General features: G+C 71.6%; 50 protein-coding genes and 1 pseudogene (1 of these 51 running past the window's edge). 20 read left to right on the forward strand and 31 right to left on the reverse strand.

Annotated elements, in window-relative coordinates; translation table 11 throughout:
- The first annotated feature begins 627 nt into the window (after nt 1-627).
- Nucleotides 628-1647: a tryptophan--tRNA ligase gene (gene trpS / locus ACGFNH_RS19900; protein ID WP_393655452.1), complete on the forward strand. Its 1020-nt coding sequence runs from the start codon at nt 628-630 to the stop codon at nt 1645-1647.
- A gap of 48 nt (nt 1648-1695) precedes the next feature.
- On the opposite strand, the gene proC is transcribed toward trpS, so the two are convergent.
- From proC to ACGFNH_RS19915, 3 genes are all read right to left on the reverse strand, one after another.
- Nucleotides 1696-2505: a pyrroline-5-carboxylate reductase gene (gene proC / locus ACGFNH_RS19905; RefSeq protein WP_393656133.1), complete on the reverse strand. Its 810-nt coding sequence runs from the start codon at nt 2503-2505 to the stop codon at nt 1696-1698.
- A 210-nt stretch (nt 2506-2715) separates the two neighbouring features.
- Nucleotides 2716-3453, reverse strand: coding sequence for an ABC transporter permease (locus tag ACGFNH_RS19910; RefSeq protein ID WP_393655454.1), 738 nt, complete (start codon nt 3451-3453; stop codon nt 2716-2718).
- Nucleotides 3450-4283 (reverse strand): ABC transporter ATP-binding protein, encoded by an 834-nt coding sequence (locus ACGFNH_RS19915; protein WP_393655456.1) that lies wholly within the window; start codon nt 4281-4283, stop codon nt 3450-3452. Before ACGFNH_RS19915 ends, ACGFNH_RS19910 begins: the two co-directional genes overlap by 4 nt.
- Before the next feature lie 81 nt (nt 4284-4364).
- Between ACGFNH_RS19915 and ACGFNH_RS19920 the strand changes: the two genes are divergently transcribed.
- Complete coding sequence (locus ACGFNH_RS19920; protein ID WP_393655458.1) at nt 4365-5795, forward strand: M1 family metallopeptidase; 1431 nt, start codon at nt 4365-4367, stop codon at nt 5793-5795.
- A gap of 103 nt (nt 5796-5898) precedes the next feature.
- Here the strand turns inward: ACGFNH_RS19920 and sigJ are convergent, their stop codons facing one another.
- Both sigJ and ACGFNH_RS19930 read right to left on the reverse strand, forming a co-directional pair.
- A complete protein-coding gene (gene sigJ, locus ACGFNH_RS19925) occupies nt 5899-6789 on the reverse strand; it encodes an RNA polymerase sigma factor SigJ (protein WP_393655460.1) in 891 nt (296 codons plus the stop codon).
- A 210-nt stretch (nt 6790-6999) separates the two neighbouring features.
- A complete protein-coding gene (locus ACGFNH_RS19930) occupies nt 7000-7527 on the reverse strand; it encodes a hypothetical protein (RefSeq protein WP_393655462.1) in 528 nt (175 codons plus the stop codon).
- A 400-nt stretch (nt 7528-7927) separates the two neighbouring features.
- On the opposite strand from ACGFNH_RS19930, the gene ACGFNH_RS19935 reads away from it, so the two are divergent.
- Nucleotides 7928-10291, forward strand: coding sequence for a PQQ-binding-like beta-propeller repeat protein (locus ACGFNH_RS19935; protein WP_393655464.1), 2364 nt, complete (start codon nt 7928-7930; stop codon nt 10289-10291).
- Between the two features lie 206 nt (nt 10292-10497).
- Here ACGFNH_RS19935 and ACGFNH_RS19940 read toward each other — a convergent pair whose 3' ends face one another.
- On the reverse strand, nt 10498-10791 hold the full coding sequence (locus ACGFNH_RS19940) for a peptidase (protein WP_393655466.1): 294 nt from the start codon (nt 10789-10791) through the stop codon (nt 10498-10500).
- A 260-nt stretch (nt 10792-11051) separates the two neighbouring features.
- Between ACGFNH_RS19940 and ACGFNH_RS19945 the strand changes: the two genes are divergently transcribed.
- The 3 genes from ACGFNH_RS19945 to ACGFNH_RS19955 all read left to right on the forward strand — a co-directional run bounded on the left by ACGFNH_RS19945 (nt 11052) and on the right by ACGFNH_RS19955 (nt 14741).
- Nucleotides 11052-13499, forward strand: coding sequence for a serine/threonine-protein kinase (locus ACGFNH_RS19945; RefSeq protein ID WP_393655468.1), 2448 nt, complete (start codon nt 11052-11054; stop codon nt 13497-13499).
- A 298-nt stretch (nt 13500-13797) separates the two neighbouring features.
- On the forward strand, nt 13798-14160 hold the full coding sequence (locus tag ACGFNH_RS19950) for a DUF1304 domain-containing protein (RefSeq protein WP_393655470.1): 363 nt from the start codon (nt 13798-13800) through the stop codon (nt 14158-14160).
- Between the two features lie 8 nt (nt 14161-14168).
- Nucleotides 14169-14741, forward strand: coding sequence for a TetR/AcrR family transcriptional regulator (locus ACGFNH_RS19955; protein ID WP_393655472.1), 573 nt, complete (start codon nt 14169-14171; stop codon nt 14739-14741).
- A 125-nt stretch (nt 14742-14866) separates the two neighbouring features.
- Here ACGFNH_RS19955 and ilvD read toward each other — a convergent pair whose 3' ends face one another.
- The 4 genes from ilvD to ACGFNH_RS19975 all read right to left on the reverse strand — a co-directional run bounded on the left by ilvD (nt 14867) and on the right by ACGFNH_RS19975 (nt 19461).
- Entirely contained in the window at nt 14867-16708 is a 1842-nt protein-coding gene (gene ilvD / locus ACGFNH_RS19960; RefSeq protein ID WP_393655474.1) for a dihydroxy-acid dehydratase, read from the reverse strand.
- A gap of 288 nt (nt 16709-16996) precedes the next feature.
- Nucleotides 16997-17605 (reverse strand): TetR family transcriptional regulator, encoded by a 609-nt coding sequence (locus ACGFNH_RS19965; RefSeq protein WP_393656135.1) that lies wholly within the window; start codon nt 17603-17605, stop codon nt 16997-16999.
- Nucleotides 17606-17610: 5 nt separating this feature from the next.
- Nucleotides 17611-18435: a sugar phosphate isomerase/epimerase family protein gene (locus ACGFNH_RS19970; protein WP_393655475.1), complete on the reverse strand. Its 825-nt coding sequence runs from the start codon at nt 18433-18435 to the stop codon at nt 17611-17613.
- A gap of 93 nt (nt 18436-18528) precedes the next feature.
- A complete protein-coding gene (locus ACGFNH_RS19975; protein WP_393655477.1) occupies nt 18529-19461 on the reverse strand; it encodes a Ppx/GppA family phosphatase in 933 nt (310 codons plus the stop codon).
- A 65-nt stretch (nt 19462-19526) separates the two neighbouring features.
- Here ACGFNH_RS19975 and ACGFNH_RS19980 point away from each other — a divergent pair, with 65 nt between their 5' ends.
- Nucleotides 19527-20501: a hypothetical protein gene (locus ACGFNH_RS19980; protein ID WP_393655479.1), complete on the forward strand. Its 975-nt coding sequence runs from the start codon at nt 19527-19529 to the stop codon at nt 20499-20501.
- 513 nt (nt 20502-21014) lie between these two features.
- On the opposite strand, the gene ACGFNH_RS19985 is transcribed toward ACGFNH_RS19980, so the two are convergent.
- On the reverse strand, nt 21015-22658 hold the full coding sequence (locus tag ACGFNH_RS19985; RefSeq protein ID WP_393656137.1) for a sigma-70 family RNA polymerase sigma factor: 1644 nt from the start codon (nt 22656-22658) through the stop codon (nt 21015-21017).
- Nucleotides 22659-22903: 245 nt separating this feature from the next.
- Here ACGFNH_RS19985 and radA point away from each other — a divergent pair, with 245 nt between their 5' ends.
- Nucleotides 22904-24319: a DNA repair protein RadA gene (radA, locus tag ACGFNH_RS19990; RefSeq protein WP_393655481.1), complete on the forward strand. Its 1416-nt coding sequence runs from the start codon at nt 22904-22906 to the stop codon at nt 24317-24319.
- A gap of 82 nt (nt 24320-24401) precedes the next feature.
- Nucleotides 24402-25517, forward strand: coding sequence for a DNA integrity scanning diadenylate cyclase DisA (gene disA, locus ACGFNH_RS19995; RefSeq protein ID WP_393655483.1), 1116 nt, complete (start codon nt 24402-24404; stop codon nt 25515-25517).
- A gap of 125 nt (nt 25518-25642) precedes the next feature.
- Here the strand turns inward: disA and ACGFNH_RS20000 are convergent, their stop codons facing one another.
- Nucleotides 25643-26428 (reverse strand): hypothetical protein, encoded by a 786-nt coding sequence (locus ACGFNH_RS20000; protein WP_393655485.1) that lies wholly within the window; start codon nt 26426-26428, stop codon nt 25643-25645.
- A gap of 246 nt (nt 26429-26674) precedes the next feature.
- Here ACGFNH_RS20000 and ACGFNH_RS20005 point away from each other — a divergent pair.
- From ACGFNH_RS20005 to cseC, 6 genes and pseudogenes are all read left to right on the forward strand, one after another.
- A pseudogene (locus ACGFNH_RS20005) lies at nt 26675-27338 on the forward strand (ATP-binding protein).
- A gap of 636 nt (nt 27339-27974) precedes the next feature.
- Nucleotides 27975-28904, forward strand: coding sequence for an A/G-specific adenine glycosylase (locus ACGFNH_RS20010; RefSeq protein ID WP_393655487.1), 930 nt, complete (start codon nt 27975-27977; stop codon nt 28902-28904).
- Nucleotides 28905-29425: 521 nt separating this feature from the next.
- A complete protein-coding gene (locus ACGFNH_RS20015; protein WP_393655489.1) occupies nt 29426-29983 on the forward strand; it encodes a SigE family RNA polymerase sigma factor in 558 nt (185 codons plus the stop codon).
- Entirely contained in the window at nt 29971-30621 is a 651-nt protein-coding gene (locus ACGFNH_RS20020) for a hypothetical protein (RefSeq protein ID WP_393655491.1), read from the forward strand. Before ACGFNH_RS20015 ends, ACGFNH_RS20020 begins: the two co-directional genes overlap by 13 nt.
- Before the next feature lie 9 nt (nt 30622-30630).
- Entirely contained in the window at nt 30631-31341 is a 711-nt protein-coding gene (gene cseB, locus ACGFNH_RS20025; protein ID WP_393655493.1) for a two-component system response regulator CseB, read from the forward strand.
- Between the two features lie 12 nt (nt 31342-31353).
- Complete coding sequence (cseC, locus tag ACGFNH_RS20030) at nt 31354-32709, forward strand: two-component system sensor histidine kinase CseC (RefSeq protein WP_393655495.1); 1356 nt, start codon at nt 31354-31356, stop codon at nt 32707-32709.
- 105 nt (nt 32710-32814) lie between these two features.
- Here the strand turns inward: cseC and ACGFNH_RS20035 are convergent, their stop codons facing one another.
- From ACGFNH_RS20035 to ACGFNH_RS20045, 3 genes are all read right to left on the reverse strand, one after another.
- Nucleotides 32815-33258, reverse strand: a complete 444-nt coding sequence (locus tag ACGFNH_RS20035; RefSeq protein WP_393655497.1) for a VOC family protein — start codon at nt 33256-33258, stop codon at nt 32815-32817.
- Nucleotides 33259-33346: 88 nt separating this feature from the next.
- A complete protein-coding gene (locus ACGFNH_RS20040; RefSeq protein WP_393656138.1) occupies nt 33347-33838 on the reverse strand; it encodes a helix-turn-helix transcriptional regulator in 492 nt (163 codons plus the stop codon).
- 119 nt (nt 33839-33957) lie between these two features.
- Nucleotides 33958-35652, reverse strand: coding sequence for an MDR family MFS transporter (locus tag ACGFNH_RS20045; RefSeq protein ID WP_393655498.1), 1695 nt, complete (start codon nt 35650-35652; stop codon nt 33958-33960).
- A gap of 137 nt (nt 35653-35789) precedes the next feature.
- Between ACGFNH_RS20045 and ACGFNH_RS20050 the strand changes: the two genes are divergently transcribed.
- Entirely contained in the window at nt 35790-36368 is a 579-nt protein-coding gene (locus tag ACGFNH_RS20050) for a TetR/AcrR family transcriptional regulator (protein WP_393655500.1), read from the forward strand.
- Nucleotides 36369-36383: 15 nt separating this feature from the next.
- Here the strand turns inward: ACGFNH_RS20050 and ACGFNH_RS20055 are convergent, their stop codons facing one another.
- Nucleotides 36384-37163 carry a M23 family metallopeptidase gene (locus ACGFNH_RS20055; RefSeq protein WP_393655502.1) on the reverse strand — a complete coding sequence of 260 codons (780 nt, stop codon included), beginning with the start codon at nt 37161-37163 and terminating at the stop codon, nt 36384-36386.
- Nucleotides 37164-38266: 1103 nt separating this feature from the next.
- On the opposite strand from ACGFNH_RS20055, the gene ACGFNH_RS20060 reads away from it, so the two are divergent.
- Nucleotides 38267-38731: a hypothetical protein gene (locus ACGFNH_RS20060; RefSeq protein WP_393655504.1), complete on the forward strand. Its 465-nt coding sequence runs from the start codon at nt 38267-38269 to the stop codon at nt 38729-38731.
- A gap of 117 nt (nt 38732-38848) precedes the next feature.
- Here ACGFNH_RS20060 and ACGFNH_RS20065 read toward each other — a convergent pair whose 3' ends face one another.
- Entirely contained in the window at nt 38849-41374 is a 2526-nt protein-coding gene (locus ACGFNH_RS20065; protein ID WP_393655506.1) for an ATP-dependent Clp protease ATP-binding subunit, read from the reverse strand.
- A gap of 428 nt (nt 41375-41802) precedes the next feature.
- Between ACGFNH_RS20065 and ACGFNH_RS20070 the strand changes: the two genes are divergently transcribed.
- Nucleotides 41803-42441: an SCO3374 family protein gene (locus ACGFNH_RS20070; protein WP_393655508.1), complete on the forward strand. Its 639-nt coding sequence runs from the start codon at nt 41803-41805 to the stop codon at nt 42439-42441.
- Here ACGFNH_RS20070 and ACGFNH_RS20075 read toward each other — a convergent pair.
- The 12 genes from ACGFNH_RS20075 to ACGFNH_RS20130 form a co-directional block, all read right to left on the reverse strand.
- The gene (locus tag ACGFNH_RS20075) at nt 42372-42707 is read right to left on the reverse strand and encodes an Lsr2 family protein (protein ID WP_360847201.1); all 336 of its coding nucleotides are present in this window, start codon (nt 42705-42707) and stop codon (nt 42372-42374) included. The two genes, ACGFNH_RS20070 and ACGFNH_RS20075, sit on opposite strands and share 70 nt — an antisense overlap.
- A 190-nt stretch (nt 42708-42897) precedes the next feature.
- On the reverse strand, nt 42898-43416 hold the full coding sequence (locus ACGFNH_RS20080; protein ID WP_393655510.1) for an amino-acid N-acetyltransferase: 519 nt from the start codon (nt 43414-43416) through the stop codon (nt 42898-42900).
- A 10-nt stretch (nt 43417-43426) separates the two neighbouring features.
- Complete coding sequence (locus ACGFNH_RS20085; protein WP_393655512.1) at nt 43427-43822, reverse strand: BlaI/MecI/CopY family transcriptional regulator; 396 nt, start codon at nt 43820-43822, stop codon at nt 43427-43429.
- A gap of 166 nt (nt 43823-43988) precedes the next feature.
- The gene (locus ACGFNH_RS20090; RefSeq protein ID WP_393655514.1) at nt 43989-44162 is read right to left on the reverse strand and encodes a hypothetical protein; all 174 of its coding nucleotides are present in this window, start codon (nt 44160-44162) and stop codon (nt 43989-43991) included.
- Nucleotides 44163-44179: 17 nt separating this feature from the next.
- Entirely contained in the window at nt 44180-44959 is a 780-nt protein-coding gene (locus tag ACGFNH_RS20095; protein WP_393655516.1) for a hypothetical protein, read from the reverse strand.
- Nucleotides 44960-45056: 97 nt separating this feature from the next.
- Nucleotides 45057-46682, reverse strand: a complete 1626-nt coding sequence (locus ACGFNH_RS20100; RefSeq protein ID WP_393655518.1) for a hypothetical protein — start codon at nt 46680-46682, stop codon at nt 45057-45059.
- A gap of 94 nt (nt 46683-46776) precedes the next feature.
- The gene (locus ACGFNH_RS20105; RefSeq protein WP_393655520.1) at nt 46777-47574 is read right to left on the reverse strand and encodes a type III pantothenate kinase; all 798 of its coding nucleotides are present in this window, start codon (nt 47572-47574) and stop codon (nt 46777-46779) included.
- Nucleotides 47574-48596 (reverse strand): carboxylating nicotinate-nucleotide diphosphorylase, encoded by a 1023-nt coding sequence (nadC, locus tag ACGFNH_RS20110; protein WP_393656140.1) that lies wholly within the window; start codon nt 48594-48596, stop codon nt 47574-47576. The genes ACGFNH_RS20105 and nadC overlap by 1 nt, the downstream gene beginning before the upstream one ends.
- A gap of 13 nt (nt 48597-48609) precedes the next feature.
- Nucleotides 48610-50571 carry an L-aspartate oxidase gene (locus ACGFNH_RS20115; protein ID WP_393655522.1) on the reverse strand — a complete coding sequence of 654 codons (1962 nt, stop codon included), beginning with the start codon at nt 50569-50571 and terminating at the stop codon, nt 48610-48612.
- Nucleotides 50568-50792: a hypothetical protein gene (locus tag ACGFNH_RS20120; protein WP_393655524.1), complete on the reverse strand. Its 225-nt coding sequence runs from the start codon at nt 50790-50792 to the stop codon at nt 50568-50570. Before ACGFNH_RS20120 ends, ACGFNH_RS20115 begins: the two co-directional genes overlap by 4 nt.
- The gene (gene panC / locus ACGFNH_RS20125) at nt 50789-51697 is read right to left on the reverse strand and encodes a pantoate--beta-alanine ligase (RefSeq protein WP_393655526.1); all 909 of its coding nucleotides are present in this window, start codon (nt 51695-51697) and stop codon (nt 50789-50791) included. Before panC ends, ACGFNH_RS20120 begins: the two co-directional genes overlap by 4 nt.
- Nucleotides 51694-52605, reverse strand: a complete 912-nt coding sequence (locus ACGFNH_RS20130) for a Rossmann-like and DUF2520 domain-containing protein (RefSeq protein ID WP_393655528.1) — start codon at nt 52603-52605, stop codon at nt 51694-51696. Before ACGFNH_RS20130 ends, panC begins: the two co-directional genes overlap by 4 nt.
- 224 nt (nt 52606-52829) lie before the next feature.
- On the opposite strand from ACGFNH_RS20130, the gene ACGFNH_RS20135 reads away from it, so the two are divergent.
- A complete protein-coding gene (locus ACGFNH_RS20135; RefSeq protein ID WP_393655530.1) occupies nt 52830-54266 on the forward strand; it encodes a threonine aldolase family protein in 1437 nt (478 codons plus the stop codon).
- 150 nt (nt 54267-54416) lie between these two features.
- Here the strand turns inward: ACGFNH_RS20135 and ACGFNH_RS20140 are convergent, their stop codons facing one another.
- Together ACGFNH_RS20140 and ACGFNH_RS20145 are read right to left on the reverse strand one after the other, a co-directional pair.
- Complete coding sequence (locus ACGFNH_RS20140; RefSeq protein ID WP_393655532.1) at nt 54417-55178, reverse strand: response regulator; 762 nt, start codon at nt 55176-55178, stop codon at nt 54417-54419.
- A gap of 172 nt (nt 55179-55350) precedes the next feature.
- A complete protein-coding gene (locus tag ACGFNH_RS20145) occupies nt 55351-56535 on the reverse strand; it encodes a sensor histidine kinase (RefSeq protein WP_393655533.1) in 1185 nt (394 codons plus the stop codon).
- Between the two features lie 133 nt (nt 56536-56668).
- Here ACGFNH_RS20145 and ACGFNH_RS20150 point away from each other — a divergent pair, with 133 nt between their 5' ends.
- On the forward strand, nt 56669-57128 hold the start of the coding sequence (locus tag ACGFNH_RS20150; RefSeq protein WP_393655535.1) for an SAM-dependent methyltransferase. It continues 701 nt past the right edge of the window; the window shows 460 of its 1161 coding nt (coding positions 1-460); it begins with the start codon at nt 56669-56671; the stop codon falls past the right edge of the window.

A 57128-nucleotide genomic window follows, 5' to 3' on the forward strand; every position in this document is an offset into this window, starting at 1 on the left:
CGCCCCGGACCAAATGGTCCGAAGACGGGGTATCAACATATCTGGCGTTGACTTTTGGCACGCTGTTGAGTTCTCAAGGAACGGACGCTTCCTTTGAAACCATCCCTGGTTTCTCCGGGCGCTTCCCTTCGGTGTTTCCAACCTTACCAGACTCTTTTTCCGTTCCGTTCCCGGTTCGGATTTCGATATCCGGCCCCCGATTGGAAGGGGCTTTGCGCCTTCCGGCGCGGCTCCCACGTTAGCGGATTTCCCTTCCCGCTCATAATCGAGCTTTCGGTTCGAATTCCGGCACGCCGAAATCGCCCCCGAAGGGTTCACACATCAGTGGATGCCGCCGAGCGGCGCGAGTGAAGCCACAGAACCGCACCGGCTCCGTGGCAACTCGCAGGACTGTACACGACGCGCCGCAGCCCATCAAAACGCGTGGTGAGCAGGCGTCTCGGGGCGTAAAGTCCGGGCTATGACGAAGCATGCGCAGACCCTTCTGTGGTGGGCCGCCTGACGGCGGCCGGACCAGCGCATGCACCCATACGGCCGCCGCTTCCGGCGGCCGTTCGCGTCTGACGCACTTCTCGATTCGCTCCGGCCGGCGGGCGCGGTGGGCCTCGGAACAGAGGTGGAGACGAGATGAGCAGGACGCGGATCTTCAGCGGAGTGAAGCCCACGGGGCATCTGACCCTGGGCAATTACCTGGGCGCGGTGCGCCGTTGGGCCGAGCAGGATCAGCACCGCGCCGACGCCGTGTTCTGCGTCGTCGATCTGCACGCCCTGACCGTGGCGCACGACCCTGCCCGGGTTCGGAGGCTGAGCCGGCAGGCCGCGACGGTGCTCCTCGCAGCCGGACTCGATCCCGAACGGTGCACCCTCTTCGTGCAGAGTCATGTCGACGAGCACACCCGGCTCTCGTATCTGCTCGAGTGCACGGCCACCGACGGCGAGATGCGGCGGATGATCCAGTACAAGGAGAAGTCCGCGCGCGAGCGGGCGGGCGACGGGGGAAGCGGGAGCGTACGGCTGTCCCTGCTCACCTATCCGGCGCTCATGGCTGCGGACATCCTGGCGTACGGGACGGATGAGGTGCCGGTCGGTGACGACCAGGCTCAGCACGTCGAGCTGACGCGCGATCTCGCGCGCCGCTTCAACGAGCGGTACGGGCACGTCTTCACCGTGCCCCGGGCCACCCGTCCGCCCGTGGCGGCGCGCGTCATGGATCTGCAGGACCCGACGTCGAAGATGGGGAAGTCGCATGCCCGGTCGGCGGGCATCGTGTACCTGCTCGACGAGCCGGACACGGTACGGCGGAAGATCATGCGCGCGGTCACGGACGGCGGGAGCGAGGTCCGTTACGACCGGGAGGCGCAGCCCGGGGTGGCGAATCTGCTGGACATTCTCTCGGCGGCAACGGGCTGCACGCAGCGGCCGGAGGAGCTGGCCGGGGAGTTCGGGTCGTACGGCGCGCTGAAGAAGGACACGGCCGAGGCGGTCGTCGAGCTGCTGCGTCCACTGCGGGAGCGGCATGCCGCGCTGAGCTCCGAGACCGCGTACGTGGAAGGGGTGCTGAGGGCGGGTGCCGAGCGGGCCCGGGCCATGGCGCGCCCCAGGGTCGACGCGGCGTACCGGGCCATCGGGCTGCTCCCTCCCGAGTAAGCGGGCTGCTCCCTCCCGAGTAAAGGGGAGGGAGCAGCGGCGCCGGTGTCAGCCCTTGCCCGTCGCCAGTTCCCGGCTGCGGTCACGGGCCGCTTCGATGGCGGCGAGGAACGCGGCCCGTACGCCGTGGCTCTCGAGTTCGCGGATCGCGTTGATCGTCGTCCCCGCGGGGGAGGTCACGGCTTCCCGCAGCTTCACGGGGTGCTCGCCGCTGTCGCGGAGCATGACGGCTGCGCCGATGGCGGCCTGCACGATCAGGTCGTGGGCCTTGTCGCGGGGCAGGCCGAGGAGGATGCCGGCGTCGGTCATGGCTTCGACGAGGAAGTAGAAGTAGGCCGGGCCGGAGCCGGAGAGGGCGGTTGCCGCGTCCTGCTGGGTCTCGGGGACGCGCAGGGTCTTACCGACTCCGCCGAAGATCTCCTCGGTGTGGGCGAGGTGTTCCGCGGTGGCGTGGCTGCCGGCCGAGATGACGGACATCGCCTCGTCGATGAGAGCGGGTGTGTTCGTCATGACGCGGACGACCGGGGTGCCGGCGGCCAGCCGCTCCTCCACGAAGGCGGTCGGGATGCCGGCCGCGCCGCTGATGACCAGGCGGTCGGACGGGATGTGGGGGGCGAGCTCGTCGAGGAGCGTGCCCATGTCCTGGGGCTTGACGGTGAGGATGAGGGTGTCGGCGACCTTGGGCGCTTCGGGGTTCGAGACGGACTCGACGCCGTAGCGGCTGCGGAGTTCTTCCGCGCGCTCGTTGCGGCGCGCGGTGACGAGCAGGTCGGACGGGGACCAGCCGCCGCGGATCATGCCGCTGAGCAGGGCCTCGCCGATCTTGCCGGCGCCGAGAACGGCGACCTTCTGCGTCATGGTGTCGCTCACCTCATCGGGGGTGCGGGGTGTGTGCGCGAGCGCACGCGATGCGGTGTCCATCCTGGCACCCGCGGCGGGCTCGTGCCGCGCCGCGCCCCCCGGCAGCGGGGCGCGGGGTACCGACGGTCGGCCCCCGTACGGCAGTCCGGCGGCCCGTCTCGCCCGGCGGCCCAGCGGCGGACGCCCGCACCCACGCGCTCCGGGCCGCTACGTCGTACGGCGGCGGAGTGTCGCCGCTCCCAGGGCGAGGACCAGGAACGCGCTGCCCGCCACGACGATCGCGTCCCGCACGAAGGCGTCGGTGACCGTGCTGTGCAGGAGGATCTCGTTCATGCCGTCGACGGCGTACGACATCGGCAGAACATTGGAGATCGCCTCCAGCACCGGCTGCATGGTGTCCCGCGGCGCGAACAGCCCGCACAGCAGCAGCTGCGGGAAGATCACCGCGGGCATGAACTGGACGGCCTGGAACTCCGAGGCGGCGAAGGCCGATACGAAGAGGCCGAGCGCCGTGCCGAGCAGGGCGTCCAGCAGGGCGACGAGCAGGAGCAGCCAGGCCGAGCCCGCGAAGTCGAGGTCCAGCGCCCAGAGGGCGAGTCCGGTGGCGAGCACGGCCTGGACGATGGCCAGGAGGCCGAAGGCGAGGGCGTAGCCGAGGATCAGATCGGCCTTGCCGAGCGGCATGGAGAGCAGCCGTTCCAGCGTGCCCGAGGTGCGCTCCCTCAGGGTGGCGATGGAGGTGACCAGGAACATCGTCACCATCGGGAAGATGCCGAGCAGTGAGGCGCCGATGCCGTCGAAGGCCCGGGGGTCGGAGTCGTAGACGTAGTAGAGCAGTACGAGCAGGAGGCACGGTACGAGCAGCAGGAGTGCGATCGTCCGCGGGTCGTGGCTGAGTTGGCGCAGCACGCGGCGCGCGGTGGCCAGGGTCCTGGTGAGGTTCATCGGGCGGCTTCCTTCTGCTGTGCGGCCTGCTTCGCGGCGTCGACGAGGCGCAGGAACGCGTCCTCGACGGTGTCGGCGGCCGTGCGCTCGCGCAGGGCGTCCGGGGTGTCGTCGGCGAGGATGCGGCCCGCGCGCATGAGGAGGAGGCGCTCGCAGCGCTCGGCCTCGTCCATGACGTGGGAGGAGACGAGGAGCGTGGTGCCGCGCTCTTCGGCGAGGCGGTGGAAGAGGCTCCACAGGTCGCGGCGGAGTACGGGGTCGAGGCCGACCGTGGGTTCGTCGAGGACGAGCAGTTCGGGGCTTCCGAGCAGGGCCACGGCGAGGGAGACGCGGGAGCGCTGGCCGCCGGAGAGGTTCCCGGCGAGGGCTTCGGCGTGGTCGGAGAGGTCGACTTCGGTGAGGGCGCGCTCGACCTGGGCGCGCCGCTCGGTGCGGCTCAGCCTGGGGTCCAGGACCGCGGCGTAGTAGTCGAGATTCTGACGTGCCGTCAAGTCGTCGTAGACGGAGGGGTGCTGGGTGACGTAGCCGACGAGGGAGCGCAGGGGAGCGGATCCGGCGGGGCGGCCGAGGACGTCGAGTGTGCCGGTGACCTTGGCCTGGGTTCCGGCGATGGCGCGCATGAGCGTCGACTTGCCGCAGCCGCTGGGGCCGAGGAGGCCGGTGACCTGACCGCGCGGGATGTCGAAGTCGAGGCCGTCGAGGACCGTACGGGTGCCGCGCACGACGGTGAGTCCGCGGGCACGGATGACGGGCTCGGCGGGCCCGGCCGGGCCCGCCGCCGCGTGATCGTCCACGCGTCCGCCGACGCGTTCGCCGAATTTATTCATCATGCGTTGAATAATGGGGCCGCCCGATGAGCGGAGTCAAGGGCTCCGCCCACGGGAGGGGCGGATCGCCATAGGGTCGGATGTGTGACCCGACTTCCCCTTCGTTCCGGTGAGGGGCGCCGCCTGCGCACCTCCGTTGCCGCCGCCCTGCTGCCGGTCCTCGTGTTCGGCACGGCCTGTTCGTCCGGCGGTGGCGGCGGGAGCGGCTCGGGCGCGACGGACGCGGGCGATCCGCTTTTCCCCCGCCTCGGCAACAGCGGATACGACGTGGGCCACTACGCACTGCGACTCGACTACGACGTGGAGAACCGCACGCTCGACGGCACCGCCGTCGTCACCGCCGAGGCGACCCGGGACCTGCGCAGTTTCAGCCTCGACCTCTCCGGGCTGAAGGTCCGGAAGGTGACGGTCGACGGGAGGAAGGCGCGGACGCACCGCGAGAAGAACAAGCTGATCGTCGAGCCGGCGCGCACGGTCGAGAAGGGCACCCCCTTCCGTACGACGGTCGACTACGACGGCAGGCCGCGCACCCTCACCGACCCCGACGACTCCACCGAGGGATGGGTGCCCACGGACGACGGGGCGTTCGTGGTCGGTGAGCCCGCCGGTGCCATGACCTGGTTCCCGGTCAACAACCACCCCGGCGACAAGGCCTCCTACGACGTCGAGATCACCGTCCCGAACGGCTGGACCGCCATCTCCAACGGCGAGTTGCGCAACGAGCGGACCCGCGGCGGCCGCACGACCTTCGACTGGCACAGCGCCGAGCCGATGGCCTCCTACCTCGCCACCGCCACCGTCGGGAAGTTCGACGTGATCCGGTCGAAGACGAAGAGCGGGCTCCCGCTGTACGTCGCCGTCGACCCCCGCGAGGCGAAGAAGAGCCGCAAGGCGCTCGCCCGCGTCCCGGAGGTCGTGGAATGGTCGAGCGGGGTCTTCGGGCCGTACCCCTTCTCCTCCTCCGGCGCCATCGTCGAACACAAGCCCCAGGACGTGGACTACGCGCTGGAGATCCAGACGAAGCCGGCGTACCCGGGAGCACCCGACCTGCTGACGGTGGTGCACGAGCTGGCGCACGAGTGGTTCGGCAACTCGGTCACGCCGAAGACCTGGCAGGACATGTGGCTCAACGAGGGCTTCGCGACGTACGCGGAGTGGCTGTGGAGCGAGCGGCATGGCGGGGCGTCGGCGCAGAAGAGGTTCGACAAGCTCTACGCCACCGACAAGGACGAGGACCTGTGGGCGTTCCCGCCGGGCGACCCGGGCAATGCCGAGAACATCTCCGGTGAACCGGTCTACGAGCGGGCCGCGATGGCGTTGCACCAGCTCCGCCGGACGGTCGGCGACCGGGCCTTCTTCCGCATCCTGAAGGAGTGGCCGGCCGCCTACCGTCACCGCAATGCCGACGCCGCCGACTTCATCGCCTTCTGCGAGAAGCTGACCGGCCGGGATCTGAACGGGCTGTTCCGGACGTGGATCTACGAGGACGGGCGTCCGGAGAAGGCCAAGGGCTAGGGGCGGGCGCCCGGCAGCGAGCCGCGCCACGGCATGCGGGCATACGGCATGCGGGCACACGGCATGCCGCAGGGCGGTGCGTTGCGGCATGCGGCGCTCGCCGTCAGAGCGCGCCCAGGTCGAGGTGGCGGAGCTTCTCCGGGTTGAGGATGGCGTCGATGCCGGTGATGAGCCCGTTCTCGCCGACCGTGAAGGACATGACCGCGGCCTGCTCGCCGACGGTGTCGACGAACACCAGCCCCGGGGCGCCGTTGACGTCCCGCACGAGCACGGCCATGCGCTCCGGGTCGTAGCCGCGCGACGCCAGGCGGTGGACGAAGCGCGCCACCTTCTCGTCCCCGGCCACCGGAATCCTCGCGGCGGTGACCTTGCCGCCGCCGTCGGAACGCCAGACGACCCCGGGGTCGAGGATCTCCATCAGGCCGTCGAAGTCCCCGCCCGTCACGGCAGCGAGGAACGCATCGACCGCCCGCCGGTGCTGCCCGCGGTCGACGGATCTGCGCGGCGTCCCGGTCGCCCGGACGTGCTTGCGGGCACGCGAGGCGAGCTGCCGTACGGATTCGGGGCTGCGGCCGACGACCTCGGCGATCTCGCCGAACGGCACGGCGAACACGTCGTGCAGCACGAACGCCGTGCGCTCGGCCGGGGTCAGCCGCTCCAGCACGGTGAGCAGGGCGATGCCCACCGACTCGTCGAGCGTCACACGGTCCTGCGGATCGAGTGCCCGGTCGTCGCCCACGACGGGCTCCGGGAGCCAGGGGCCGACGTAGGTCTCGCGCCGGGAGCGGGCCGAGCCGAGCTGGTCGTAGCAGATGCGGCTGATGACGGTCGTGAGATACGCGCGGGGGTTCTCCGCCGCGCCGTCGGGCAGCGCCTGCCAGCGCAGCCACGTCTCCTGGACGGCGTCGTCGGCGTCGGCCACCGAACCCATGATCCGGTAGGCGACGCCCCACAGACGGGTCCGGTGCTCCTCGAACGTGCTCAGTTCCGCCATGACGCAGGCCGCCTCTCCTCGTACGCCGCCCGCTCCGCCCCGCGCGCGGGCCGGCGGGCTCCCGTTCTCCTACGAGGGGGACGGGACGGACGGCCGGACTGTGACACCAGGCGCATCGCGGCGACCAACCCGGAGGAGGGGACCGGGCGGGGGCACTGCCCGGCGTAGGAGGGGCCGGGCGGGCAACTGCCCGGCGCCGCGACGCCGACGTCAGCGGCGCTTGCGCTTCCGGCCCGCCGCGCCCGCGCCGCCCGCCGTCCGCGCCGCGGGATTCCCCGCACGGCTCGCCCGGCGCTTCTCGTACGCCTCCCGCTCCCGCTCGTACGCGGCGCGCGCGGGCTTCTCGCCCGGGGCGTCGATCAGGCTGCGGACGAACCACGCGAGCAGCACCCCGATGAAGCCGATCATCCGCAGACTCTGCAGCGACCGCTCGACGGAGGAGTCCCCCACGGGCTCGGGCGCCCGGACGAACCCTTCCCAAGTACGGCGGAACGCGAGCGCCGTGCACGCCGCGAACATCACGACGACCAGCAGGGTCACGAAGCCCCCGACCTCCGCGACCGCCAGACCCTGGTAGCCGACGACCAGCACGAGCGCGCCCGCCACGGCGGCGAACAGCGCTCCGGCGCCGACGCTGGCGCGCCGCAGCGCGTAAGGCCCGCTCCGGTCCACCCATGTCGTGCCGAAGAACCGGAGCGGTTCGGGGCGGGGCCCGGCGGGCTGCTGCGCTTCACTCATGCCGTCGATTATGGCCCGGTGGTGCCCGGGTCCTCCGGTACCGGTGGCGCGGGCGATCCGGGGAGGTGGGGAAGAGGCGGGGAACAGGCGGGGAAACGGCTCGGTCGCGACCGTGGGGTACGTCCGGCAGGGGACCGCGTCGTAGGGGTTCGGTCGGCGGAGACCGGCTCGTACTGCCTCGGTCGGCGAGGACTGGCGTCGTACGGTTTCGGTCGGCAAGGGGCCGGAGCGCGTCCGGCGAGAGCCACGACCGCACGGAGCACGGCCGGCGAGAGCACGGTTCGGCACGCGTACGGTCATGCCCCGGTCACCGTCCGAGGCGGTCCCTTTTTGTACGTCGACCCCCTGGAGCCCGCCCCCTACGCTGATGCCGGCCCGCTCGACGGGGAGGCACGACGACGTGGCGCTCAACACGGGAGATCCGGAGGAGATAGGCGGCTACCGGCTGGAGGCCCGGCTCGGGTCCGGCGGGATGGGAGTCGTCTATCTGGCGTGCTCCGCCTCGGGCCGGAGGCTGGCTCTGAAACTGGTGCACCAGCAGTACGCGGACGACGAGGAGTTCCGCGTCCGGTTCCGCCAGGAGATGGCCGCGGCCCGGCGCGTCAGCGGGGCCTTCACCGCCGCCGTGGTCGACGGGGATCCCGAGGCCGAGCGCCCCTGGATGGCCACCTCGTACATCGCGGGCCGGACCCTGGCCCAGGAGGTGGACCTGCACGGCCCGCTGCCCTGGCGCGAGCTGCACCGGATGGCGATCGGCCTGGTGGAGGCGTTGCGCGACATCCACCGGGTGGGTGTGGTGCACCGGGACCTCAAGCCGTCGAATGTCGTGCTGTCGCCCGAGGGGCCGCGGGTGATCGACTTCGGCATCTCGCGAGCGGCGGACAACCAGACGCTCACCATGACCGGCCGGGTGATGGGCACGCCGCCGTTCATGTCCCCGGAGCAGTTGCGGACGCCCCGGGATGTGGGCCCCCCGTCGGACGTCTTCTCCCTGGCGACCGTGCTGGTCTACGCGGCCACGGGCCAGGGTCCGTTCTACTCGGACAGCCCGTACATGACGGCGTACCAGGTGGTGCACGAGCCGCCTTCGCTCGACGGGCTGCGCGGCCCGCTGCGGACGATCGTCGAAGCGTGCCTCGCCAAGGAACCGGAACAGCGGCCGGGGCTGGCCGACTTGCTGGAGCGGCTCCGAGCCCTTCCGGCCCCCGAGGTGGCTCCGGTACGGGCACCGGGGCGGGGCTCGGCCGCGACGCTCGTCGACGGACGACAGGACGTCGACGGACGACAGGACAGCGACGGACGACAGGACGTCGACGGACGACAGGACAACGACGGACGACAGGACAACGACGGGCAGGGAGGCAACAGCGGACGTGAGGGCAGCGACGGCGGTGCGAAGGCCGCGAGCAGTGCGACTCCGGGCGATGCGGCGGGCCGCACCGCGCCGCGCAGACGCCTGTACATCGTGCTGGCCTCCGTCCTGGCCGCGGCCGCCGCGGTCACCGGTATCGCCCTCGCGGCGCCCCACCTCCTCGGCCGGGGTGGGGAGGACGGGTCCGGGCCCGGGTCCGATGGGTCCGCAGCCGAATCCCTGCAGCTTCCCGAGGGCTGGAAGCCCTGGAAGGCCGAGGTCGTCAACGACCCGCAGATCAGGGACGAGTTGCGCTGTCTGCCGCGGAACGGATCGCTGTTCTGCGGCGGTGGCGGGGTCATGGCCGCGCGGCTCGGGGTGTCCGACGGGGACGTCCGGTGGAAGACGCCGAACCCCGCCGGTGTCCCCGTGATCGGCATGGACCTGGCCGGGCTCACCGACGACACGGTCATCGCGTACCGGGTCACGCACCGGAAGAGCGCAGGGGACGAGGTCTACGACATTGCGGGGCTGCGCGCCGACGACGGCAGGAAGAAGTGGACGGTGGAGCTGAGCGACGCCTCGTACGCGCTCCGCGGCACGCGAGCGAAGGGCGCGGTCGTCCACGACGGCAAAGTCCTGACCGCGGGCCGGGACGGCACGCGGATGGAGGCGCGGAACGCGGACACCGGCAAGGTGCTGTGGACCGAGCCGTTCCCCGAGGGCGAGACCTGCGTCCCGGTGCTGGTGGGCGACCGGCCCCACGCACTGTGCGCGCCCGCCCGCGAGGCCGCCGACTTCCACATCACCCACCTCGGCATCCACGAACTCGACCCGGACAGCGGCCGCTTCGTCCGCGGCAGCCAGCTGAAGGGGACGCTGCGGCTGGTGGGTGACGCGGACGGCATCCAGGAGCGGTACACCGACGAGGGCGCGCTGAGCAGCATGCGGGCGGTCACAGTCGATCTGAGGAGCGGCCGGAAGTCGGTCGTACCGCTGGACCTGTTCCCCAGGAGTGCGATGGAACTCCGCGGCGACGCCCTCTACTTCACCGAGGGCAACGGGAAGATCACCGCCGTCGCCCTCCGCACGGGAGCGGTCCGGTGGTCGAGGACGACCTCCCTCGAAGGGGCATCGGGCCCGGCCGTCTCCGGCGACAGCCTGTACTTCAGCTCCGCGACGGGGCGGGTGCTGGCCCTCGACCGCCGTACGGGCAAGGAGCGGTGGCTCACCGGGCCGCGGGCGGGCGGGTCGCTCACCCTGCCGGACCGCTCGCCGCGCGTGCTGACCGTCGGCCGCGCGCTGTACGTGAGCGCGGCCGACAACACCCTGTTCACGCTGGACGCCCGGCACGCGTCGCGCGGGGGCGATGACGCCGGAACCGGCACCGGCACCGCGGGGGGAACCGGCTGAATGACCGGCTGAACGACCGGCCGAACGACGGGCTCGGCGGGGCAGGTTCGGAAGGCGGGTTCGGGAGGGCGGGTTCGGGAGCCGGTTCGGGAGCCGGTTCGGCGGGGGTTGGGCTCGGCGGGGCAGGCTCGGGGGCGTGTTCGACGGGACGGTTCGGGCGCAGACCGCGCTGCGGGGCCGGGCACCCGGCGGCCGGGACGCGGCGCTCAGCAGCGCGGTGCGACGTAGCCGTCGCTGCCCGTCCTCACATAGGCATCGGAAACGTACTGCCCGGCGCCGATGTTGTCCCAAATCCGCGTCGTGCCGTACGGTCCGGCGACCCTCTCGCCCTCGCACTGGCAGTGGATCCGCACGCGCGCCCCGTACGGCAGCACCTTCACCAGGCGGCTGCCGGTGCTCGGTCCACTGCGCACGTTCACGCGGTGGCCGGGCGCGACCGGGTAGGTGGTCTGGCCGGGAACGGCCGTCGTGGCGGCGAGTTCGGCGTCCAGGAGCTCCACGTCCAGGAGTTCGGCCTCCAGGAGGTCCTTCTCCAGCGGTGCCGGCTCCGGGAGTTCGGCCGCCTCCGGGGCGGCCGGAACCTCGACGCCTTTACCCCCCCGTGTCGTTGAGAATCCCCTCCGTGGCCATTTGGGTCCCTCCCCCGATTTCTTGAGCTTTGGACGACATGCGCAGGCTAGCAAGCCCCATCTGTCCCGTACGCGTCATCGACTAGGCTCCTCCGCGTCGCAACGGGGCCGAAACAAGACGGGGGTGGGCCATGCCGCCGCTGCGCGGAACCGGACCGGGCCCGCAGGGGGAGGATCCGGAGTTCGCCGGGCAGTACCGGCTCGAAGCGCGCCTCGGCTCCGGCGGTATGGGCGTCGTCCACCTCGCCCGCTCCGCCTCCGGCCTCCAGCTCGCGGTGAAGGTGGTGCACACCGAGTTCGCCGCGGACGACGAGTTCCGGGCACGTTTCCGCCAGGAGGTGGCCGCGGCCCGGCGCGTGAGCGGGGCCTTCACCGCTCCGGTCGTCGACGCCGACCCCGACGCCGAACGCCCCTGGATGGCCACCCTCTACATCCCCGGCCCGACGCTCTCCGACCAGGTGAAGCGGAACGGCCCGCTCGCCCTTCCCGAGGTACGCAGACTGGCGGCCGGGCTCGCGGAGGCGCTGCGCGACATCCACCGCGCCGGTGTCGTGCACCGCGATCTCAAGCCCGGCAACGTCCTGCTGTCCGAAGGCGGCCCCAAGGTCATCGACTTCGGGATATCCCGGCCGTCCGACAGCGCTCTGCGGACAGAGACGGGGAAGCTGATCGGCACACCGCCGTTCATGGCGCCCGAGCAGTTCCAGAGACCGCGCTCGGTGGGGCCCGCGGCGGACGTCTTCGCCCTCGGATCCGTCCTGGTGCACGCGGCGACCGGACGGGGTCCGTTCGACTCGGACAGCCCGTACATCGTCGCCTATCAAGTCGTCCACGACGAGGCCGACTTGACGGGCGTACCGGAGAGTCTGGGCCCGCTGATACGCGCCTGCCTGGCCAAGGACCCGGAGAACCGGCCAACGCCGGACGCGGTCATGGCCATGCTTCGGGCGGCGGCGGAGCAGGGGGACGCGCAGGACGGCGCCCGTGGCCGAGTGCCCGCGCAACGGCGGGCGTCGGCGGTGGAGCGGGGCACGACGGGAACGGGTACGGCGGAGACGGGTGCGGGGGACGGGGGCGAGGGCGAGGGCCAGGGCCAGGGCCAGGACAACGGGGGCGGATGGGGCGGCGAGCACGGCCGGGAGGACCCCACCCACATCCGGTCCTCCGATGCCGAGTCGCCCGACGCCGCGGACCGTATGGCCGCGGCACTCTGGGAGGAGATGCGCAGGGCGAGTTCGGAGCCCGCGACCGGCTCCGCCGGGGACGGTCCGGCGCACGACGCCACACCTCCCCCGGCGCCCCCGTCCGCCGTACGGCGGTGGCGCGCACGGTGGGTTGCCGTCGTCGCGGCGGCGACCGCCGTCCTGATCGGGACGGGCGTGGCAGTCGCCCAGCGCCACACCGGAGTTGAGAACCAGACCCAGGTCACTACGCGCGCCACCGCACCGGCGTTCCGCCCCTGGACCACCGGCGTCACCGCGGACGGGGCCACCAAGGCCGAGGCGGGCGCCCCCTTCTGCACATCCGCGCACGGCGCGCTGTACTGCGCGGCGCGCGGAGTGAAGGCCGCACGGATCAACCCGGCGACCGGCCGCAAGGTCTGGTCGCGGGACATCGCCAAAGGCACCGGCGGCAACGGGGACACGGACGGCGACGAGGCAGGCAGCCCCGACATGCCGCCCCAGACACCGGTGGTCTGCGACGGACTCGTCCACGTCCTGTCCGTGACGACCCGCAGCGCCCGCCTGGAGGCCATGGACCCGGCGAGCGGCGCGATCCGCTGGAGCAAGGACGTCACGGCGTACGAGGGCCGCGTCTACCACTCCGGCGACACCGTGCTGCTGATCCCCGGTGACGGCACGATCCGCGGGTTGCGCGGCGCGACGGGCGAGGAGCGGTGGCGGAAGCGGTACGAGGGGCGCGGGGAGCCGGTGTTCAGCACGTTCGGAGCAGGGCGCACCGCGTACGGCACGGCGGTCTCGGACGACGGCTCGCACACCTACGTCACAGCTGTCGATCCGGCGACGGGCACCACGCGCTGGCAGCGGAAGCTCACCGGCAACCTCACACCCGCGGGGACCGCTGCCGACGGCCGGACGCTGCTGCTCACCGCCTCCGATGTGCAGCAGCGCACCGACGCACTGGTCCGCTACGACCCGGGCACCCGCCGTGAGAGCCGCACACCGCTGGCGCTGGCGCTGGACTCGGTGACCACGGGCGTCCACGGGGACACGGTCCATCTGCTCGCCCACGGGGGCACGTTGATGGCCGTCGACACGCGCCGCACGGACCCCGGGCGTGCGGAACTCTGGCGCATGGAGACATCGATCAGCAACGCCTCACCGATCGCCGCCACGTCCGACCGGCTCTACTTCACCGCCGCCGACGGCCGGTTGCTGGCGATCGACGCCCGCCGCGGTGTCCTGGCCGGGCAGACCCCGGCACGGATGAACGCGGAGAACCGGGGGTACGCGGGGGCCGTGCCCGCGCCCGTCCCGGCGAAGAACGGCGGCGTCGTCGGGGCGGCCCCGGACGGCACGCTGTTCGCGGTGGACGGGGACAAGCCCGGCGGCTGGTGACGAGCACCGCCGTCGCCCCGGTCCGCGCTTGCCCACCGTCGCACAGGTTCGCAGTTGCCCGCCGCGCCGCGGTCCGCGCTTGCCGCGCCCCGGTTCGCCTTGCCCGCCGTCGCCCCGGATCGCGCTCCGGCTTCTGCGCGTGCCGTGATCCCTACCGACACCGCACCCCGCCCTGGCGGGAGTTGAGCGCTGCTCCGGCGTCCCCGCGTGTACGCCCTCACTTCGACTTCCTATACAGTTGTCCAGGAAGTCGAAACGTTCGAGGACGGGCCGGTCGGACCCCGTCGAGGGGGCAGTCATGCAGATCGTCGCGCAGGTTCTGGTCGGTGTCGTCGCCGCACTCCACGTGTACTTCCTGGTGCTGGAGATGTTCCTGTGGGAGCGCGAGCCCGGACGGCAACTCTCCGGCCTGGATGCCGAGATGGCCCGCGCCAGCGCGCCCCTGGCCGCCAACCAGGGCCTCTACAACGGATTCCTGGCCGCGGGCCTCGTCTTCGGCCTCGTCTCCGCCGACCCGACCGGCTTCCGCTTCCAGGTCTTCTTCCTCATCTGCGTGGTGATCGCGGGCGTCTACGGGGCGGCCACCGCCAACCGCCGCATCCTGATCGCCCAGGCCCTGCCCGGCGCGCTCGCGCTCGCCGCCGTCCTCGTCGCGGGCTGAACTCCGCCGTGCCCGCAGAGGATCCCCGCACCGCCCGCACCAAGACCCGCCTACGGAACGCCCTGTTGGCCGAGTGCACGGACCGGCCACTGGAGAAGGTCAGCGTCTCGGCCGTCACCACCCGCGCCGGCGTCGGCCGTGCCACGTTCTATCTGCACTACGACGATCTGCGGGCGCTCGCGACGGACGCCTGCGCCGAGGTCGTACGGAACGCGGTGGACGCCCTGCACGCCTGGCAGGGCGGTGCGGCACCGAGGGTTCCCGCGGACCCGCCCGCCGCGCTGGCCGAGTTCTTCACGGAGGTCGCAGGCCACCGCGAACTCCACCGCACGCTGCTGCGGCCCGGCGGCAGCGGCCCGCTGGGCGAACTGCTCCACCACGAGCTGCGCGAACGGTCGCGGAGCGAGCGGGAGCGGGCCGGGGCACCGCACGCGGATCTGGCCGCCTCCGCCGTGGCCGCGGCGTTCACCGGAGTCCTCGCCGACTGGCTGCACGGCCTGATCGACGAGGAACCGGATGCCATCGCGCGGCGGGTGTGGTCACTCCTGCTGGCCATGCACCGCGCCTGGGGCACGGCCTGAGCCGTACGGCAACGGACGGCGGCCCGCAAGCTGTGGCATCGACCGGCGCCCCCGGCAGCGGCAGGCAGGGCAACTCGGACAGCGGCCGAATCCCGCAACAGCGGGCGGAGCCTGTGACCGCCCGATCAGCCGAGCTTGCTGACGTCCCGCACCGCGCCCTTGTCCGCGCTCGTCGCCATCGCCGCGTACGCCCGCAGAGCCTGCGAGACCTTGCGGTCGCGGTTCTTCGGCGCGTACGTGCCGCCCAGCGCCTCGCGCCGGGCCGCCAACTCCTCGTCGGAGACCTTCAGTTCGATCGAGCGGTTCGGGATGTCGATCCGGACCGGGTCACCGTCCTCGACGAGCGCGATCGTGCCGCCGGACGCCGCCTCGGGCGAGGCATGGCCGATGGACAGGCCCGAGGTACCGCCGGAGAAGCGGCCGTCGGTGATCAGGGCGCACTTCGCGCCGAGGCCACGGCCCTTGAGGAACGACGTCGGGTACAGCATCTCCTGCATGCCCGGGCCGCCCTGGGGGCCTTCGTAGCGGACGACGACCACATCGCCCTCCTTGACCCGCTTGTTGAGGATGGCGTCGACCGCCTCCTCCTGGGACTCCACGACCACCGCCGGGCCCTCGAACGTCCAGATCGACTCCTCGACACCCGCCGTCTTCACGACACAGCCGTCCTCGGCCAGGTTGCCGTAGAGGATGGCGAGGCCGCCCTCGGTCGAATACGCGTGCTCGACGTCACGGATGCAACCGCCGGCCGCGTCGGTGTCGAGGGAGTCCCAGCGCTCGGACTGGGAGAACGCCGTCGCCGAGCGACGGCAGCCGGGCGCGGCGTGGAACATTTCCACGGCCTCGGCCGACGGCGAACCGCCGCGGATGTCCCACTGCTTGAGCCAGTCGGCGAGCGAGGGGCTGTGCACGGTGTGCACGTCCTCGCGGAGCAGGCCCCCGCGGTACAGCTCGCCGAGGATGGCGGGGATGCCGCCTGCCCGGTGGATGTCCTCCATGTGGTACGTGCCGTTGGGCGCGACCTTCGACAGGCAGGGGAGCCGCCGGGAGAGCTGGTCGATGTCCTGCATGGTGAAGTCGAGTTCGGCCTCCTGGGCGGCGGCCAGCAGGTGCAGGATCGTGTTCGTGGAGCCGCCCATCGCGATGTCGAGGGCCATGGCGTTCTCGAACGCGGCGCGCGAGCCGACCGAGCGCGGCAGCACCGTCTCGTCGTCCTGCTCGTAGTGGCGGCGGGTGATCTCGACGATGTTGCGGCCCGCGGCCTCGTACAGCTCCTTGCGCGCGGTGTGCGTCGCCAGGACCGAGCCGTTGCCGGGCAGGGAGAGACCGATCGCCTCGGTCAGGCAGTTCATGGAGTTGGCGGTGAACATGCCGGAACAGGAGCCGCAGGTCGGACAGGCGGCCTCCTCGATCCGGGCGAGGTCGTCGTCGGAGACCGACTCGTTGACCGCGTCCGACATGGCGCTGATCAGGTCCAGGCCGGTCCTGACCGTGCCGTTGACCAGAGTCGCCTTGCCCGCCTCCATCGGCCCGCCGGAGACGAAGACCGCCGGGATGTTCAGGCGCATGGCGGCCATGAGCATGCCCGGGGTGATCTTGTCGCAGTTGGAGATGCAGATCACCGCGTCGGCGCAGTGCGCCTCCGTCATGTACTCGACGGAGTCCGCGATCAGGTCGCGCGAGGGCAGCGAGTAGAGCATCCCGCCGTGCCCCATGGCGATGCCGTCGTCGACCGCGATGGTGTTGAACTCCCGCGGAATGCCGCCGGCCGCCTTGATCGCGTCGGAGACGATCCGGCCCACCGGCTGGAGGTGGGTGTGGCCCGGGACGAACTCGGTGAAGCTGTTGGCCACCGCGATGATCGGCTTGCCGAAGTCCTCGCGCTCTACGCCCGCGGCCCGGAGCAGGGCGCGAGCGCCTGCCATGTTGCGGCCATGGGTGACTGTGCGGGACCTCAGCTCGGGCATCGGGCTCCACTCCTCGTCATGCGGATGGTCCATCGAGCCTACGCCCCTGCTCCAAGATCTGGACAGTCTGTCCAGATTCCGGGATTTTCGGGTCACTCCTCGGTCAGGTCCTGTCGGCCCTGGTCGCGCCCTGTCGGTTCCGGTCGGGCCGGATGCGGGGCGGGGCGGGTGCGGTGCGGTGCGGTACGGGAGGGGTGAAAGGGCGGACACGGCGATTCGTCCGCGGACGAATCGAGGCCACCGGCCCGCGGTGCGGCGCTCCGCCCAGGACCCGGCTCAGGACTCGGCTCAGGACTCGGTCAGATACCGCTGCAGCGTGGGCGCCACCATCGCGATGATCTCCTCGATGTCCGCCGACGCGAGCGGTTCGACCTTGACCACGTACCGCAGCATCGCGATCCCGATCATCTGCGAGGCGGCCAGCTCGGCCCGGAACTTCGGGTCCGGCACCTGCAACTCCCCCGCCACCCGCTCCAGCAGCCTCCGCAGCACGAAGTTCCGCAGAACGCCGGCCGCGGCTTCATGGGTGAGCGCGGAACGGATCACGGCCAGGAGGGGGGCGCGGGTCACCGGGTTCTCCCACACGCCGAAGAAGAAGCGGGCCAGCCGCTCGCCGACGCCCTCGCTGCCCTCGGCCAGTACGTCCGGGACGAACAGCGCGGGCTCGAACGACACCTCGACGGCCGCCCCGAAGACCTGCTCCTTCGTACCGAAGTAGTGGTGGACGAGGGCGGGGTCCACGTCCGCGGCCTTCGCGATGCCCCGGATGGAGGTCTTGTCGTAGCCGTGGGCGGCGAACTCCGTACGGGCCGCCGCGAGGATGCGCTCCCGCGCACCCGGGCCGGTCCCGGCGTCCGTACGGGCCGGGCGTCCGCGGCGGCGCGGGGAGTCCGTCACTTCGGTCACTGCCTTCCGGCTCCCGTGGGCGAGGCGAGATGCAGCCGGGTGAAGGCCAGCGCCTCCGCCAGGTCGGCCTCGCGCTCGGCCGCGGACATCGCCCGTCGCGTGTTGACCTCGACGACCACATGGCCCGAGAAGCCCGTGACCGCCAGCCGCTCCAGCAGCTCGGCGCACGGCTGGCCGCCGCGCCCCGGCACCAGATGCTCGTCCTTGCCGGAGCCGGAACCGTCGGCGAGATGGATGTGCGCAAGCCGGTCGCCCATCCGGTCGACCATGGCCAGCGCGTCGGAGCGGGCCGTCGCCGTGTGCGACAGATCGACCGTGAAGTGGCGGTAGTCGTCCTTGGTGACGTCCCAGTCGGGTGCGTAGGCGAGCATCTCCCGGTCGCGGTAGCGCCACGGATACATGTTCTCGACCGCGAACCGTACGTCCGTCTCGCCGGCCATCCGCCAGATGCCTCGGACGAAGTCCCGGGCGTAGTTGCGCTGCCACCGGAAGGGCGGGTGGACGACGACCGTGGACGCGCCCAGCTTCTCCGCGGCCGCCCGCGCCCGCTGCAGCTTGGTCCACGGGTCGGTCGACCACACCCGCTGCGTGACCAGCAGACAGGGCGCGTGCACGGCCAGTACCGGCACGCCGTGGTGGTCGGAGAGGCGGCGCAGCGCCTCGATGTCCTGGCTCACCGGGTCGGTCCACACCATGACCTCGACGCCGTCGTAGCCCAGCCGCCCGGCGATCTCGAACGCCGCCGCCGTCGACTCCGGGTACACGGAGGCGGTTGACAGCGCGACCTTCGCGTCCGGGATGCGCACCACTGGTTGAGCCACGGGAGACAGCGTACGGCGTGCCACGAGAGGCAAAAGGGGGCCCCGGCCGCGGTGGGACCCCCGTGGCGGCGCTTCGGAGGGCCGGGCCGCCCGTCAGGACGCCGGCAGGTGGTCCAGGCGGCGGAGGATCAGACCCTCGCGCAGGGCCCAGGGGCAGATCTCCAGCTCCTCCACCCCGAAAAGGTCCATCGCGGCCTCCGCCACCAGGGCCCCCGCGACGAGCTGAGGCGCCCGCCCCTCGGAGACTCCTGGCAGCTCAGAGCGTTCCTCTGCGGTCATCGCGGCCAGCCGCGGCACCCACTCCTCCAGAGACTTGCGGGTCAGGTTCCGCTGGACGTACAGCCCCTCCGCGGAGCGAGCCGCGCCCGCGATCCTGGCGAGCTGACGGAAGGTCTTCGACGTCCCCACCACATGGTCGGGGACGCCCAGCCGTGTGAACTCCCCCACAGTCCGGGCGATCTCGGCCCGCGCATGGCGGCGCAGCGCCCGTACGTCACCGGTGTCGGGCGGGTCCCCCGGCAGCCAGCCGGTGGTCATGCGGCCCGCGCCCAGCGGCATCGACACGGCCTTGTCCGGGTCCTCGTCGAGCCCGTACGCGATCTCCAGCGAGCCGCCGCCGATGTCCAGGACGAGCAGCCGGCCCGCGGACCAGCCGAACCAGCGGCGCGCGGCGAGGAATGTGAGCCGGGCCTCCTCCTCGCCCGACAGCACGGTCAGGTCGACGCCGGTCTCCTCCGCGACACGTGCCAGGACCGCGTCGGCGTTGGACGCCTCGCGGACGGCGGACGTCGCGAACGGGAGCACCTCCTCGACGCCCTTGTCCTCGGCGGCCTGAAGAGCGTCGTGGACGGTGGCGACCAGCGTGCCGACACCGTCCGGGCCGATCGCGCCGTCCTCGTCGAGGAGTTCGGCCAGCCGCAGTTCCGCCTTGTGGGAGTGGGCGGGGAGGGGGCGCGCACCGGGGTGCGCATCCACGACCAGCAGATGAACCGTATTCGAACCCACGTCGAGGACACCGAGTCTCATACGGTGCACGCTACTGCGGCGGGTGAGCACCCATGTACGGGGCCCGGGGCGCTTACCCTGGGGGCGTGGCAAAGACCAAAAAGGCCAAGCAGCACAAAATCGCCAAGAATCGGCGCGCTTCTCGGGCGGCTCAGGCCGCCGGGAACGGGGAGTCCACGCAGCCGGAAGCACAGGCGGCCGCGCTGTCGTCGGAGGAGTCCGCGCAGGCGGCGCGGGAGCCTGCGCGGGACGGGAAGCGGGGGGCGCGGGCTTCGGCTCCCTCGGCGGCCTCCGCGGCGTCGGCATCCCGGCCCGACGAGGTGGGTCTCGACTTCGCACGCGCCTGGGTGGAGTTCCCCGACCCCGCCGACGAGGAGCAGGTGTTTCGCTGCGACCTGACGTGGCTGACCTCCCGCTGGAACTGCATCTTCGGCAGCGGCTGCGAGGGCATCCAGGCCGGCCGCGCCGACGACGGCTGCTGCACGCTCGGCGCGCACTTCTCCGACGAGGACGACGAGAAGCGCGTCGCGGAGCACGCGGCCCGACTCACGCCCGACATCTGGCAGTTCCACGAGGTCGGAACCGCGTCGGGCTGGATCGAGACCGACGACGACGGCGAACGGCAGACGCGGCGCTGGAAGGGGTCCTGCATCTTCCAGAACCGGCCCGGGTTCGGCGGCGGCGCGGGCTGCTCCCTGCACATCCTGGCGCTGCGGGAAGGCCGCGAACCGCTGGAGACGAAGCCCGACGTGTGCTGGCAGCTCCCGGTCCGGCGGACGTACGAGTGGGTGGAGCGGCCGGACGACACCCAGGTGCTCGTGGTCTCCATCGGCGAGTACGACCGGCGGGGATGGGGGCCCGGCGGCCACGACCTGCACTGGTGGTGCACGAGTGCGCGCTCGGCGCACGGGAGTGGGGACCCGGTGTTCGTCTCGTACCGGCCGGAGCTCACGGAGCTGATGGGGAAGGACGCGTACGACCGCCTCGTCGAACTGTGCGAGGAGCGGATGGCGGCGGAACTCCCCCTGGCTCCGCATCCCGCGGACCCGGCAAAGGCGTGAGCGGACCCGGCGTAGGCGTGAGCGGACCCGGCGTAGGCGTAGGCGGACCCGGCGTGAGCGGACCGGGCGGAGGCTGACCCGGCGTGAGCGGACCGGGCGGAGGCTGACCCGGCGGAGGCGAATTCGCGTGGCCGCCGGGGGATGGTCCCTCGTGGTGCCGGGACCGGGGTGGGCAGGCCCCGTCCCGGCGGCATGACGTAGGGGCCGGCACGCTCGCAGCGCCTGTGCCGGCCTGGTGCGGATCGCTCGCATACCGCGCCTGAGCGCCGGAGAAGTCCGCCCCCTTTCCCCTCCCCCATTGACCGACCGTCCCGGAACGCCGAGCACGTCATGCGCCCCGCGGGCACAGGCCTGCCGCGTTCTCGTGTGCGTTCAGCCCCGGGGCTCGGGGAGTTCGGGACTCGGGCCGGGGTCGGCGAGCCCGCGCCTTCCGCGGGTGAGGGCAGCCCCACCCCGCCGTCCGCTGGCCGGTCGAGGGGGCGTTCGCGCGGGCGAAGTGGTGTTCGCGCGCGTTCAGCTCGTGGGGCTGGGGGAGTTCGACTGGGTCGGCGTCGGGGAACCCGAGCTCTCCGTGGGGGTGGGAGTCGGCGTCGGGTCGGTCGGGGTCGGCGTGGGCTCCGGCGTCGCTCCGTGGCCCTGGATGGCCACGACCGTGCCGGCCGGATCGATCGCCACACGCGCCGTCCAGGTCCCCTGCGGCTCGCGCGCCTCGTCGACGGAGACCGTGATCGTCACGGACTCGCCCGGCCTGAGCATCCCGGCCGTACGGCTGAGCTGGAGCCAGGGGGCGTCCGTGCGGGCCGACCAGTGGACCGGCGAACCGCCCGACGCGCTCAGGGTGATGAGGGTGCCGTCACCGCTCGGCTGCGCAGAGACGGTGAGCCGCCCCGGGCCGTGGGTCGGGCGGCTGGGACCGGGGGACGACGAGGAAGTGCCCGACGGCGCCGTTCTTCGGGCGACGTCGCGATTGCGGTCGTGGGGCCGGCCGCCCTTGGCGTCGACGACCTCCACCGACACGTCGTGGCGGTCGGAGGTGAAGCGCGGGTCCGGTTCCGTGCGCGCGTTGCCGGCCTTCTCGTACGGGCGGCCTGCGAGGCCGTCGGGGGATTCGGCCCCTGCGACGGCCACCGGGTTCCCCGCCTCCGTCTCACCGAGCATCGGGGCGCCCCGGTAGGCCGCCCACAGGGCGAGGACGGGCGCGGCGACCACGGTCGCGACCACCGTGGTGGTCACGGCCCTGCTGCGCAGCCTGCGGCGGCGGGCGACACGGTCCTTGGGGTCGACCGGGTATCCGGTGCGGTCGTAGCGCGGGCCGCCACGCCCGCTGCCGCCACGGGCGCGCAGGGCGCGGGTCATACCGGCGTACGCCGAGGCGCGCGGCGCTTCGAGGACGGGCAGGGTGCCGGGCAGTGCGGTGGTGCCGGGCCAGGGCGTGCCCACGGTGGCGCGCTCGGCGGTACGGCGGCACTCGGGGCAGTCATCGACATGGCGCACCAGTTCGCGACGGAGCGCGGTGCCCAGGAGGACCTGGCTGTCACCGGTGAGCCGGGCGACGACGGGGCAGTTGCCGCGCTCGACGACGACGAGCGCGGCGCGGGTGCGCTCCACTTCGCAGGCGGCGGCGGAGAGCAGGCCGCATGCCGCGTCGCGGTCCATACCGAGGACGGCGGCGACCTCTTCGGTCTTCAGCCGGTGGCGGACGGCCAGTTCGAGCGCTTCGCGCTGCTCGGGGGTGATGCCGGCGGCCTCCGGCCAGGCGAGGGCGCCCAGTTCGCGGCGGCGCTGTGTGGCGGCGGCCTCGGACAGACCGGGCTGAGCACCGGGGGCGCGGTGCTGTTCGGCCAGCCGCTGGAGGCATGCCCAGCGGGCCATCGCGTAGAGCCAGGGCCTGCGCTCGTCCTCCGCGGACGGGCGGCGGCCGCGCTGGCGCTCCGCGATGGCGAGGACCTCCCCGAGCACCGCGGTGGCGGCATCGTGCTCGCAGAGGACCGAGAGGCAGTACGTGAACAGGCCGTCCAGATAGGGCTCGTAGCTCTTGGCGAACCGTTCCTGTTCCGTGCCCGGCGTGGATGGTGCGGCGCTCCGCACGGAGCTCTGCCCACGACGGTGTACCCGGTGTGCGCCGGTGGTGTGCGTCGGATGCTCCCTGCTGCTCATCACCCGCCGACGGTAGGCGGATGATGCCGGGTCGCTCGCCCCTCTTGGACAGGTTTAACCCCTACGGGTGACGATGACCCTCGAAAGAGGACACGCGTTCCTCTTGCCATGACGGCGGTCTGCTATAGGGCGGGTTGTTCGTGGGGCGTCTCGTGCTCGGGTCGCGCTCCGATCGCGCTCCGGTCGCGCTCCGGTCGCGCGACCGCGCGCGGATTGGTGTCGGACCCCGGCGCTACGGTGACCGCATGGCTGCCGCCCGTACGACCCGCTCGTCCGCCAAGGACCGTCCCTCCTACCGCTGCACGGAGTGCGGCTGGACCACCGCCAAGTGGCTCGGGCGGTGCCCCGAGTGCCAGGCGTGGGGCACGGTCGAGGAGTTCGGCGCGCCCGCGGTCCGCACGACGGCGCCGGGCCGCGTCACCTCCGCGGCGGTGCCCATCGGCCAGGTCGACGGCCGGCGGGCCACCGCGCGGTCGACCGGCGTCGCCGAACTGGACCGGGTACTGGGCGGGGGCCTGGTGCCGGGCGCCGTGGTGCTGCTCGCCGGGGAGCCGGGCGTCGGCAAGTCCACACTGCTGCTGGACGTCGCCGCGAAGGCGTCCTCGGACGAGGACCGGACGCTGTATGTGACGGGCGAGGAGTCCGCGAGCCAGGTGCGGTTGCGGGCCGACCGGATCGGCGCCCTGTCCGAGCACCTCTATCTCGCCGCCGAGACGGATCTCTCCGCGGTCCTCGGCCACCTCGACTCGGTGAAACCCTCGCTGCTCGTCATGGACTCCGTGCAGACCGTCGCCTCGCCCGAGATCGACGGAGCGCCCGGCGGCATGTCCCAGGTCCGCGAGGTCGCGGGCGCCCTCATCCGCGCCTCCAAGGAGCGGGGGATGTCCACGCTGCTGGTGGGTCATGTCACCAAGGACGGGGCCATCGCGGGCCCCCGCCTGCTGGAGCACCTGGTCGACGTCGTGCTGCACTTCGAGGGCGACCGCCATGCCCGCCTCCGTCTCGTGAGGGGCGTGAAGAACCGCTACGGCACGACGGACGAGGTCGGCTGCTTCGAGTTGCACGACGAGGGCATCACCGGTCTGGCCGACCCGTCCGGACTCTTTCTCACCCGGCGCGACGAGCCTGTCCCCGGCACCTGTCTGACCGTCACCCTGGAGGGCCGCCGCCCGCTCGTCGCCGAGGTCCAGGCCCTGACCGTCGACTCGCAGATCCCCTCCCCGCGCCGCACGACGTCGGGCCTGGAGACCTCCCGCGTCTCGATGATGCTGGCGGTGCTGGAGCAGCGCGGGAAGATCTCGCAGCTCGGCAAGAGGGACATCTACACCGCCACGGTCGGCGGGGTGAAGCTGTCCGAGCCCGCCGCGGACCTGGCCGTGGCCCTCGCCCTGGCCAGTGCCGCGAGCGACACCCCGCTGCCGAAGAACCTCGTCGCCATCGGCGAGGTGGGACTGGCCGGAGAGGTGAGAAGGGTCACGGGTGTGCAGCGGCGTCTCGCGGAGGCCGCCCGCCTGGGCTTCACGCAGGCCCTCGTCCCCACGGACCCGGGTAAGGTCCCGGCCGGCATGAAGGTCACCGAGGTGGCGGACGTCGGCGACGCACTCCGCGTTCTGCCCCGGCGGGCGAGCCGTGAAGCGTCGCACTCCGGACGCCCCACATAAGCGGTCCTGCCGCCGGTAGACTTTGCCCTGGTCTCGCCCGTACGTACGCACCGGGCCCCCCATCTGCGACCGGAGGAGTTCAGTGGCAGCCAGCGACCGGACGGCAGGTCCCGGCAAGTCCGGGAGCTCCGATGGCCTGATGCGTGCCTCGCTGAGCGCGGTCGCACCGGGCACGGCCCTTCGCGACGGCCTCGAGCGGGTCCTGCGGGGCAACACCGGCGGTCTCATCGTGATCGGCATGGACAAGACCGTCGACTCGATGTGTACGGGCGGATTCGTGCTCGACGTCGAGTTCTCCGCGACCCGTCTGCGCGAGCTGTGCAAGCTCGACGGGGCGCTGATCATCGACAAGGACATCACCAAGATCGTGCGGGCGGGTGTGCAGCTCGTGCCGGATGCCTCGATCGAGACCGAGGAGACCGGGACCCGGCACCGCACCGCCCAGCGCGTCTCGATCCAGGCGGGCTTCCCCGTCGTCTCCGTCAGCCAGTCGATGCGGCTGATCGCGCTCTACGTGGGCGGGCAGCGCCGTGTCCTGGAGGACTCCGCCGCGATCCTCTCCCGCGCCAACCAGGCCCTGGCCACCCTCGAGCGCTACAAGCTGCGTCTCGACGAGGTCGCCGGCACCCTCTCCGCCCTGGAGATCGAGGACCTGGTGACGGTCCGCGACGTGTCGGCCGTCGCCCAGCGGCTGGAGATGGTCCGCCGTATCGCCACCGAGATCGCCGAGTACGTGGTGGAGCTGGGCACCGACGGCCGCCTCCTCTCGCTGCAGCTCGACGAGCTGATCGCGGGCGTCGAGCCGGAGCGCGAGCTGGTGGCGCGCGACTACGTCCCCGAGCCGACCGCCAGGCGGCCCCGTACGGTGGGCGACGCGCTGTTCGATCTCGACGCGCTCACGCACGCCGAACTGCTCGAACTCCCCACCGTTGCGCGGGCGCTGGGCTACAGCGGCTCCCCCGAGGCCCTCGACTCGGCGGTCTCCCCGCGCGGTTACCGACTCCTCGCGAAGGTGCCGCGGCTGCCGAACACCGTCATCGAGCGTTTGGTCGACTACTTCGGCGGACTGCAGAAGCTGCTCGCGGCGAGCGTGGACGATCTGCAGACGGTGGAGGGCGTGGGCGAGGCGCGCGCCCGGTCCGTACGGGAGGGCCTGTCGCGGCTCGCTGAGTCCTCGATCCTCGAGCGGTACGTCTGAGTCGGTCCCCGAGGGGCGGCGGCCCGGCCTTCCGGTCGACCCGTCCGTCGGCCCTGCCGCGTCCTGTGCCGGGCCTGTCAGTCCTTCTTGAGCTCAGTCCTTCTTGAGCTCAGTCCTTCTTGAGCTCAGTCCTTCTTCAGCGAGAACGACACACGCGCCGTCGAACCGGCCGCCTTCACCTCGACGAGATACGTGCCCGCCTTCGCCGAACCGGCGGACGGGGTGGCGCACTTGGGCTCGCTCGGCTTCCGGTCCCACTCGACGCTCTGCGTAGCCTCGCCCTCCGCCGGGACCCGCAGCAGCATCCGCCCGCTCTTCGCGGGGCAGTCGTCCGACGCCCAGAACGGATCGTCGTCATCCGCGAAGGTGATGTTCACGACGGCCGCCTTCGAACCGAAGTCCACCTTGCACTCCTTGCCGGAGGAGTTCTTCGCGACGATCTCGAACTTCGGTTCCTCGTCCGTGCCGTAGGAGTTCTTCACACTGCGCACGCTCAACTTCAGGGAGTCCCGGGCGCAGTCGGGCAGGCTCGCTCCCGCGGGGCCTCCGTCGCCCCCGCTTCCCGGGCCGCCTCCCGCGCCGCCGGATCCACCGTCGCCGCCGCCGTCCTCGCCCCCGTCGGCCGCTCCGCCGCTGCCGCCGGGCCCGCTGCCGCCGCCCTCCGACTCGTCTCGGCCGCCCGGTCGTTCGGAGATGGCGGGGCCGGAGGAGTTCGGTCCCGGCGTGATGGACTCGGCCGGTCCCGTGCCGCCGGCGCCATTGCCCTTGCCGTCGTCACCACCGGTGCCACCGTTGGTGACGGCCCAGGCAATCAGGACGGCGAGCAGCGCGATCACGGACAGCACAACTGCCCTCCGGCGCCAATAGATGGAGGAGGGGAGAGGGCCGACCGGATTGCGCAGAGATCCCACGCGGAAACCTTACGAGAGAACGGGGTCGGGACAGGCCAGTACCCGCCGCCATCCCGGCCAACTTTTGACGATCATCATCCCGCACCGCCCGTCCGGGCCGCCGGTTTCGCTTGCGCGACTGCGCATCGGTCGCTCACCGTGACCGAACGGGACTGATCCGTACGGTCCGTGACCATGTACCGCATCGATCTCCCCTGCGGTGTCAGGGACTTGGAACCCCCTCACGGAGCACCCATGGGTCGGGCCATGCTCCTGTGGATCAACGGCCCCTTCGGCGGCGGCGGGAAGGCGGCGGCAAGACGCAGACCGCGCACGAGATCCAGCGGCGGCTCCCCGGCAGCGTCATGTGCGCCCCGAGCACCTCGGCTTCGGCCTGCACCGCATTTGATGCCGCCGCGGCTGCGCGGAGACGTCCAGGACCTCCCGGCCTGACGGCAGGGTGTGTACGAGGTGCTGGTCCTCGCCCGGCACCACGGCACCGTGATCACCCCGATAACGCTCGTGGAGCCCGGCGTACTTCCGGGAGACGGTGGGCCACCTGCGCGAACGCGGCCATGACGTACGGCACTTCGCCCTGTTCGCCCGACCGCACGACGAGGGCTGCGGCGGCTGCGACGGCTGCTCAAGCGGGGATTCGGGCACCTCGTGCGAGGTGCCGCCGGGCAGGACGGGCCGCTGCGCGGCGCCCGCTTCGCCGTCGCGAACTCGACCTGTGCCTGGAGCGGCTGCGGGGCGGCGAGTTCGCCGAGCACGCGTGGACCGACCAGCTCACGATCCCGCGAGCCGTCGAACACCTCGCCGCCTCCGCCGGGCGACATTCGCCCCGAACACGGGCGGCGCGCTTCCCGGGCAGCTGCGCCGGGCGTGGACCAGGGTCGGGCACATCCGCTTCGACCGAACGCCCGACTGAACCACTCGGCCGAAGTGCTCGACGGAGTCGCTTCGACCGAACGGCTTTGTCCGCAGCCGATTCGACCGAGCCGCTGGGGCCGAGCCGCTGCGACCGGAGCGTTCTTACGAGCCTCGTCCGGGGTGCTTCGCCCGAAGCTGCGCACGTCGAGGCGGTGGAGCCGGGGGAGAGCCGATCGCCGTCCCCGTAGTGCGGCCCGCGCCATCCCGGTGCGCGCGGCGGCCGGCGTCCGGCGACCCGGCTCCCCGGCTCCCCGAGCGGGAGGTACGGCGCGGGGCGCGTACGGCCGGCGTACCGGTGGCCTCACGCCCGGGCAGGAACGGCGCTGCGCCCGGCCGGCACGCCGCCGGGTCGTCGACAGCCGCCGAGCGCGCGACAGGGGCAACGGGAGCCCGTACCGCAAGCTCCCTATCCGCAGGCAGCCGTCCGCAGGCACCAGTCCACACGCAGCCTCGCAGGCAGCCGTCCGCGGCCGCCCGTCGCACGACCCGATCCGGCCGAAGCGGCCGTGCACCCGGATTCCGCCCCGCACAGGGCAATTCGGGCGGCGGCGAGGGACACCGAAGAGTGACGCCACGCGCGTGCCACCGGAGCGGCCGCGTCGGCGAGCGGTCTCGTGTCAGGATCGGAGGTGCCATGACTACGACGACCCCGAACCGCATCCCGCAGGAGGCGGACGAGGGCGCGCAGGCGCCCGCCGCGCTCCATACCCCGGTCATCGACTGGTTCCGGGCACACGCCCGTGACCTCCCCTGGCGCCGCCCCGAGGCCGGTGCCTGGGGCGTGATGGTCAGCGAGTTCATGCTGCAGCAGACCCCGGTCAACCGGGTTCTGCCCGTCTATGAGCACTGGCTCTCGCGCTGGCCGCGTCCCGCCGATCTCGCCAAAGAGCCGCCGGGCGAGGCCGTACGCGCCTGGGGGCGGCTCGGGTACCCGCGCCGCGCCCTGCGCCTGCACGCCGCCGCCTCGGCCATAACGGAACGGCACGGTGGCGAAGTACCGCACGACCACGCGAAGCTCCTCGCCCTGCCCGGCATCGGCGAGTACACCGCGGCGGCCGTCGCTTCCTTCGCGTACGGGCAGCGCCACGCCGTCCTGGACACCAATGTCCGCCGAGTGCTCGCCCGCGCGGTGACCGGCACCCAGTACCCGCCCACCGCGACGACGGCCGCCGAGCGCCGGCTCGCCCGCGCCCTTCTCCCCGAGGACGAGGGGACCGCGGCCGCGTGGGCCGCGGGCACGATGGAACTCGGCGCGCTCGTGTGCACCGCGCGCTCCCCCGCGTGCGGCCGCTGCCCGATCGCCGACCGGTGCGCATGGCAGATCGCGGGCGCACCCGCGCACGAAGGGCCGCCGCGACGGGCGCAGACGTACGCGGGCACGGACCGCCAGGTGCGCGGGAAGCTGCTCGCTGTGCTGCGCGAGGCGGTCGAACCCGTGCCCCGGACGGCGCTGGACGCGGTGTGGGACGAGCCGGTGCAACGGGCCCGCGCACTGGACGGTCTGGTCTCCGACGGTCTCGTCGAGCCGCTCGGCGGAGGCAGATACCGGCTCCCGCTGACCTGACCGCCTTGTCCGCGGAGACGTCCGCCGCGACATCCGCAGGGATGTCCCGCGGACCTCTCCGCGGACACGAACACACGGACTCGCGGACACGAGACACACGGACTCGCGGACACGAGACGCACGGACTCGCGGACACGAGACGCACGGACTCGCGGACCCAAAGGATCCGGAAGAGCGTCCCGCCGAACCGGGAATGGCCCCGCGGAACGCCCGTGGGAACACCCGGATCGCAGCCCGCTGCACACCGCTCGTCACCCTCCGTACCAACGCTTCCTCCGTCAACAACCGTCACAGCACGCTCTGTTCGTCACTGTTCACCGCAGTCAATTGGCATTGCTCTGTCCTGATTTCGCATGGTTGGCACACCACGCGGCGTGACGTTGTTACACAACCGACGGATAGCCGTGCGCCACCCGAGCGTCAGTACGGACTGCTCCGTTACAGCCCCTCCGTAGCTTCATTCCCGTGCCGGGAAGACCGGCGAAGAAACGGGCGGATGTGCGGAACGGAGGCGGTCGAGAATGGCGAGCAGCGAGGTCGGCAAGGTCCTGGAGTTCGAGGAGTACGTGAGGACCCGGCAGGAGGCACTGCTGCGGAGCGCTCGGCGGCTGGTTCCGGACCCGGTCGAGGCGCAGGATCTGCTGCAGACCGCTCTTGTCAGGACCTACGGACGCTGGGACGGTATAGCCGACAAGTCCCTCGCGGACGCCTATCTGCGCCGGGTGATGATCAACACGCGTACGGAGTGGTGGCGCGCCAGGAAGCTGGACGAGGTCCCCACGGAGCAGCTGCCCGAGGCCGCCGTCGAGGACGGCACCGAGCAGCGCGCCGACCGCGCCCTGCTCATGGACATACTGAGCGTTCTCGCCCCCAAGCAGCGCAGTGTCGTCGTCCTGCGACACTGGGAGCAGATGAGCACGGAGGAGACGGCGGCGGCCCTGGGCATGTCCACCGGAACCGTGAAGAGCACGCTGCACCGGGCGCTCGCCCGGCTGCGCCAGGAGCTGGAGAGCCGTGAGCTGAGTGCCCGGGAGACGGAACATGAAGAGAAGCGGGGGCCCGAGCAGTGCGCGGCCTGACCAGGGCTGAACTTTCCAAAGCCGGTACGGCGGTCGCGGGCGCGGCCGCCGTCGGCCTCGTGCTGGGCGGATGCGCCACAGGGGCCGAAGGCGTACGCACCGAGGGCCCCGCCCACACGAAGACCCCGCCCGCGCCCGTCTCCGACGCCAGTGACTCCCCCAAGGCCACGAAGCCGCCCAAGGTCAACGCCGTCGCCCTGCTCAAGCGGGACCGCATGGTGAGCAACACGGTCCGCAAGGGGCTCGAGCCCTGCGGATCGGACGACGAGTACCCCGTCGACGTTTCCTACGGCAACCTCACGGGGAGCAGCGCACCCGATGTCGTCGTGAATGTCCTGACGTGCTCCGACGCCATCGGGGTCGGGACGTACGTCTACCGCCGCGACGGGGCGAGCAAGCGCTACGAGGCCGTCTTCGCCAACGAGCAGCCGCCGGTCTACGGCGAGATCACCCGGGGTGACCTCGAGGTCACCCGGCAGGTCTACGGGGCGGGGGACTCGGTGGACTCCCCGTCGGGCGAGGACGTGATCACGTACCACTGGAACGGCGCGAAGTTCGACGAGGAAGACCGCACACACAACGACTTCAGCAGGACGGTCGACGGCGCCGATCCGACCGACGCCCCCGAGGAGGGCTGACAGCACCAGATGGCAGAGACTCATGTGCTCTTCGTCGAGGACGACGACGTCATCCGCGAAGCGACCCAACTGGCGCTGGAGCGGGACGGGTTCGCCGTCACGGCGGTGCCGGACGGGCTGGAGGCGCTGGAGCGGTTCCGCGCGGACCCCCCGGACATCGCACTGCTGGACGTGATGGTCCCGGGGATGGACGGCGTCAGCCTGTGCCGCAGGATCCGTGACGAATCGACCGTCCCCGTCATCATGCTCTCGGCGCGTGCCGACTCCATCGACGTGGTGTTGGGCCTGGAGGCCGGCGCGGACGACTACGTGACCAAGCCCTTCGACGGCGCCGTGCTCATGGCCCGTATTCGCGCGGTGCTGCGCCGCTTCGGCAACGCCGGCGGCGCGCACAACGGTGCCTCCGCCGACGGGGACGGCACGGGAGACGACGGCGAACCGCTCCGCTTCGGCGACCTGGAAATCGACACGGAGGGGATGGAGGTCCGCAAAGGAGGCGACCCCGTCGCCCTGACCCCGACCGAGATGCGGCTGCTGCTGGAGTTCTCGGCCGCGCCCGGCACCGTACTGTCCAGGGACCGGCTGCTGGAGCGGGTCTGGGACTACGGCTGGGGCGGCGACACCCGCGTCGTGGACGTCCATGTACAGCGTCTCCGCGCGAAGATCGGTCAGGACCGTCTGGAGACGGTCCGCGGCTTCGGCTACAAACTCAAGGGCTGAACGGACGCACTCGTGGTAACGCTGTCCCTGCGCACCGGCATCCGGTGGAAACTGAGCATCGCCATCGCCGCGGTGAGCACACTCGTGGCCATCGTGCTCAGCCTGGTCGTGCACAACGCCGCGCGGCTCTCGATGCTCGACGGCAACCGCGATGTTCTCGACGGGAACATCAGCGCCGCGCAGCGGGTCTACGAGAGGAACCCCGGGAAGAACCCCGACCGGCCCCTGTTCGACTCCAAGGTCAACGATCCCGCTCTGCCCGGCGCCCTCAGGGACGCGGTGGAGGACGGGCAGCGCGCCACCTACCTGAAGGACGCGGGCGAGGGGGCACCGGAGATCTGGGCCGCCGTCCAATTGTCCGACGGCAAGGTGCTGTCGATCCACTCCAACTTCGAAAAGCGGTACGCCGTCCTCGCCGACCTCGACAAAACGCTGCTGATCGGCTCGGCCGCCGTCGTCCTGGGCGGCTGCGCGCTGGGCGTGCTCATCGGCGGGAGGCTCTCCAGGCGGCTGCGCAAGGCCGCCACCGCCGCCGGCAAGATCACCGAAGGCGACACCGGCGTCCGGGTCCGCGACGCGATCGGGGGCCGGGTCCGGGACGAGACCGACGACCTGGCGCGGGCCGTGGACGCGATGGCCGACGCGCTGCAGCAGCGGCTCGAGGCCGAGCGCCGCGTGACCGCCGACATCGCCCATGAACTGCGCACCCCGGTGACCGGGCTGCTCACCGCGGCCGAACTGCTGCCGCCGGGCCGCCCCACCGAACTCGTACGGGACCGGGCGCAGGCCATGCGCACCCTCGTCGAGGACGTCCTCGAGGTGGCCCGCCTCGACAGCACCACCGAGCGGGCGGAGCTGCAGGAGATCACGCTGGGCGAGTTCGTGACCCGCCGGGTCCGGGTCTTCGCCCCGGAGGCCTCCGTACGGGTCGTGCGCGACGCCATCGCGCACACCGACCCGCGGCGGCTCGAACGGATCCTGGGCAATCTCCTCGCGAACGCCGCCCGGCACGGCAAGCCGCCGGTCGTCGTCACGATCGACGGGCGCGTGCTGCGCGTACGCGACCATGGGCCGGGCTTCCCCGCGAAGCTGCTGGCCGACGGCCCCAGCCGGTTCCGCACGGGCCGCGACGACCGGGCCGGGCTCGGGCACGGTCTGGGGCTGACCATCGCGGCGGGTCAGGCGCGGGTGCTGGGGGCACGCCTCACGTTCCGCAACGCTGCGCCTCAGACGGGCGGCGACGGCGGCGACGGGACCGCTCCCCGAAAGGACGGGGGCGCCATCGCCGTGCTGTGGCTGCCGGAGTCCGCGCCGACGGACACCGGCAGCATCCCGATCATCAATCCTCAGGCGCGGCGCAGAGCTTGAGGGCACATGAGGCATCGAGCCTCGCGCCTGTCTCCCGCCCGGCTGCCTCCCGCAACACCCCGGCGGGCCGCGGCAGGCCCCTCGGCTGTTGGCTCAGCCGGCCCCTCAGCAGGTCCAGTCCTTGTCCAGGTCCAGTTGCTCGCTGCGCTGGGTGAACGAGAACCAGTTGCCCGAGTCGTCACGGAAGATCGCCTCGATCCCGTACGGGCGCTCCTGCGGCTCCTGCAGAAACTCCACGCCCCGCGCCTTCAGCGTCTCGTAGTCCGCGTGGACGTCGTCGGTGACCAGCACACCGGCGCCCAGGACGCCCTTGGAGATCAGCGTCCTGACGGCCTCGGCGGACTCGGGGTCGAGACCGGGCGGGCCGGGCACCATCAGCGTGAGTTCGACGTCCGGCTGGTTCTTGGCGCCGACGGTGAGCCAGCGCATGCCGCCCTCGCCCAGGGTCATGTCCGTCCGGACCTCGAGGCCGAGCTTCTCGGTGTAGAACTCCTTGGCCCGGTCCTGGTCGAGGACCCAGACGGTGGTGATGGCGATTCCCTTGATCATGGCGCGCTCCGCGTGTTCCTGAAGGTGTGGTGGGACGGGGCGAGGGCCGCTGTCCGCCCCCGTGCCGCCACCGTAGGCAGCGGGACCGTCACAGCGCTTCTCCAGAATTGCGGTCCTTCTCGCAACCGTCCGCACGGTCCCCGTCCTGCCCGTCCGCACGGTCCCGGTCCTGGCCTTCCGTACGATCCCGGCCCCCGCTGTCCCCGCTCTGCCGCGGGCCCCGCTCCTCCAGACCCTTGAAGCCGCCGGACCACAGCAGTGCATAGCACCCCGGTATGAGAGCCGCGCCGCGGCCCACATGCTTCCTGCGGTACTCGCCTGGGGTCAGGCCCGTCTGCTTCTTGAAGCCCGTGGAGAAGGTGCCGAGGCTGCTGAACCCGACCAGCGTGCAGATCTCGGTGACCGACAGGTCGGCCGTGCGCAGCAGTTCCTCCGCGCGCTCGATGCGGCGGCGGCTGAGGTACTGGCCGGGTGTCTGTCCGTAGACCGCCTTGAAGGCGCGGACGAAGTGGAAACGCGAATAGCCCGCATACGCCGCGACCGCGTCCAGGTCGAGCGGCTCGGCCCAGTCGCGGTCCATGGCGTCCTTGGCACGGCGCAACTGCCGCAGATGGGCGAGGTGCGCCGTGCCGGGAGGCGCGGGCTCAAGTGCCGCGGGGTCCGGCACGGACCCCGCGGCACTTGAGCCCGGCGGTGTGGTCATGTGTCGATGCTGGCACGCCCCACTGACAACGGCTCCTGCCCTGCAGTGCCCTGGTTCCCGCCCTGCGCGACCGCGGCGTCCGCGTTCACGCCCGGCTTCTCGCCCGCGGCACCGCCCGGCTTCTCGCCCTCCGCGGCGCCCGGCTCGGGACCGGCGCCCCGGAGCGGCACCTCCTTGATGAACCACGAGGCCAAGAACCCGATCACGGCGATGACCGCGCCGACCATGAACACGGTCTGCGTACCGCCCGCGACCGCGTGCTGGTACGCCTCGCGCACCGCGTCCGGCAGCTTCGCCAGGCTCGCCGCGTCGAGCTGGGCCGTGCCCGACGCCAGGCCGGAGGCGGCCGAGCCGCCCCGCTCGGCCATCACGTCCTGCACCCGGTGGGTGAACAGGGCGCCCATGATCGAGACGCCGAAGGAGCCGCCGATCGTACGGAAGAGGGTGGAGGTGGACGAGGCGACCCCCATGTCCTTCATCTCCACGCTGTTCTGTGCCACGAGCATCGTGATCTGCATCAGGAAGCCCATGCCGGCACCGAGCACCGCCATGTAGACGCCCGAGGTGAAGCGGGTGGTCCCGGTGTCCATCTGGGCCAGCAGGAAGAGCCCGGCGACGATCAGGGCACTGCCGATGATCGGGAAGATCTTGTACTTGCCGGTCTGGGTGGTGACCCGGCCCGCGATCAGGGAGACGGCCATCATCGCCAGCAGCATGGGCAGCAGCAGGAGGCCGGAGTTGGTGGCGGAGGCGCCCTGCACGGTCTGCTGGAACAGCGGCAGGAACGTCATCGCGCCGAACATCACGAAGCCGACGAGGAAGCCGATCAGGGTGATCAGCGAGAAGTTGGCGTTGCGGAAGATGCCCAGCGGGAGGACGGGAGCCGACGCCCTGCGCTCGACGACGAGGAAGACGGCGAGGGCGGCGACGGCCCCGACCGAGAGCCCGACGATCATGGCCGAGCCCCAGGCGTACTCCGTACCGCCCCAGGTCGTGACCAGCACCATGGCCGTGATCGCGACCGTGAGCAGCGTGGCCCCGAGGTAGTCGATGCGGCCCTGCATGCGCTTCTTCGGCAAGTGCAGGACGGCGGTCACCATGATCAGGGCGACGGCGCCGAGCGGCAGGTTGATGTAGAAGCTCCAGCGCCAGCCGAGGTGGTCGGTGATGGTGCCGCCGACCAGTGGCCCGCCGATCATGGCGAGGGCCATGACGCCGACCATCATGCCCTGGTACCGGCCGCGCTCCCGGGGCGGTATGAGGTCGCCGATGATCGCCATCACGCCGACCATCAGACCGCCGGCACCGAGCCCCTGGACGGCGCGGAAGCCGATGAGCTGCGCCATCGTCTGGGACATGCCCGAGAGCGCGGAGCCGAGCAGGAAGACCACGATCGAGGACAGGAAGATGCCCTTGCGGCCGTACATGTCGCCGAGCTTGCCCCAGATGGGCGTGGAGGCCGCGGTGGCGAGGGTGTACGACGTGACGACCCAGGAGAGATGCTCCAGCCCGCCGAGTTCGCCGACGATCGTGGGCATGGCGGTGCCGACGATCATGTTGTCGAGCATGGCGAGCAGCATCGCGATCATGAGCGCGAGCAGGACGACCCGGACGCTGCGCGGCTGCGGACCTTCCGTCGGGCCGGAGGTCTCCGCTGGAGGTTCTCCGGTGGTGGACTGGGACTGGGACATGGCGTGGACTCCTGCTTACTTGCCGACCGGCTAGTGGCTACACTCGGAGAAGTTAGATCGGCAACTAGCCGGTCGTCAAGTAAGTTTGACGTCCGCGGCGGGTCCGGCCACCGGAATGAGCGCAGGAGAGCAGCACCATGGGCAGCACAGCACGGGCGAGCCGCGGCGACACCCGCCAGCGCATCCAGCACGTCGCCCTGTCGCTCTTCGCCGAGCGCGGCTACGAGAAGACCTCGCTGCGCGAGATCGCCGAGCACCTCCAGGTCACGAAGGCGGCGCTGTACTACCACTTCAAGTCCAAGGAAGACCTGATCATCAGCGTCTTCGACGACGGCTGCCGGCCGCTGGACGAGCTGATCGAATGGGGACGGCAGCAGCCCCGCACCCTGGAGACCAAGCAGGAGCTGGTGCGCCGCTACAGCGCCGCGCTGCACGACGCCGCCCCGCTCTTCCGCTTCATCCAGGAGAACCAGGCGACGGTCCGCGAGCTGAGCATCGGCGAGCGCTTCAAGGAGCGCATGTTCTCGATGTTCGACCTGATCAAGGAAGACGACTGGACGCTGACCGACCGCGTCCGCGGGGTCAGCGCCCTGTTCACCATCCACGCCGGGATGTTCGCGCTGCGGGACATCGAAGGCGACCCCGAGGACAAGCAGGATGCCGTCCTCGAGGTCGCCCTGGAGATGGTGACGTCAGCGCATCACCCGCAGTCGTAGCGCGCGAAGCCCTGCTTACAGGCCGACGCCGTGGCCGCGCATGAACTTGAGCGGCTCGATCGCGTGCCCGTAGACCGGAGCCGTACGGGTCTCGAAGTGCAGGTGCGGGCCGGTCGAGTTGCCGGTGCTGCCCGACTTGCCTATGACCTGGCCGGTCTTCACGGTCTGCCCGGGGGACACACCGAGCTGCGACAGGTGGCCGTACTGGGTGTACGTACGGTCGCCGTGCTTGATCACGATGTTGTTGCCGTACGAGCCGCCCCAGCCCGCCTCGACGATGGTGCCGCCATGGGCGGCCTTCACCGGGGTGCCGGTCGGCACGACGAGGTCCTGGCCGGAGTGCTTGTTGGACCACATCGAGCCGCCGAGACCGAAGGTCGAGCCCTTGGTGTACTGGTCGACCGGCTTGACCCAGGAGGCCGGCTTCGGCGGGGCGGCCTTGAGCACGGCACGCTTCTTACGGTCGGCGGCGGCCTTGTCGGCAGCGCGCTTGGCGGCGTCGGCCTTGGCCTTCGCGGCCTTGGCGGCCTTGGCCTTGGCGGCGGCAGCGGCCTTCACCTTGGTGTCCGCGGCCTTCTTCTGGCCATCGGCCTGGCCGTGGACGGCCTTGGAGAGGGAATTGGCGGTGTTCAGGGCGAACAGCTCGCCCCCCTGGGGCGCCGAGCCGCCCGCGGCGGCGAGCGCGACCCCAGTCCCCAGAACGAGCGAGGCTCCCGTGCCCACGGCCAGAACGGCGGCGCGGCGGCGAAGGACGTTCTTGCTCGTGGTGGCGGTCTTCTGGTCGTGCTTCGTCATACGGGCTTTCCTCCAAGAAGTGAATGAATCCCGGCGGTGCGTCCGGGATCGCCCCACCTTGGTAACCCGCGTTCTCGGAGCTGCCAAGCAGCCCTCCTACTAGCGAAAGCCGTAGCAAAGGGGGTCGAATCCACAAGCCGTACGGGCGCTCGACCGAGCCGGGGGCGCCCTCGGATACTTGGAGGAGATGAAGGCCATCGCCTTGACCCCGTAAGCTCAGGGCGCGACTCCCTGGGAAACCAAGGCGGGCGAGGTCCGGCAGAGGCGGATCGTTTGTGACCCTGGTGGGCAAATCGGACATTCTGCCGCGGATAAGCCCCTATTTCGCCTAGTAAGTGAGCCAGGCCACGTGCGACACATCACGAGCCGCCGAGACTAAAAGGGACATTACGGTCGCCCTTCAGGGGTTCGAGGCAGGGTTCGGCGCGCAAGATCCGGCTGCATCGCACGACCGCTCCCCCTACGCTGTGCCACGTGGCGTGCACGCTCCGCCGACCACGCCGTGCTGCGCACCGCCGCGGCACGCGCCACTGCCGCCGGAGCCCGGGACGTGGATCCCGCAGTCATCGGCGTTCGGACTGGCCTTGAGCGCCGTAGCACCGCTGGTCAAGAAGCTGTTCGTGACTCCTCACCGCGGTCCGCACCAAGCCGGATCTCGGCCACCTCGCCACCGACCCCCTCATGTGCGGCCTGATCTGCGCCCTCCACCGCGACCGCCTCGGCTACCTCCCGCAGGGGCGCAGGGAGCTCTACGGCGCCGCCCTCTCCATGCCCCTGATCCGGCGCGACCGCGAACGGGACATCACCGACCCCGGGCACTGTGGACTTCGCCCACCACACCTTCGAGGACTTCCTGGGCGCGCGGACAGCCGTGGACGAGGGGGACTTCGGCCTCTTCGCCCAACAGGCCGCCGACGACCAGTGGGAGGACGTCGTCCGGATGGCGGTCGCTCAGGGCCGGCCCGTGAACGGACCGAGATCTTCCGGGACTTGCCCGCCCGGGGTGACCACGCTCCCGCTCCGGCGGCTGCGCCCGGATCTTCCTTCAGGCCGCAGCCTGCCTCGGGCACGCCTCCGAACTCGCCCCGGCCGTACGGGAGGAGGTGGAAGCACCGGCGTCCCACCTCGTCCCGCCCCGCAGCCCTCAGGAGGCACTCGAGCCGGCGTCCGTCGGTCCCATCGTCCTCGATCTGTTCCCGGGACCCGAGCGCGTCGACAACGAAGAGGCCGTGCTCGTGGTGTTCGCCGCGACGCATGGGGAATCCGATGCGGCCATCCCGGTCCTCGGACGGTGCGCCGGCCACCGCTTGCTCGCCGTACGGTCCCCACTCGTCCGGGGCTGGTCGCGGTTCCACACCGCCGCCTACGCGGACGAGGTCATCGCCCGCCTCGATCCGTCGGCCCTCTATGTCACCGTGAGGTCCGACGAACAGCTCCACGCACTGCGCGAACTGGGCACCCGCCCCATGCTCGACGCCCGTGGCGCCATCGCCCCCGGCCCGCTGGGCGGCGTACGCGGATCGGGCCCGGCTCACCGACGTCAAGCCCCTCGTGCCACCGTGCGCTGACACCGCACCCGCAGCAGCAAAAGGCTCGGCCCGGAACCGTACGTACGGTTCCGGGCCGAGCCTGTAGCTCACCGGCGGGCCGTCAGACGGCCCTCACCGGACAGGGCCTGCCGGCGCTCAGACGTCCTTGGTCAGGTTCGGACCCGAACCGCCCGCCGCGGACTCGATCGGGGGGACGTCGGGCAGTGCCGACTTCTCCTCGCCGCGGAAGGTGAACGTCGCTTCGTCACCCTCGCCTTCGGTGCCGACGACCACGATGTGACCGGGGCGCAGCTCGCCGAAGAGGATCTTCTCCGACAGCATGTCCTCGATCTCCCGCTGGATCGTCCGGCGCAGCGGCCGGGCGCCCAGGATCGGGTCGTAGCCCTTCTTGGCGAGCAGGCTCTTGGCCTCCGCGCTGAGCTCGATGCCCATGTCGCGATCCTTCAGCCGCTCGTCCACCTTGGCCAGCATCAGGTCGACGATCTGGATGATGTCTTCCTGCGACAGCTGGTGGAAGACCACGGTGTCGTCGACACGGTTGAGGAACTCGGGCCGGAAGTGCTGCTTGAGCTCGTCGTTGACCTTGGCCTTCATCCGCTCGTACCCGGTCTTGGGGTCGCCCCCGGCCGCGAAGCCGAGGTTGAAGCCCTTGGAGATGTCCCGGGTGCCGAGGTTGGTCGTCATGATGATGACCGTGTTCTTGAAGTCCACGACCCGGCCCTGGGAGTCGGTCAGACGACCGTCCTCCAGGATCTGCAGCAGCGAGTTGAAGATGTCCGGGTGGGCCTTCTCGACCTCGTCGAAGAGGACCACGGAGAACGGCTTGCGGCGCACCTTCTCGGTGAGCTGTCCGCCCTCCTCGTACCCGACGTAGCCGGGAGGCGAGCCGAAGAGCCGCGAGACGGTGTGCTTCTCGCTGAACTCCGACATGTCGAGCTGGATCAGCGCGTCCTCGTCGCCGAAGAGGAACTCCGCCAGCGTCTTGGACAGCTCGGTCTTACCGACGCCGGACGGGCCGGCGAAGATGAACGAGCCACCGGGGCGCTTCGGGTCCTTCAGGCCGGCCCGCGTACGGCGGATCGCCTGCGAGAGGGCCTTGATGGCGTCCTTCTGACCGATGACGCGCTTGTGGAGCTCGTCCTCCATGCGCAGCAGCCGCGAGGACTCCTCCTCGGTGAGCTTGAAGACCGGGATGCCCGTGGCCGTGGCCAGGACCTCGGCGATCAGCTCCTCGTCGACCTCGGCGACGACGTCCATGTCGCCGGCCTTCCACTCCTTCTCCCGCTTGGCCTTCGCGGCCAGGAGCTGCTTCTCCTTGTCGCGGAGGGAGGCCGCCTTCTCGAAGTCCTGCGAGTCGATCGCGGACTCCTTGTCCCTGCGGACTCCGGCGATCTTCTCGTCGAACTCGCGCAGGTCCGGCGGAGCGGTCATCCGGCGGATACGCATCCGGGAGCCGGCCTCGTCGATCAGGTCGATCGCCTTGTCCGGCAGGAAGCGGTCGGAGATGTACCGGTCGGCCAGGGTGGCCGCCGCCACGAGGGCCGAGTCGGTGATCGAGACACGGTGGTGCGCCTCGTACCGGTCCCGGAGGCCCTTGAGGATCTCGATGGTGTGCGGCAGCGACGGCTCCGCGACCTGGATGGGCTGGAAGCGGCGCTCCAGGGCCGCGTCCTTCTCCAGGTGCTTGCGGTACTCGTCGAGCGTCGTCGCACCGATGGTCTGCAGTTCGCCGCGGGCCAGCATCGGCTTGAGGATGCTGGCGGCGTCGATCGCGCCCTCGGCGGCACCCGCACCCACCAGGGTGTGGAGCTCGTCGATGAACAGGATGATGTCGCCGCGGGTGCGGATCTCCTTGAGCACCTTCTTCAGGCGCTCCTCGAAGTCACCGCGGTAGCGGGAGCCGGCGACCAGGGCGCCCAGGTCCAGGGTGTAGAGGTGCTTGTCCTTGAGGGTCTCGGGCACCTCGCCCTTGACGATGGCCTGGGCCAGGCCCTCGACGACCGCCGTCTTGCCGACGCCGGGCTCGCCGATGAGCACCGGGTTGTTCTTGGTACGGCGCGACAGCACCTGCATGACCCGCTCGATCTCCTTCTCGCGCCCGATGACCGGGTCGAGCTTGGATTCGCGGGCGGCCTGCGTGAGGTTGCGGCCGAACTGGTCCAGGACGAGGGAGGTCGAGGGCGTGCCCTCGGCCGGGCCGCCTGCCGTGGCGGCCTCCTTGCCCTGGTAACCGGAGAGCAGCTGGATGACCTGCTGCCGCACCCGGTTCAGATCGGCGCCCAGCTTCACGAGGACCTGGGCGGCGACGCCCTCGCCCTCGCGGATCAGGCCGAGCAGGATGTGCTCCGTACCGATGTAGTTGTGGCCGAGCTGAAGGGCCTCGCGGAGCGACAGCTCCAGGACCTTCTTCGCACGGGGGGTGAAGGGGATGTGCCCGGACGGGGCCTGCTGGCCCTGCCCGATGATCTCCTCCACCTGCTGGCGGACCGCCTCGAGCGAAATCCCGAGGCTCTCCAGGGCCTTAGCGGCGACACCCTCACCCTCATGGATCAGGCCCAGGAGGATGTGCTCGGTGCCGATGTAGTTGTGGTTGAGCATCCGGGCTTCTTCCTGAGCCAGGACGACAACCCGCCGCGCACGGTCGGTGAACCTCTCGAACATCGTTAATCGCTCCTCAGAGCGGTCAGAAAGATCGGGGACGATCCCCTCCCTGTCCTTCCGCATGCTAGTCCCGCTGTGGGGGACAGCTCATTCCAACTGCCGACACCGCCCTTGGCCTCCTGCCCCGGACAGCCGACAACAGCTCCAACCCGATGGTGCGAGACGATGTTCCCGCAGGCCAGGCGTATACCCTCGATACCACTACGCCGATGGCGAACGCCATCCCGGCCAACGCGCGCGCGTCGCCCCTCCCACGAGGAAATTCTTACCCGCTGGAACTGATACTCCATGCGGCGCGGGGCGGTTCCCTCAGCTAAGGGCGAACATCCTTGCGCTCCGAAATCTCACCGAAGCGTCGCCCCTACCACGTTCCGTACCCACTTGCCAACTGTGCGTAACTCTCCGGGGGTTCGGCAGTTGCTCCGGTCATGGCAACCGCATTCCCGCGCCCCCGGCGCGCAACGTGTGACGTACGCCTGTGGTACGAGCGGGTACTGGGCTGGCCGGTCACGGGCGGACAGCCGGCCGGGCGGCCGGTGGACCTGCTCACCGGGCAGCGCTTCGACGCGCTGGACGTGCCGGCCGACGCCGGAGCCGCCGTGCTGCGGCGCCTGCCGCGCACCGGTCCCGTCGCACTGGACGGCGGCCGGATGCGGTTCCTGATCGCCGCGGGCGGCGCGGAGCAGCTGCCCGAGCTGCTGGACTGGCTTGAATGGGGCGGAGTCGCCCTGGATCTGATCGCTCTCGGTCCTGGCGACCGGATGCGCGCTCCCCGGCCGGGGGACTCATGGGAGGCCGCGTGCACCGGACCACAGCCTGTGTGGCTGCGGCCTCCCGAGCCGGGATGCGAGATCGAGCCGACGCTGCCCGTGGCGACCGTGGGAGGTGCCCGCAGGGGTCACGAGGACGACGGGCGCCGGGCCCCCGACCTCGTACGGCTCGTGGGCGCGGCGGCCACACAGGTCCACCGGGCCCGGTTGCTGAACGCCTCGCACGCTCAGGCGTTGGCCTTCTCGTACGCCTCGCGGATCTCGGCGGGGACGCGGCCGCGGTCGTTGACGCTGTAGCCGTTCTCCTTTGCCCAGGCGCGGATCTTCGCGGTGTCCTGGGAGCCCCCGGACGCCGCGGCACGGGCCTTGCGACCGGACGCGGCACGGCCACCCGTGCGACGGCCGCTCTTGGTGTACGGCTCGAGAAGACCGCGCAGCTTGTCCGCGTTGGAAGCCTTGAGGTCGATCTCGTAAGTCTTGCCGTCCAGCGCAAACGTCACGGTCTCGTCGGCCTCGCCACCGTCGAGGTCGTCGACAAGAAGGACCTGAACCTTCTGTGCCACCGGATTCCCTTTCATCGAAAAAGCAGTACGACGGAAAGGAAACCGCCTTTCTCGGAAAAACACAAACCCCTGGGTGAGGTTGAGTAGCTCATGCGTACGGGAAACGTGCGCGATTCGGACATAGGGATCGCTCTAAGTGGTCATAGTGATCCCGGGCTGTCGCATCAGGCGTTGCAGAAGCACCCGGGGATCACAGGTGCAGAAGCATGCGACTGTTGCCGAGGGTGTTCGGCTTCACTCGTTCGAGACCGAGGAACTCGGCCACACCCTCGTCATAGGAACGCAGCAGCTCGCTGTAGACATCCCCATCTACGGGCGCCTCCCCGATCTCCGCGAACCCATGCTTCGTGAAGAAGTCGACTTCGAAGGTGAGGCAGAAAATTCGCCGCACACCGAGCCAGCGCGCGGTCTGAACCAACTTGGCCAGGATCTGATGACCGACTCCGGTCGCCTTCATCTGCGGGTCCACGGCCAGCGTTCGGACCTCGGCAAGGTCTTCCCACATCACATGAAGTGCCCCGCAACCGAGGATCCGGCCGTCCTCGTCCCGTTCGGCCACCCAGAACTCCTGGATGTCCTCGTAAAGGGTGACCGTCGCTTTGTCGAGCAGGATGCCCTCACGTACGTACGCGTCGATGAGACGGCGTACGGCGGAGACATCGCTCGTCCTCGCCCGGCGGACAGTGACGTCATTTGATACTCGGGACATGTGCGGGACGCTATCGCCCCGCCTCTCCCTCGCCGTCATCGGGATCGCTGAGTTGTACGACGCGCATGGCGTCCCGGAGCGCTTCCCGCTGTTCCTGGGACATCATGCCGAAGAACGCGACTAGTGCCGCGGCGGGGTTGTCACTGGTGTGCCAAGCCTCGTGCATGAGTGCGGCCGAGTAGCCGGCGCGGGTGGAGACCGCCTCATATCGATAGGCACGGCCTTCGGCTTCCCGGCGGACCCAGCCCTTCTGATGGAGGTTGTCCATTACCGTCATGACCGTGGTGTAGGCGATCGAGCGTTCCTGCTGGAGGTCTTCCAGGACTTCCCGAACGGTGACCGGCCGGTTCCACTCCCAGACGCGCGTCATCACGGCGTCTTCGAGGTCACCCAATCGTCGAACCACATTGGAATAATAGTGGTAGATGTCCTGAATGCCGGTTCACGCGGACTGATTTCCCGCAGCAAAAAGGGCGTACGACTCGGGACACATGTTCCCGGCCGTACGCCCTTCGGGTGTCCGGTCCGCGCGACCTCTCGGAGGTCGCCCGGCCGGCCGCCGGAGACGAGTTCTACCGCTCCCGGGCCGGACGGCTCCCGCCCTCGGCGCGAGCCAGCGCCGCGTCCACGGCGGCGTCCTCCTTGGCCTTGTTGGCACCGCCCTGGCTTTTCACGATGGTCCTGACCAGAGCGATGAATCCCACGGCCATGACCACGGGCGGCAGCAGCGCGGAGACGTAATCCATGGCTCAAGAGTAGCCAGTCAGACCGCGACCAATTGCTCGGGGCGGGAAGGCGGCCCTTCCGGCGGGGTCCTGCGCCTGCGGGGCGGGAACACCTCGGCCGGAGTCGGCACATGACGGCCCGGTTGCTCCGAGGGGGCCGACGGGCCGCGCTCCGGCTCGGGCTTGGGCCTGGACCCCGGCTCGGGCTTCCGCTCCGGCTCGCCCTCGGGATCCGCCGCGGGCTTCGCCTTGGGCTTGGACGCCGGCTTCTCCGGTTCGTCGTCGGCGGCGCGGCCGCCCGGCAGCGCGACGAGACGCGCGGCAGGGACCGCGGCCGACACCGCGGCCACCACTGGTTCGGCGGGCCGCGCGCCGTGCGCGAGGCCGGCGAGACGGTTCGAGAGCGCCTGCTCGGCAAGGGCTTCGCAACGGCGAAGCAGTTCACGCCGGTGCCCGGCCTCCGGACCGTCCGCCGCGGTGGCGCAGAGCGAGCGCAGGGCGGCGAGGTCGTCGGCGCCCGGGGTGTACCCGGCCGAGAGTGCGTCCACGAGCCGTTCCAGGAAGCCGGAGGCGGCGCCGGGGAGGGCGGCGCGATATCGGGCCAGATCGGCGAAGAGGAAGGCGCGCAGCCGTTCTCCTTCCCCGACCGCCTCCTCCACGGCTTCGGTGAGGCGGCACAGCTCCTGGATCTCGTCCTCCCGGCTTTCTGCGGGGGACGCGGGGGAGGGCCGCAGGGCGATGGCGAGGGCGCGGCGCAGGACGCGCAGCTCATCGGCGCTGAACGCCATGGCGCCGCGGGAACCGTATGGCGTGGGCATGGACCGACTTTAAGTGCTAAGCGGACAATTTTCGCTCAGCGGGACATACCCGGGGGTGTCGGCATGCGTGGCTCCGACACCCCCTTCATCGGCCGTGCTACGCGCTCCTGCGGCGGCGCGCCGCGACCACCACGGCGACCGATCCCGCGGCCACCACAGCCGCGGAGACGGCCGCGATGAGCCCGATGCCGCCGGCGCCCGTGCCGGCCATGGAGCCGCTCGCCTGCGAACCTGCGGACGCCGAGCCGCCGTCCGTGCCCGCCGTGCCGGACCCACCGGCCGCCGAACCGCCGGAGCCGCCGGACCCGCCGGACCCGCCCGAGGTGCCGTCGCTTCCGCCACCGCTGATGCGGGTCTCGATCGCGGCCGCGTCGTTGCCCGGCTCCGGGTCGCGCGCCGGGTAGTCCTCACGGTCCAGGACGGTGATCCTCCCCTGCGCGCCCTCGACCTTCTTGTCGATGCGGACGTTGAAGACGAGGGTCTCCTCCTCGCCCTTGGCGAACCTCTCGTCGATGGTGCAGACGTACGTCCTGCTGCCCTTCTCCTTCTTCGAGCAGGCCCAGTCGTCCTCCTCGCCCGGGAACGGGATCGAGGTGATCGTGGTGCCCTTCGGGGGCGTGACCTCGTACGTGCCGCTGCCGTGGCCGTCGCGGCCGGAGAGGTCCATGGAGCCGGGGCCGGCGTTCTTCACGCCGAGCGTGAGCCGGACGGTGTCGCCGACCTTGCCCTCGACCGTGTCCGTGATCGCCTGGAAGTCGGCCTTCTGCGTGGTGACGACGTCGGTGTGGCCGCCGAACTCCTCGAAGCCGGTGGGCTCGACGGTCTTGAGGGTCAGCGGTGCGCCGGTGCCCTGCTGGTCGAAGTCGCCCGGCTCCTCGTACTCCCAGGGGTCGCCGCTGCCGATGGGCCAGGCGTGGTAGCCGATGTTCCCGTACATCAGCTCGTCGGAGACCGTGAAGCGGAAGGGCTCGGAGAACTCGTACGCGGCGCCCGGCTCCAGCGGGGTGTCGAAGAGGCAGTACGCGGAGGTGTCGGCCCAGCTCTTGAAGTGGCAATTGGAGTGCTCGCGGGCCACCTTGAGGCCCTCGACGCCGTAGAGCTTGATGCCGATGCCCTGGTCGGCGGCGAGCTGGCCGAGGTTCGCTATGGCCGGGGTGACCTTCACGGTGGAGCCGGGGGCGACGTCCTTCAACGGCTTGTGCGCGCGCTCGGCGAGCTTGGGTCCGTCGACGTAGACCTTCGTCGCGGCTTCGGCGTCAGGGGTGTTGGAAGAGGTCGCCCGGTACTCGATCATGCCGGCGTAGCCGGGCTTCATGCCCTTGGCGCCTTCGATGTAGAAGGGCTGGACGCTCGTCCGGCCGTCGATCGAGCTGTACGCGCAGTTGTAGACGAGGTCCTTGTCGGAGTCCTCGCAGCTTCCGCTCGCCGGCTTCAGCACGGCCTTGCCCTTGAGCGCGGAGGCGTCGATGGTCAGCTTCACGTCCTCGGCGAGCGGGTCCTCGCCCTCCGGCCCGTCGAGGTTGAGGTGGAAGAGGAACAGGTCGCCGTCCCCGGGCCGTTCGTCCGCGGCGTACGCGTAGTAGCGCGCGGGCACCTGGATCTGCAGCGTGGGACCGGCCGCGTTCGCCTGTCCCGCTCCCAGGCCGCTCGCCGCCGCGAGCACGGCCGCGACGGCGGCCGATCTCGCGCATATCCCCTTGCTCCGCATAGGTTCCACTTCCATCTCGGCATCGGTCGGATGTTCCCCGCAGAGCGAGGACACACGAGATGGACGGATGGTTGTCCGGCGGTGGAATTTCTGAGTAGCGGGAGCGGGATCAGCCCCGGGAGACGTTGCGGTCGTAGACCAGGCGGAGGCCGATCAGGGTGAGCCAGGGCTCGTGTTCGTCGATCACGGAGGACTCGCCGAGCACCATCGGGGCCAGGCCGCCGGTGGCGATGACGGTCACATCCTCCGGTTCGTCGGCCAGTTCGCGTGCCATGCGCTCCACGACGCCGTCCACCTGGCCCGCGAAGCCGTAGAGGATGCCGGACTGCATCGCCTCGACGGTGTTCTTGCCGATGACGCTGCGCGGACGGGCCAGTTCGATCTTGCGGAGCTGTGCGCCGCGCACGCCGAGGGCGTCCACGGAGATCTCGATGCCCGGGGCGATCACACCGCCCACGTACTCACCGCGGGCCGACACGGCGTCGAACGTGGTGGCCGTACCGAAGTCGACGACCACGCACGGGCCGCCGTAGAGCTCAACGGCCGCGAGGGCGTTGATGATCCGGTCGGCGCCGACCTCCTTGGGGTTGTCCATGAGGATCGGGACGCCCGTCTTGACGCCCGGCTCCACGAGAACGGCGGGCACGTCGCCGTAGTAGCGGCGGGTGACCTCCCGCAGCTCGTGCAGGACGGAGGGGACGGTCGAGCAGATGGCGATGCCGTCGATGCCGTCGCCCAGATCCTCGCCGAGCAGCGGGTGCATGCCCATCAAGCCATGGAGGAGAACGGCGAGTTCGTCGGCGGTGCGGCGGGCCTCGGTGGAGATCCGCCAGTGCTCGACGATCTCCTCGCCGTCGAAGAGGCCCAGGACGGTGTGGGTGTTGCCGACATCGATCGTGAGCAGCATCAGCCCCGCTCCTCCCCCGGGCCCTCGCGCAGGTCGAGCCCGATGTCGAGGATCGGTGAGGAGTGGGTGAGCGCGCCGACGGCCAGGTAGTCGACGCCCGTCTCCGCGTACGCGCGGGCGTTGGCCAGGCTGAGGCGGCCGGAGGACTCCAGACGGGCGCGGCCCGCGACGAGGGCGACGGCCTCGCGGGTCTGCTCCGGCGTGAAGTTGTCGAGGAGGATGAGGTCGGCGCCCTCGGCGAGCACGGGCTCGATCTGGTCCAGCCGGTCGACCTCCACCTCGATGGGCACATCGGGGAACTCGGAGCGTACGGCCTTGAAGGCGGCCGCCACGCCGCCGGCGGCGATGACGTGGTTGTCCTTGATGAGCGCGGCGTCGGACAGCGACATCCGGTGGTTGACCCCGCCGCCGCAGCGGACCGCGTACTTCTCCAGAGAGCGCAGCCCCGGCGTCGTCTTACGGGTGTCCCGGACCGCGGCGCCCGTGCCCTCCAGGAGGTCGGCCCAGGCGCGGGTGGCGGTGGCGATGCCGGAGAGGCGGCACATGAGGTTGAGGGCGCTGCGCTCGGCGGTCAGCAGGTCGCGCGTACGGGTCCTGACGGACAGCAGCTTGGTGCCCGGCTCGACGCGGTCGCCGTCCTCGGCATGCCGCTCGACCTCGATGTCGTCGGTGCAGACGACGGAGAGGATCGCCTCGGCGATGCGCAGTCCGGCGACGACTCCGGCCTCGCGGGCGGTGAAGTCGGCGGTGGCGACGGCGTACTCGGGGATGGTGGCGACCGTGGTGACGTCCACGCCGCTGTCGAGGTCCTCCTCGATCGCCAGATGGGCGATGTCCTCGACCTGGACGGGGTCCAGGCCCGCGGCCACGAGGAGCCCGGCGAGCTGGGGGTCCAGACCGCACTGCAACGGATCCAGGCCGTACTCCTCTTCGTCACCGCCCCCGCAGCCGCACCCGTCGCCGCAGCCGCCCGCGTCCGCGCCGGCGGAGGGACCGCCGATCTGGAGCAGCGGGAGATCCACAGGCTGTGGACGATCAGGCGTGTTCACGTGTGTCCCCTTCAGGGTGGGTGGTTCGGCCGGCGCTCACGGTCGGTGCGGACCGCTCTACGGGCGGGAATTCTGCCGTGGCCGTGGGGCGCAGCGCGAGTGAGCGCTCCGGGGTGAGCCGGGCGACGAGGTGGCGGCGCCAGTGGTCGTCGTCGCGCTCGGGGCGGTCCTCGCGCCAGTGGCATCCGCGGGTCTCCTCGCGCTCCCGGGCCATGGCGACCAGCACGCGGGAGACGAGAAGGAGGTTGGTGGCCTCCCAGGTCTCGACGCACGGCTCGGCGGTCTTGCCGTCCCGGTCGAGTTCGGCGACGGCCTCGGTGTGCAGGGCCTGGAGCGCCACGGCAGCGGCGTTCAGGCTCTTGGCGCTGCGCAGGACGCCCGCCCCCGAGGTCATGATGCGCTGGATCACGAAGCGCGACTCCGGCGCGAGGAGCGGCGAGCGCGCGGGCGCGCGGGGCACGGAAGCGGGGCGTACGGGTGCCTGGCGCTGGGACGGCTCCGCGGCGATGGTGGCGGCGATGCGCTCGGCGAACACCAGCCCCTCCAGGAGGGAGTTGGAGGCCAGGCGGTTCGCGCCGTGGACACCGGTGCAGGCGACCTCGCCGCACGCGTACAGGCCCGGCACCGTCGTACGGCCCGCGAGGTCGGTGCGGACGCCGCCCGACGCGTAGTGCGCGGCGGGAGCGACCGGGATCGGCTCGGTCACCGGGTCGATGCCGTGCGCGCGGCAGGCGGCGAGGATCGTGGGGAAGCGGGAGGCCCACATCTCGGCGCCGAAGTGGCGGGCGTCGAGGTACATATGCTCGGCGCGCTGCTCCCGCATGCGCCGCATGATCCCCTTGGCGACGATGTCGCGCGGGGCCAGCTCGGCCAGTTCGTGCTGCCCCAGCATGAAGCGCACGCCGTCGGCGTCGACGAGGTGCGCGCCCTCGCCGCGTACGGCCTCGGAGACCAGCGGCTGCTGGCCCTCGGCGCCGCGGCCGAGGAAGAGGACGGTGGGGTGGAACTGCACGAACTCCAGGTCGCTCACCTCGGCCCCGGCGCGCAGCGCCAGCGCGACGCCGTCGCCGGTGGAGACGGCCGGGTTGGTGGTCGCGGAGAACACCTGGCCCATGCCGCCGGTGGCGAGGACGACGGCGGGGGCGTGCACGGCGCCGACCCCGTCGCGCTGGCCCTCGCCCATCACATGGAGCGTGACGCCGGCGGTACGGCCCTCGGCGTCGGTGAGCAGGTCCAGGACGAGCGCGTTCTCGACGGTCTCCATGCCCGCGTCCCGAACGGCCTCGACGAGCGCGCGGGAGATCTCCGCGCCGGTCGCGTCGCCGCCCGCGTGCGCGATCCGGCGGCGGTGGTGGCCGCCCTCGCGGGTCAGCTCGATCGCCCCGGTCTCGGCGGAGGTGTCGAAGCGGGCCCCGGTGGAGATCAACCGCCGTACGGCGTCCGGGCCTTCGGTGACCAGCGCGCGGACGGCCTGCTCGTCACAGAGTCCGGCGCCCGCGACGAGCGTGTCGTCGAGGTGCTGTTCCGGGGTGTCGCCCTCGCCGAGGGCGGCGGCGATGCCGCCCTGCGCCCAGCGTGTGGAGCCGTCGTCGAGCCGGGCCTTGGTCACCACGACGGTCCTGCGGCCGGCGGCGGCGCAGCGGAGCGCGGCAGTGAGCCCGGCGACGCCGGACCCGACGACGACCACGTCGGCCTCGATGGCCCAGCCGGGGGCGGGGGCGCGGAGAGTGCCGGCCTCGGGGGCGGACGCGCCGGCGCGCCCGCCGTCGGTGACCGCGGGCTCGGTGACCGCAGGCTCGGTGACCGCGGAGAGCCGGGCGGCCTCCGTGGCAGCGGGCTCCATGGCAGCGGGCTCCATGGCGGCGGGCTCCGTGGCGGCGGGCACGGGACGTTCGCCGTCCGTCGCGGCGCGGGGCTGCGGGGTGTCGGCTATGGGGGCGCCGGTCATCTGGGGCTCCTGTGGCCGAGGCCGAATCCTTGGGTGCTGCGCGGGCGTTGGGGCGTACGGGCGGCCCGTACCGGAGCGGGGCGGACCGCCCCGAACACCGCAGGCACGGCCGCCAGGGCGAGCGGCACCCAGAAATAGGGGCTGCCCGCGGCCGACAGTGGGACGCCGGCCGAGACGGCTGCCACTGCCAGGGCTCGCTGCTGGAAAGTCGCGTGCGTCATCGGGCGGCTCCGAACTGCAGGCGGATGTTGTCGATCAGGCGGGTCGCGCCGACTTTGGCGGCGACGGCGAGCACCGCCTCACCGGTGAAGTCCGGGGATACGTCGGTGAAGTCGGCCGGGTCGACGAGCGCCAGGTAGTCCAGGGCGAGCGGCGGCCGAAGACCCGCGGCCTCATCGAGGACCCGCTGCGCGGCGGCCCGTACGGCACCGGGGTCCGCGACGGCCGCGGACCCTTCGGCGGTCTCCGCCCCCGCCGCGGCCAGACCGGCCCGTCGCCCGGCGAACAACGCACGGGACAGCGCCAGGGCGGTCGGCCGCTCCTCCGCCCCGAGGTAGCGGTTGCGGCTGGAGAGCGCGAGGCCGTCGTCCTCCCGGACGGTCGGGACTCCGACGATCTCCGCGGGGAAGTTGAGGTCGCGCGCCATGCGCGTGATCAGGGCGAGCTGCTGGGCGTCCTTCTGCCCGTAGAACGCCGCGTCGGGATCCGTGAGGTGGAGCAGCTTGGCGACGACGGTGAGCACGCCGCTGAAGTGGCCCGGGCGGTACGCCCCTTCGAGCCGCTCGCCCATCGCTCCCGCGCTGATCCGGACCTCCGGCTCGCCGCCCGGGTAGACCTCGTCACCGGACGGGGCGAAGACCGCATCGGCTCCGGCCTTCTCGGCGACCACGAGATCGGCGTCGAGCGTGCGCGGATAGCGGTCGAGGTCCTCGCCCGCCCCGAACTGGAGCGGGTTGACGAAGACGGTGACCACGACCTGCCCGCCGAGGCCCACCCGCTCCCGGGCCGCGCGGATCAGCGCCGCGTGCCCCTCGTGGAGGGCTCCCATCGTCATCACCACGGCACGCTCGCCCCCGCGCGTGAGTGCCCGGAGGCCGCCGGCCGTGGGCACGAGCTGCACCGTCATGCGTTCCCTCCGTCCGCGAGGACGCCCAGCAGGTCCTCGGCCAGCTCCGGCTTGAGCATTCCGTGGGCGAGCGCGCGGTCCGCGGTCGCGCGGGCCATCGCCACATATCCGGCGACGGCCTGGGGTGCGTGCTCCCGCAACTCGGCGACATGGGCCGCGACCGTGCCCGCGTCACCGCGCGCGACCGGTCCGGTCAGGGCGGCGTCGCCGGAGCGCAGGGCGTTGTCCAGCGCGGCGCCGAGCAGTGGTCCGAGCATCCGGTCCGGGGCCCCGACCCCGGAGGCGCGAAGCAGGTCCATGGACTGGGCGACCAGCGTGACCAGATGGTTCGCACCGAGCGCGAGCGCCGCGTGGTAGAGCGGGCGGGCCTGCTCCTCGATCCACTCGGGCTCGCCGCCCATCTCGATGACCAGCGCCTCCGCCGCGAGCCGCAGTTCCTCGGGCGCCGTGACCCCGAACGAGCAGCCGGCCAGGCGCTGGACGTCCACACTCGAACCGGTGAAGGTCATCACCGGGTGGAGGGCGAGTGGCAGGCCGCCCGCGCGCGTGGCGGGGTCGAGAACCGTGGAGCCGTACCGGCCCGAGGTGTGCACCAGGAGCTGCCCGGGCCGTACGGCACCGGTCTCGGCCAGACCCTCGACCAGGCTCGGAAGGGCGTCGTCCGGCACGGTCAGCAGCACCAGCTCCGACCGCTCCAGCACCTCGGCGGGCGTGACGACCGGGACATCGGGGAGCAGGGTCGCGGCGCGGCGCACGGAGGCTTCGGAGATGCCGGAGACCGCCACCGGGCGGTGGCCGGCGAGCTGCAGCGCGGCGGCGAGGGCCGGACCCACGCGACCGGCACCGACGACCCCGACGGCGAGCCGAGCCGGACGGTCCTTGGGTTCTGGGTGATGGGGTGCGTTCACGCGGGACGGCCTTCCGTTCCAGTCCGCCAGGGGTACCGGACGTATCCCCGCCATGCTACGCGAGTGTTTCGGCGCTCAGTCGCGCTGTCCACCGCCTGTGGACAACCGCCGACGGGCCGTCCCGAGCGGTCGCGCCGACCCCGTACCGCGTGCCTCGCGCGCCCGGTCCGCCCCGCGGAAAAACACCGGGCCCGGGTGCCGGGTCGTAGGACATCATCGGCTCCATGACCCAGACGGACGGCACGAGAGACGACGCGGGCGCCGGGACCGGCACGGCTTCCGGCCGGGAGGACGGCGCGACCGCGGGCGGGGAGAGCGGCACGGACGGAGAGCCGGACACCCGTCAGGACCGGCAGCGGGCCCGCCGGCTCGCCGCCTGGCGCGCAGCGGAGCGGAGGCTCGTGCGCGGCGCGAACAACGCGACGATCCGCGACCGGCTCGACGCGTTGACGGCGAGCGCCCCGGACGCGTACGACCTCGACGACTGGGTCGACATCTACGGCGGCGGCATCGTCGGCGAGGTCGAGCGCCGGGTCGCCGAGCTGCTCGGGACCGAGGCCGCGGCCTTCTTCCCCACCGGCACCATGGCCCAGCAGGTCGCCCTGCGCTGCTGGGCGGGGCGGACGGGGAATCCGGCCGTGGCGATCCACCCGTCGGCGCATCCGGAGATGTGGGAGCGCGACGCGTTCTCCACCCTCAGCGGGTTGCGCACGGTCCATCCGACGGGCAAACCGCGGCTGCCCACGGCAGAGGAAGTCCGGTCACTGGACGAGCCGTTCGGGGCGCTGATGCTGGAACTGCCGCTGCGCGAACCGGGTTTCGTCCTCCCGTCGTGGGACGAGCTGACCGCGGTGGTGGAGGCGGCACGGGAACGCGATGCAGTGGTGCACTTCGACGGCGCACGCCTGTGGGAGTGCACCCCTCACTTCGGGCGTACGCTCCCGGAGATCGCCGCGCTGGCGGACAGCGTGTACGTCTCCTTCTACAAGTCCCTGGGCGGGATCTCCGGCGCCGCGCTGGCCGGCCCCCAGACCCTGATCGACGAGGCCGGGGCTTGGCGGCACCGGTACGGAGGGCAGCTCTTCCAGCAGTGGCCGGCCGCCCTCGCCGCACTGGCCGGCCTCGACCAGGAACTGCCCAGGCTCCCGGAGTACGTGGCGCACGCCAAGGTCGTGGCCGAGGCGCTGGGGAAAGCACTGGCGGCGGCCGGTGTCCCCTGGCACCGGATCCACCCGGAAGGGCCGCACACGCACGAGTTCCAGCTGTGGCTGCCGTATCCGCCGGAGGTGCTCGACGAGGCGAGCGTGCGGCTGGCGGAGGAGACCCGGACGACGTTGTTCCGCCACTGGAACGCCTCGGGCCCCGGTCTCTCCGTTACCGAGGTGGCCGTCGGGGCGCCGGGGCTGGAGTGGACCGAGGCGGATGTGACGGAGGCGGTCGCGGGCTTCGTCGAACGGCTGGAGTCGGAACAGGCCAAGGCGACCGGCCTGAAGTCGAAGGAGTCCGTGCCGAAGTCGAAGGCCGAGACGAATGCGAAGGCGAAGGGCCCCGAGTCGAAGGGCCTCGAGTCGAAGGGCCTCGAGTCGAAGGCGGCCGATGCGCCTGCGGGCGCCACCGAACCGGAGGGGCCCACCGCGCCGCCGCGGACGGCCGCACCGTAGGCGATAGCCGGGCCCCGGCCGACGGCCGCAGCCCAGCCGACGACCGCAGCCCGGCCGACGGCCGCACCGCAGGCGGCAGCCACGCCCCGGCCGACGACCGCGGCCCGAGGGCGCCCCGGTCCGTGCGCTCCACGGGCGGCGGCCGCGTGGCTATGTCGCCTCCGCGCCGCCACCCCCGCCGAATCCGCCGCTGCCCGCCCGCACCAGCCCGGTCTCGTAGGCCAGCACCACGGCCTGGACGCGGTCGCGCAGTTCGAGCTTCGTGAGGATGCGGCCCACATGCGTCTTGACCGTGGCCTCGGACAGGAAGAGCCGGGCGGCGATCTCGCCGTTCGACATGCCCTGGGCCACCAGCAGCAGCACCTCGTGCTCGCGGTCGGTGAGCCGCTTGAGCTGGGTGCTGGAGGGCTGGGGTGCACCGCTCGGCAGCATCGGGGCGAAGCGGTTCAGCAGGCGACGTGTCGTGGTCGGGGCGACCACCGCGTCGCCGCTGTGCACCGCCCGGATCGCCGTGAGCAGTTCGCCCGGCGGCACGTCCTTGAGCATGAAGCCGCTCGCACCGGCCTTCAGGGCCGAGAACGCGTACTCGTCGAGGTCGAAGGTCGTCAGGATCAGCACCCGGGGTGAGCCCGATCCGTCACCGGGACCCGCACCGGCCCCGGCCGCGGCCGGACCCTGAGGCCCCGCGCCTCCCGGAGAGCAGATGCGCCGGGTCGCTTCCACCCCGTCCATCCGCGGCATGCGGACATCCATGAGGACCACGTCGACCTTCGTCGAGCGCAGCACCTCGACCGCCTCCACCCCGTCCCCCGCCTCGGCGACGATCTCCATGTCGGGCTGCGCCTGCAGCACCATGCGGAACCCGGTGCGGAGCAGCACCTGGTCGTCGACGAGCATCACGCGGATCGCCATCTGCGCACTTTCCCTTCGCTGGGTCTGCTGGACGGTACAGGCGAACGGCCGCCCCATCCTCAGCCGGTCCCCTTCATCAGCCGGTTCATCGGTCCGGCTGCTTCCTCAACCCGCCTGTCTCTCAACCCGCCTGTTTCTCAACCCGCCCGCGTCATCGGCCCCGCCCGCGTCATCAACCCGCCTGTTTCATCAACGGCAGCACCGCACTGATCCGGAAGCCGCCGCCCGGCCGCGGCCCCGCGTCGAAGCTTCCGCCGACCATGCCGATCCGCTCGCGCATCCCGATGAGCCCCTGCCCGAGGCCGTCGGCCCCGCCCTCCTCGTACAGCTCGTGCTGCGCGCCGCGCCCGTCGTCCTCCACGAGCAGGTCGAGCTCGCTTTCGCCGTACGTCAGCCGGACGGTCGCGCCCGCATCGGGGCCGCCGTGCTTACGGGTGTTGGTGAGCGCTTCCTGCACGATGCGGTACGCGGTCAGCTCCACACCGCTGGGCAGCGGGCGCGGGCTCCCCTCGACCGTGAAGCGCACCGGAAGCCCGGCCCCGCGGACCTGCTCGATGAGATCGTCGAGCTGGCCCACGTCGGGCTGCGGCACATAGTCGCCCGCCTCCTCCGGCTCGCCGGTGCGCAGCACGCCGAGCAGGCGGCGCATCTCGGCGAGCGCCTGCCGCCCCGTGCCGGAGATCGTCTCCAGGGCCTGCTTGGCCTGCTCGGGCGCGGCATCGAGGACATAGGCCGCGCCGTCGGCCTGCACGACCATCACCGAGACGTTGTGGGCGACGACGTCGTGCAGTTCGCGCGCTATCCGCGCCCGTTCGGCCGCCACGGCCATCTTCGACTGCGCCTCGCGCTCCTTCTCCAGGCGGGCGGCCCGCTCCTCGAGCTGGGCGTAGTACGCGCGGCGGGTGCGGAGGGAGTCGCCGAGGACCCAGGCGAGGGCGAAGGGGACGGTCATCAGGATGGTGGCGGCGATGGTGTCGAAGCCCGACGCGTAGTCGTCCGACCACCGGGTGTTGGCGATGGGAGAGGCCGCCAGGCCGCCGACGAGCGCGAATCTGGACGCCCACACCGGCCCGTTCGCGGCGTTGGTGTAGATGATCACGAGCATCGCGAAGTTGCCCGGGTTGGGCGGGGTGTCCGTGACGAGCTGCAGAACGCCCGTCCCGGCTGCGAGCAGCAGCATCACCCCCGGAGCCCGGCGGCGCAGCGCGACCACGAGGCACAGCAGGAGGACGACGGCCAGTCCCTTGCCGTGCCCCTCCTGGGCGACCCACAGGCCGGCGGGCCCGAACAGGATGACGGCCCAGAAGGTGTCGACCCCTGTCGGGTGCCTGCGGAAGAAGTCGTAAACGCGCTGCACGTCACCCAGCGTAGGCACGTCACGCACGTGCCGGGGTCAACCGGAGGGCCGATCCCTGCGCCGCACACATACTCCGGAAGGTGGACGATGGCCCGTGACCGGGCGGTCGCCGACCCGCCCGTACGGTGGGGGCGTGAGCGAGGACACGGCGCCCGGGCGGGGCTGGCGCGAGGCGGCGGAGCAGGCGTTGTACGGGCCGGAAGGCTTCTTCGTACGGGAGCGACCGGCAGGGCATTTCCGCACGTCGGTGCATGCGTCGCCGCTCTTCGCCGGTGCGGTCGCCGCACTGCTCGGGCGGCTCGACGAAGCCCTGGGGCGGCCCCGCGCGCTGGCGCTCGTGGACGTGGGTGCCGGCCGGGGTGAGCTGCTGGCGGACGTACTGCGGGTGGTGTCACCGGACCTCGCCGCCCGGCTGCGGCCCTGCGCCGTGGAGCGTGCGCCGCGGCCCGACGGCCTCGATCCGCGCATCGACTGGCTGCCCCGCCTCCCGGAACCGGAATCCGTGACCGGCCTCGTGTTCGCCAACGAGTGGCTCGACAACGTTCCCGTCGACGTGGCCGAGACCGGCCCGGACGGGGAACCGCGCACCGTCG

The organism is Streptomyces sp. NPDC048639 (assembly GCF_043199075.1).
Taxonomy (GTDB): Bacteria; Actinomycetota; Actinomycetes; order Streptomycetales; family Streptomycetaceae; genus Streptomyces.

What these genes read in the sequence shown, in the direction of transcription:
- trpS (WP_393655452.1), top strand. Translation starts at nt 628, where the DNA reads ATGAGCAGGACGCGGATCTTCAGCGGAGTGAAGCCCACGGGGCATCTG.
- proC (WP_393656133.1), bottom strand. Translation starts at nt 2,505, where the DNA reads ATGACGCAGAAGGTCGCCGTTCTCGGCGCCGGCAAGATCGGCGAGGCC.
- ACGFNH_RS19910 (WP_393655454.1), bottom strand. Translation starts at nt 3,453, where the DNA reads ATGAACCTCACCAGGACCCTGGCCACCGCGCGCCGCGTGCTGCGCCAA.
- ACGFNH_RS19915 (WP_393655456.1), bottom strand. Translation starts at nt 4,283, where the DNA reads ATGATGAATAAATTCGGCGAACGCGTCGGCGGACGCGTGGACGATCAC.
- sigJ (WP_393655460.1), bottom strand. Translation starts at nt 6,789, where the DNA reads ATGGCGGAACTGAGCACGTTCGAGGAGCACCGGACCCGTCTGTGGGGC.
- ACGFNH_RS19930 (WP_393655462.1), bottom strand. Translation starts at nt 7,527, where the DNA reads ATGAGTGAAGCGCAGCAGCCCGCCGGGCCCCGCCCCGAACCGCTCCGG.
- ACGFNH_RS19945 (WP_393655468.1), top strand. Translation starts at nt 11,052, where the DNA reads ATGCCGCCGCTGCGCGGAACCGGACCGGGCCCGCAGGGGGAGGATCCG.
- ACGFNH_RS19950 (WP_393655470.1), top strand. Translation starts at nt 13,798, where the DNA reads ATGCAGATCGTCGCGCAGGTTCTGGTCGGTGTCGTCGCCGCACTCCAC.
- ilvD (WP_393655474.1), bottom strand. Translation starts at nt 16,708, where the DNA reads ATGCCCGAGCTGAGGTCCCGCACAGTCACCCATGGCCGCAACATGGCA.
- ACGFNH_RS19975 (WP_393655477.1), bottom strand. Translation starts at nt 19,461, where the DNA reads ATGAGACTCGGTGTCCTCGACGTGGGTTCGAATACGGTTCATCTGCTG.
- ACGFNH_RS19985 (WP_393656137.1), bottom strand. Translation starts at nt 22,658, where the DNA reads ATGAGCAGCAGGGAGCATCCGACGCACACCACCGGCGCACACCGGGTA.
- radA (WP_393655481.1), top strand. Translation starts at nt 22,904, where the DNA reads ATGGCTGCCGCCCGTACGACCCGCTCGTCCGCCAAGGACCGTCCCTCC.
- ACGFNH_RS20010 (WP_393655487.1), top strand. Translation starts at nt 27,975, where the DNA reads ATGACTACGACGACCCCGAACCGCATCCCGCAGGAGGCGGACGAGGGC.
- ACGFNH_RS20015 (WP_393655489.1), top strand. Translation starts at nt 29,426, where the DNA reads ATGGCGAGCAGCGAGGTCGGCAAGGTCCTGGAGTTCGAGGAGTACGTG.
- cseB (WP_393655493.1), top strand. Translation starts at nt 30,631, where the DNA reads ATGGCAGAGACTCATGTGCTCTTCGTCGAGGACGACGACGTCATCCGC.
- ACGFNH_RS20035 (WP_393655497.1), bottom strand. Translation starts at nt 33,258, where the DNA reads ATGATCAAGGGAATCGCCATCACCACCGTCTGGGTCCTCGACCAGGAC.
- ACGFNH_RS20040 (WP_393656138.1), bottom strand. Translation starts at nt 33,838, where the DNA reads ATGGACCGCGACTGGGCCGAGCCGCTCGACCTGGACGCGGTCGCGGCG.
- ACGFNH_RS20045 (WP_393655498.1), bottom strand. Translation starts at nt 35,652, where the DNA reads ATGTCCCAGTCCCAGTCCACCACCGGAGAACCTCCAGCGGAGACCTCC.
- ACGFNH_RS20050 (WP_393655500.1), top strand. Translation starts at nt 35,790, where the DNA reads ATGGGCAGCACAGCACGGGCGAGCCGCGGCGACACCCGCCAGCGCATC.
- ACGFNH_RS20055 (WP_393655502.1), bottom strand. Translation starts at nt 37,163, where the DNA reads ATGACGAAGCACGACCAGAAGACCGCCACCACGAGCAAGAACGTCCTT.
- ACGFNH_RS20065 (WP_393655506.1), bottom strand. Translation starts at nt 41,374, where the DNA reads ATGTTCGAGAGGTTCACCGACCGTGCGCGGCGGGTTGTCGTCCTGGCT.
- ACGFNH_RS20070 (WP_393655508.1), top strand. Translation starts at nt 41,803, where the DNA reads ATGGCAACCGCATTCCCGCGCCCCCGGCGCGCAACGTGTGACGTACGC.
- ACGFNH_RS20080 (WP_393655510.1), bottom strand. Translation starts at nt 43,416, where the DNA reads ATGTCCCGAGTATCAAATGACGTCACTGTCCGCCGGGCGAGGACGAGC.
- ACGFNH_RS20090 (WP_393655514.1), bottom strand. Translation starts at nt 44,162, where the DNA reads ATGGATTACGTCTCCGCGCTGCTGCCGCCCGTGGTCATGGCCGTGGGA.
- ACGFNH_RS20095 (WP_393655516.1), bottom strand. Translation starts at nt 44,959, where the DNA reads ATGCCCACGCCATACGGTTCCCGCGGCGCCATGGCGTTCAGCGCCGAT.
- ACGFNH_RS20100 (WP_393655518.1), bottom strand. Translation starts at nt 46,682, where the DNA reads ATGGAAGTGGAACCTATGCGGAGCAAGGGGATATGCGCGAGATCGGCC.
- ACGFNH_RS20105 (WP_393655520.1), bottom strand. Translation starts at nt 47,574, where the DNA reads ATGCTGCTCACGATCGATGTCGGCAACACCCACACCGTCCTGGGCCTC.
- ACGFNH_RS20115 (WP_393655522.1), bottom strand. Translation starts at nt 50,571, where the DNA reads ATGACCGGCGCCCCCATAGCCGACACCCCGCAGCCCCGCGCCGCGACG.
- ACGFNH_RS20120 (WP_393655524.1), bottom strand. Translation starts at nt 50,792, where the DNA reads ATGACGCACGCGACTTTCCAGCAGCGAGCCCTGGCAGTGGCAGCCGTC.
- panC (WP_393655526.1), bottom strand. Translation starts at nt 51,697, where the DNA reads ATGACGGTGCAGCTCGTGCCCACGGCCGGCGGCCTCCGGGCACTCACG.
- ACGFNH_RS20135 (WP_393655530.1), top strand. Translation starts at nt 52,830, where the DNA reads ATGACCCAGACGGACGGCACGAGAGACGACGCGGGCGCCGGGACCGGC.
- ACGFNH_RS20140 (WP_393655532.1), bottom strand. Translation starts at nt 55,178, where the DNA reads ATGGCGATCCGCGTGATGCTCGTCGACGACCAGGTGCTGCTCCGCACC.